The organism is Jannaschia formosa (assembly GCF_003340555.1).
In the GTDB taxonomy this organism is placed as follows: Bacteria; Pseudomonadota; Alphaproteobacteria; order Rhodobacterales; family Rhodobacteraceae; genus Jannaschia; species Jannaschia formosa.
On record NZ_QPLJ01000012.1, the window covers coordinates 1 to 54,938 of the forward strand.

General features: G+C 71.2%; 55 protein-coding genes and 1 pseudogene. 42 read left to right on the forward strand and 14 right to left on the reverse strand.

All coding sequences use genetic code 11. The features are described 5' to 3' along the window. Positions 1-331: 331 nt before the first annotated feature. Positions 332-1,252: a manganese-dependent inorganic pyrophosphatase gene (locus DR046_RS13195; RefSeq protein WP_115382865.1), complete on the reverse strand. Its 921-nt coding sequence runs from the start codon at positions 1,250-1,252 to the stop codon at positions 332-334. An 80-nt stretch (positions 1,253-1,332) separates the two neighbouring features. On the opposite strand from DR046_RS13195, the gene DR046_RS13200 reads away from it, so the two are divergent. The 3 genes from DR046_RS13200 to DR046_RS13210 all read left to right on the forward strand — a co-directional run bounded on the left by DR046_RS13200 (position 1,333) and on the right by DR046_RS13210 (position 3,872). Beyond that, positions 1,333-2,016 carry a DUF2161 domain-containing phosphodiesterase gene (locus DR046_RS13200; RefSeq protein ID WP_115382866.1) on the forward strand — a complete coding sequence of 228 codons (684 nt, stop codon included), beginning with the start codon at positions 1,333-1,335 and terminating at the stop codon, positions 2,014-2,016. Positions 2,017-2,251: 235 nt separating this feature from the next. Further along, on the forward strand, positions 2,252-3,088 hold the full coding sequence (locus tag DR046_RS13205) for a DMT family transporter (protein ID WP_115382867.1): 837 nt from the start codon (positions 2,252-2,254) through the stop codon (positions 3,086-3,088). A gap of 55 nt (positions 3,089-3,143) precedes the next feature. Continuing rightward, positions 3,144-3,872 (forward strand): esterase/lipase family protein, encoded by a 729-nt coding sequence (locus tag DR046_RS13210; protein WP_115382868.1) that lies wholly within the window; start codon positions 3,144-3,146, stop codon positions 3,870-3,872. A 14-nt stretch (positions 3,873-3,886) separates the two neighbouring features. Here DR046_RS13210 and DR046_RS13215 read toward each other — a convergent pair whose 3' ends face one another. Beyond that, entirely contained in the window at positions 3,887-6,001 is a 2,115-nt protein-coding gene (locus DR046_RS13215) for a sulfotransferase family protein (RefSeq protein ID WP_167767105.1), read from the reverse strand. A gap of 186 nt (positions 6,002-6,187) precedes the next feature. Between DR046_RS13215 and DR046_RS23260 the strand changes: the two genes are divergently transcribed. The 6 genes from DR046_RS23260 to DR046_RS13245 all read left to right on the forward strand — a co-directional run bounded on the left by DR046_RS23260 (position 6,188) and on the right by DR046_RS13245 (position 11,039). After that, positions 6,188-6,946, forward strand: coding sequence for a Hint domain-containing protein (locus tag DR046_RS23260; RefSeq protein WP_167767106.1), 759 nt, complete (start codon positions 6,188-6,190; stop codon positions 6,944-6,946). Between the two features lie 85 nt (positions 6,947-7,031). Next, the gene (locus DR046_RS13225; RefSeq protein WP_115382871.1) at positions 7,032-7,910 is read left to right on the forward strand and encodes a TIGR01459 family HAD-type hydrolase; all 879 of its coding nucleotides are present in this window, start codon (positions 7,032-7,034) and stop codon (positions 7,908-7,910) included. Positions 7,911-8,018: 108 nt separating this feature from the next. Beyond that, a complete protein-coding gene (locus DR046_RS13230) occupies positions 8,019-8,462 on the forward strand; it encodes a MaoC family dehydratase (protein ID WP_115382872.1) in 444 nt (147 codons plus the stop codon). Positions 8,463-8,610: 148 nt separating this feature from the next. Continuing rightward, positions 8,611-9,543, forward strand: coding sequence for a bifunctional riboflavin kinase/FAD synthetase (locus DR046_RS13235; RefSeq protein ID WP_115382873.1), 933 nt, complete (start codon positions 8,611-8,613; stop codon positions 9,541-9,543). After that, a complete protein-coding gene (locus DR046_RS13240; protein ID WP_115382874.1) occupies positions 9,536-10,015 on the forward strand; it encodes a YcgN family cysteine cluster protein in 480 nt (159 codons plus the stop codon). The genes DR046_RS13235 and DR046_RS13240 overlap by 8 nt, the downstream gene beginning before the upstream one ends. Before the next feature lies 1 nt (position 10,016). Further along, complete coding sequence (locus tag DR046_RS13245) at positions 10,017-11,039, forward strand: threonine aldolase family protein (RefSeq protein ID WP_306418049.1); 1,023 nt, start codon at positions 10,017-10,019, stop codon at positions 11,037-11,039. A gap of 273 nt (positions 11,040-11,312) precedes the next feature. Here the strand turns inward: DR046_RS13245 and DR046_RS13250 are convergent, their stop codons facing one another. Beyond that, a complete protein-coding gene (locus DR046_RS13250; RefSeq protein ID WP_115382875.1) occupies positions 11,313-11,567 on the reverse strand; it encodes an accessory factor UbiK family protein in 255 nt (84 codons plus the stop codon). Between the two features lie 103 nt (positions 11,568-11,670). On the opposite strand from DR046_RS13250, the gene lgt reads away from it, so the two are divergent. From lgt to DR046_RS24655, 4 genes are all read left to right on the forward strand, one after another. Then, positions 11,671-12,570 carry a prolipoprotein diacylglyceryl transferase gene (gene lgt, locus DR046_RS13255; protein ID WP_115382876.1) on the forward strand — a complete coding sequence of 300 codons (900 nt, stop codon included), beginning with the start codon at positions 11,671-11,673 and terminating at the stop codon, positions 12,568-12,570. After that, a complete protein-coding gene (locus tag DR046_RS13260; protein ID WP_209313584.1) occupies positions 12,567-13,604 on the forward strand; it encodes a class I SAM-dependent methyltransferase in 1,038 nt (345 codons plus the stop codon). The genes lgt and DR046_RS13260 overlap by 4 nt, the downstream gene beginning before the upstream one ends. Next, entirely contained in the window at positions 13,601-14,347 is a 747-nt protein-coding gene (pgeF, locus tag DR046_RS13265) for a peptidoglycan editing factor PgeF (RefSeq protein WP_115382877.1), read from the forward strand. The genes DR046_RS13260 and pgeF overlap by 4 nt, the downstream gene beginning before the upstream one ends. A 437-nt stretch (positions 14,348-14,784) precedes the next feature. Next, a complete protein-coding gene (locus tag DR046_RS24655) occupies positions 14,785-14,907 on the forward strand; it encodes a hypothetical protein (protein WP_280652844.1) in 123 nt (40 codons plus the stop codon). 34 nt (positions 14,908-14,941) lie between these two features. Here the strand turns inward: DR046_RS24655 and DR046_RS13270 are convergent, their stop codons facing one another. Then, positions 14,942-16,579, reverse strand: coding sequence for a thiamine pyrophosphate-binding protein (locus DR046_RS13270; protein WP_115382878.1), 1,638 nt, complete (start codon positions 16,577-16,579; stop codon positions 14,942-14,944). Between the two features lie 51 nt (positions 16,580-16,630). Between DR046_RS13270 and DR046_RS24860 the strand changes: the two genes are divergently transcribed. Both DR046_RS24860 and DR046_RS13275 read left to right on the forward strand, forming a co-directional pair. Further along, complete coding sequence (locus tag DR046_RS24860) at positions 16,631-16,756, forward strand: hypothetical protein (RefSeq protein WP_370816251.1); 126 nt, start codon at positions 16,631-16,633, stop codon at positions 16,754-16,756. 9 nt (positions 16,757-16,765) lie between these two features. Beyond that, positions 16,766-17,167, forward strand: a complete 402-nt coding sequence (locus tag DR046_RS13275; protein ID WP_370816253.1) for an NADPH-dependent FMN reductase — start codon at positions 16,766-16,768, stop codon at positions 17,165-17,167. An 81-nt stretch (positions 17,168-17,248) separates the two neighbouring features. Here the strand turns inward: DR046_RS13275 and DR046_RS13280 are convergent, their stop codons facing one another. Then, positions 17,249-18,094, reverse strand: a complete 846-nt coding sequence (locus tag DR046_RS13280) for a methylated-DNA--[protein]-cysteine S-methyltransferase (RefSeq protein WP_115382879.1) — start codon at positions 18,092-18,094, stop codon at positions 17,249-17,251. Positions 18,095-18,202: 108 nt separating this feature from the next. Between DR046_RS13280 and nth the strand changes: the two genes are divergently transcribed. Both nth and DR046_RS13290 read left to right on the forward strand, forming a co-directional pair. Further along, a complete protein-coding gene (gene nth, locus DR046_RS13285) occupies positions 18,203-18,862 on the forward strand; it encodes an endonuclease III (protein WP_115382880.1) in 660 nt (219 codons plus the stop codon). 149 nt (positions 18,863-19,011) lie between these two features. Further along, the gene (locus DR046_RS13290) at positions 19,012-19,992 is read left to right on the forward strand and encodes an adenosine kinase (protein ID WP_115382881.1); all 981 of its coding nucleotides are present in this window, start codon (positions 19,012-19,014) and stop codon (positions 19,990-19,992) included. 12 nt (positions 19,993-20,004) lie between these two features. Here the strand turns inward: DR046_RS13290 and DR046_RS13295 are convergent, their stop codons facing one another. After that, positions 20,005-20,529: a DUF2799 domain-containing protein gene (locus DR046_RS13295; RefSeq protein WP_167767107.1), complete on the reverse strand. Its 525-nt coding sequence runs from the start codon at positions 20,527-20,529 to the stop codon at positions 20,005-20,007. A gap of 184 nt (positions 20,530-20,713) precedes the next feature. Here DR046_RS13295 and denD point away from each other — a divergent pair, with 184 nt between their 5' ends. Continuing rightward, positions 20,714-21,688, forward strand: coding sequence for a D-erythronate dehydrogenase (gene denD / locus DR046_RS13300; RefSeq protein ID WP_115382883.1), 975 nt, complete (start codon positions 20,714-20,716; stop codon positions 21,686-21,688). Between the two features lie 11 nt (positions 21,689-21,699). Here the strand turns inward: denD and DR046_RS13305 are convergent, their stop codons facing one another. Next, positions 21,700-23,274, reverse strand: coding sequence for a DUF5928 domain-containing protein (locus DR046_RS13305; protein ID WP_115382884.1), 1,575 nt, complete (start codon positions 23,272-23,274; stop codon positions 21,700-21,702). A gap of 101 nt (positions 23,275-23,375) precedes the next feature. On the opposite strand from DR046_RS13305, the gene DR046_RS13310 reads away from it, so the two are divergent. Continuing rightward, on the forward strand, positions 23,376-24,194 hold the full coding sequence (locus tag DR046_RS13310; RefSeq protein ID WP_115382885.1) for a sulfotransferase family protein: 819 nt from the start codon (positions 23,376-23,378) through the stop codon (positions 24,192-24,194). A 258-nt stretch (positions 24,195-24,452) separates the two neighbouring features. Here the strand turns inward: DR046_RS13310 and DR046_RS13315 are convergent, their stop codons facing one another. Next, the gene (locus DR046_RS13315; RefSeq protein ID WP_115382886.1) at positions 24,453-25,439 is read right to left on the reverse strand and encodes a 2-hydroxyacid dehydrogenase; all 987 of its coding nucleotides are present in this window, start codon (positions 25,437-25,439) and stop codon (positions 24,453-24,455) included. Positions 25,440-25,546: 107 nt separating this feature from the next. Here DR046_RS13315 and DR046_RS13320 point away from each other — a divergent pair, with 107 nt between their 5' ends. Next, complete coding sequence (locus tag DR046_RS13320) at positions 25,547-26,035, forward strand: SH3 domain-containing protein (RefSeq protein ID WP_115382887.1); 489 nt, start codon at positions 25,547-25,549, stop codon at positions 26,033-26,035. 100 nt (positions 26,036-26,135) lie between these two features. Further along, positions 26,136-27,593 carry an ABC transporter substrate-binding protein gene (locus DR046_RS13325; RefSeq protein ID WP_115382888.1) on the forward strand — a complete coding sequence of 486 codons (1,458 nt, stop codon included), beginning with the start codon at positions 26,136-26,138 and terminating at the stop codon, positions 27,591-27,593. A 37-nt stretch (positions 27,594-27,630) separates the two neighbouring features. Here the strand turns inward: DR046_RS13325 and DR046_RS13330 are convergent, their stop codons facing one another. Continuing rightward, on the reverse strand, positions 27,631-28,392 hold the full coding sequence (locus tag DR046_RS13330) for a hypothetical protein (protein ID WP_115382889.1): 762 nt from the start codon (positions 28,390-28,392) through the stop codon (positions 27,631-27,633). 375 nt (positions 28,393-28,767) lie between these two features. On the opposite strand from DR046_RS13330, the gene DR046_RS13335 reads away from it, so the two are divergent. After that, entirely contained in the window at positions 28,768-29,478 is a 711-nt protein-coding gene (locus DR046_RS13335; RefSeq protein ID WP_115382890.1) for a TspO-related membrane protein, read from the forward strand. Between the two features lie 16 nt (positions 29,479-29,494). Here the strand turns inward: DR046_RS13335 and DR046_RS13340 are convergent, their stop codons facing one another. Then, positions 29,495-30,274, reverse strand: a complete 780-nt coding sequence (locus DR046_RS13340; RefSeq protein WP_115382891.1) for an SDR family oxidoreductase — start codon at positions 30,272-30,274, stop codon at positions 29,495-29,497. Between the two features lie 109 nt (positions 30,275-30,383). Here DR046_RS13340 and DR046_RS13345 point away from each other — a divergent pair, with 109 nt between their 5' ends. Beyond that, the gene (locus DR046_RS13345; RefSeq protein WP_115382892.1) at positions 30,384-31,343 is read left to right on the forward strand and encodes a Hint domain-containing protein; all 960 of its coding nucleotides are present in this window, start codon (positions 30,384-30,386) and stop codon (positions 31,341-31,343) included. Positions 31,344-31,350: 7 nt separating this feature from the next. Here the strand turns inward: DR046_RS13345 and DR046_RS23975 are convergent, their stop codons facing one another. Beyond that, entirely contained in the window at positions 31,351-31,704 is a 354-nt protein-coding gene (locus DR046_RS23975; protein WP_209313585.1) for a 2'-5' RNA ligase family protein, read from the reverse strand. A 133-nt stretch (positions 31,705-31,837) separates the two neighbouring features. On the opposite strand from DR046_RS23975, the gene DR046_RS13355 reads away from it, so the two are divergent. The 19 genes and pseudogenes from DR046_RS13355 (at position 31,838) to DR046_RS23675 (ending at position 51,585) form a co-directional block, all read left to right on the forward strand. Then, complete coding sequence (locus tag DR046_RS13355; RefSeq protein WP_115382893.1) at positions 31,838-32,569, forward strand: proteasome-type protease; 732 nt, start codon at positions 31,838-31,840, stop codon at positions 32,567-32,569. Positions 32,570-32,716: 147 nt separating this feature from the next. Next, positions 32,717-33,280 (forward strand): annotated as a pseudogene (locus tag DR046_RS13360) (ABC transporter ATP-binding protein); the annotation flags it as partial. After that, positions 33,277-35,658, forward strand: a complete 2,382-nt coding sequence (locus tag DR046_RS13365) for an FtsX-like permease family protein (RefSeq protein ID WP_115382895.1) — start codon at positions 33,277-33,279, stop codon at positions 35,656-35,658. The pseudogene DR046_RS13360 and the gene DR046_RS13365, both read left to right, overlap by 4 nt. Continuing rightward, entirely contained in the window at positions 35,648-36,703 is a 1,056-nt protein-coding gene (locus tag DR046_RS13370) for a lipocalin-like domain-containing protein (protein ID WP_115382896.1), read from the forward strand. Before DR046_RS13365 ends, DR046_RS13370 begins: the two co-directional genes overlap by 11 nt. Beyond that, on the forward strand, positions 36,696-37,244 hold the full coding sequence (locus DR046_RS13375; RefSeq protein ID WP_115382897.1) for a PNPOx family protein: 549 nt from the start codon (positions 36,696-36,698) through the stop codon (positions 37,242-37,244). The genes DR046_RS13370 and DR046_RS13375 overlap by 8 nt, the downstream gene beginning before the upstream one ends. 35 nt (positions 37,245-37,279) lie before the next feature. After that, positions 37,280-38,062 carry a flagellar motor protein MotB gene (locus tag DR046_RS13380; RefSeq protein ID WP_115382898.1) on the forward strand — a complete coding sequence of 261 codons (783 nt, stop codon included), beginning with the start codon at positions 37,280-37,282 and terminating at the stop codon, positions 38,060-38,062. Between the two features lie 356 nt (positions 38,063-38,418). Further along, positions 38,419-39,729: a flagellar hook protein FlgE gene (locus DR046_RS13385; RefSeq protein ID WP_115382899.1), complete on the forward strand. Its 1,311-nt coding sequence runs from the start codon at positions 38,419-38,421 to the stop codon at positions 39,727-39,729. 27 nt (positions 39,730-39,756) lie between these two features. Next, positions 39,757-41,178 (forward strand): FlgK family flagellar hook-associated protein, encoded by a 1,422-nt coding sequence (locus DR046_RS13390; protein ID WP_115382900.1) that lies wholly within the window; start codon positions 39,757-39,759, stop codon positions 41,176-41,178. 1 nt (position 41,179) lies between these two features. Then, the gene (locus DR046_RS13395; protein ID WP_115382901.1) at positions 41,180-42,166 is read left to right on the forward strand and encodes a flagellin family protein; all 987 of its coding nucleotides are present in this window, start codon (positions 41,180-41,182) and stop codon (positions 42,164-42,166) included. Between the two features lie 14 nt (positions 42,167-42,180). Continuing rightward, complete coding sequence (locus tag DR046_RS13400) at positions 42,181-43,281, forward strand: flagellar basal body P-ring protein FlgI (protein WP_115382972.1); 1,101 nt, start codon at positions 42,181-42,183, stop codon at positions 43,279-43,281. 613 nt (positions 43,282-43,894) lie between these two features. Continuing rightward, positions 43,895-44,701, forward strand: a complete 807-nt coding sequence (locus DR046_RS13405; protein ID WP_115382973.1) for a S49 family peptidase — start codon at positions 43,895-43,897, stop codon at positions 44,699-44,701. Further along, on the forward strand, positions 44,702-44,866 hold the full coding sequence (locus tag DR046_RS23670; protein ID WP_167767108.1) for a hypothetical protein: 165 nt from the start codon (positions 44,702-44,704) through the stop codon (positions 44,864-44,866). Next, the gene (locus tag DR046_RS13410; RefSeq protein WP_209313586.1) at positions 44,863-45,789 is read left to right on the forward strand and encodes a calcium/sodium antiporter; all 927 of its coding nucleotides are present in this window, start codon (positions 44,863-44,865) and stop codon (positions 45,787-45,789) included. Before DR046_RS23670 ends, DR046_RS13410 begins: the two co-directional genes overlap by 4 nt. Then, the gene (locus tag DR046_RS13415; protein WP_115382902.1) at positions 45,786-46,556 is read left to right on the forward strand and encodes an SDR family oxidoreductase; all 771 of its coding nucleotides are present in this window, start codon (positions 45,786-45,788) and stop codon (positions 46,554-46,556) included. Before DR046_RS13410 ends, DR046_RS13415 begins: the two co-directional genes overlap by 4 nt. Positions 46,557-46,861: 305 nt before the next feature. Beyond that, positions 46,862-48,718 carry an excinuclease ABC subunit UvrC gene (gene uvrC, locus DR046_RS13420; RefSeq protein WP_115382903.1) on the forward strand — a complete coding sequence of 619 codons (1,857 nt, stop codon included), beginning with the start codon at positions 46,862-46,864 and terminating at the stop codon, positions 48,716-48,718. 175 nt (positions 48,719-48,893) lie between these two features. After that, positions 48,894-49,562: a CDP-diacylglycerol--glycerol-3-phosphate 3-phosphatidyltransferase gene (gene pgsA, locus DR046_RS13425; RefSeq protein WP_115382904.1), complete on the forward strand. Its 669-nt coding sequence runs from the start codon at positions 48,894-48,896 to the stop codon at positions 49,560-49,562. A 2-nt stretch (positions 49,563-49,564) separates the two neighbouring features. Then, entirely contained in the window at positions 49,565-49,810 is a 246-nt protein-coding gene (moaD, locus tag DR046_RS13430) for a molybdopterin converting factor subunit 1 (protein WP_115382975.1), read from the forward strand. Positions 49,811-49,836: 26 nt separating this feature from the next. Next, positions 49,837-50,322 carry a molybdenum cofactor biosynthesis protein MoaE gene (locus DR046_RS13435; RefSeq protein WP_115382905.1) on the forward strand — a complete coding sequence of 162 codons (486 nt, stop codon included), beginning with the start codon at positions 49,837-49,839 and terminating at the stop codon, positions 50,320-50,322. A gap of 135 nt (positions 50,323-50,457) precedes the next feature. Next, positions 50,458-51,585 carry a hypothetical protein gene (locus DR046_RS23675; protein ID WP_167767104.1) on the forward strand — a complete coding sequence of 376 codons (1,128 nt, stop codon included), beginning with the start codon at positions 50,458-50,460 and terminating at the stop codon, positions 51,583-51,585. Positions 51,586-51,663: 78 nt separating this feature from the next. Here DR046_RS23675 and DR046_RS13445 read toward each other — a convergent pair whose 3' ends face one another. The 3 genes from DR046_RS13445 to DR046_RS13455 form a co-directional block, all read right to left on the reverse strand. Continuing rightward, on the reverse strand, positions 51,664-52,503 hold the full coding sequence (locus tag DR046_RS13445; protein ID WP_115382907.1) for a transglutaminase family protein: 840 nt from the start codon (positions 52,501-52,503) through the stop codon (positions 51,664-51,666). Further along, a complete protein-coding gene (locus DR046_RS13450; RefSeq protein WP_115382908.1) occupies positions 52,500-53,441 on the reverse strand; it encodes an alpha-E domain-containing protein in 942 nt (313 codons plus the stop codon). Before DR046_RS13450 ends, DR046_RS13445 begins: the two co-directional genes overlap by 4 nt. Before the next feature lie 64 nt (positions 53,442-53,505). After that, complete coding sequence (locus DR046_RS13455; RefSeq protein WP_115382909.1) at positions 53,506-54,933, reverse strand: circularly permuted type 2 ATP-grasp protein; 1,428 nt, start codon at positions 54,931-54,933, stop codon at positions 53,506-53,508. Positions 54,934-54,938: the final 5 nt, after the last annotated feature.

A 54,938-nucleotide genomic window follows, 5' to 3' on the forward strand; every position in this document is an offset into this window, starting at 1 on the left:
AACTCGTAAAATAGCGCGCCCTGCGCGACTTGCCTTGGCCCCATCATCGCGATGCCCTCCACTCTCAGAACGAGTGAATCAAAGCCTCGAACGCCAGGCAACGGACTTTTTCAACAGTATCTCCGCACAGCGGCCATCGGGTCAACTTTGCTGCGAGAGCCCAAGGACCGGGGTAGACCATTCGTGTCAGTCCGCCGCACCCGCCGACCCGAGCGCCAACCGTCGCCCGCAGGCAGCCCGACCGGCGCAAACCCGCTGTTGGAGGTTTGCGTCGGACGCGGATCACCCCCGCGTCACCCGTGGATCACCCGTGAAATCCGGGCGCCCCAAATCAGACCTTCAGCGCCGGGATGATCTGCTTCTTGCGGCTCATCACGCCCGGCAGGACCACCGTATCGCCCGTGACCGTGGCGCCGAAGCTCTTCTCGGCGACCGTCTTCGTCAGCTCGTTCGGGACCAGCAGCGTCGCCTCCTCGTTGAGGATATCCACAACGAACAGAAGGACTTGCGCCACCCCGTCCTCGGCGGCCACGACCGGCATCGCCTCGACCAGCGCGTCCTTGCGGTCGAGGATCGCCCGGGGCGAGGTCGTCTCCAGAACCGAGACCCGGAAGGAGGTGCCCTCGACGGCGTACTCCTTTGAATCCATGCGTAGAAGCTCCGCCTCCGAGAAGGCGGAGACGTCGGACTTCGCGGCGAACATGGCCTCGGCCAGTTCCGGAATGTCGACCCCCAGCTCCTCGGCCAGACGCTCGGCTACGGCGCGGTCATGATCGGTCGTCGTCGGCGAACGGAACTCCAGCGTGTCCGACAGGATCGCCGTCAGCATCGCACCCTTGATCGCCTCGGGCGCCGAGGAGGCCGCCGATCCCATCATGTCGTACATGATCGTCGCGGTGCAGGCGAGCGGGCGGATGGTGATGTCGATCGGGCCCTTCGTCTCCAGCCCGCCGGTCAGCTTGTGGTGGTCGATGATCTGGCGCAGGTCGGCCTTGGCGATGTTGGCGGGCAACTCGCTGGGATTGTTGGTGTCCACGACCACGCAGGGCTGGCCGGCCTCGACGTCGAGGATGATCTCGGGCTTGTCGAGGCTCCAGCGCTCCAGCATGAAGGCGGCCTCGGTATTGGGCTCGCCCAGCAGGACGGGCTTCGCCGCAGTCCCGGCGACCTCGCTGAGATACCAGGCCCAGACGATCGGCGCGGCGGTCGAGTCGGTGTCGGGGGACTTGTGGCCGAAGACGAGGGTGGTCATGTGCGGGCATCCGTGCTGCGGTTCGGGATCGGGTTCGGCGCGCGCTTAGCGCGCAAGGCGGGCATTGTCACGGGGTCAGGATGGGCAGGACGCCGCCGGAGACGGCGCTCTATACGCCGGTGAAGCGCTTCCTCGAAGGCCAGGGCTACGAGGTGAAGGGCGAGGTCGGCCCGGCCGACGTGGTCGCCCTGCGCGGCGACGACCCGCCGGTGATCGTCGAGCTCAAGACAGGCTTCTCGCTGACGCTGATCCACCAGGGCATCGACCGGCAGGCGGTGACGCCGCATGTCTACCTCGCCGTGCCGGAGGTGCGGGGCCGGCGCGGGCTGTCGGCGCTGCGGGCCAACCTGAAGCTCGCCCGCAGGCTTGGGCTCGGCGTGCTGACCGTGCGGGTCGGGGACGGGCTGGTGACGGTGCAGTGCGACCCGGGCCCGTTCCGTCCGCGGCTGGTGAAGACCCCGAAGGAGCGGCTGCTGCGCGAGTTCGCCCGCCGCCGCGGCGATCCGTCTTCGGGAGGGGCGACGCGCGCGGGGCTGGTCACCGCCTACCGGCAGGACGCGACGCTGCTCGCCGCGCATCTGGCGCGCTCCGGTCCCAGCCGGGGCCGCGACGTCCGCGATGCCACCGGCGTGGCGCGGGCGACGGCGATGCTGCGGGACAACCATTACGGCTGGTTCATGAAGGTCTCGCTCGGGGTCTACGACCTGTCGGAGGCGGGCCGGGCAGCGCAGGCGTCCGGCGAGACCGAGCGGTCGGAGGATTGAGGCGAGCGGAGTAACGCTAGGAACGTGCCCTAAGGCCCGGCCCGAGAGGAGGGTCCAGATCGAGGATCTGGCGCTGACACGGCAGCCATGAACCGCACCGCTCGCAACCCGGATCGCCGCGCGTGGCCCCCGGGGCCCGCGCCCTCGATCCCGGCGCCTCGACCATGCGGAACGCGCGGATGCCCGATAACGACGGAAGCCTCGACAGCGTCCGCGCCGCGGGCCAGACAGCGCCATGCCCCTGCCCCTGCTCGCCGCCCTCGCCTTCTGCTTTCTCGCCGCGAACTCGCTGCTGACCCGGGCCGGAGTGCTGGACGGCACCGACCCGCTCGCCTTCGCGGCGATCCGGGTGGGCGCCGGGGCGGTGGTGCTGTCCCTGCTCGCCGCGCGGCGCGGGATCACGCTCGGCGGCGCGCGGCGCTGGGGCGCAGCGCTGGCGCTCGCGGTCTACCTGCTGGGCTTCTCGCTGGCCTACCGGACGCTGGACGCGGGGCTCGGCGCGCTGATCCTCTTTGCAATGGTGCAGATCGGCCTCTTCGCCATCGGCCTCGCCCGCGGCGAGGGCACCAGCCCGCGTGCGCTGGCCGGGATGGCGCTGGCGCTCTGTGGGCTGGCCTGGCTGCTCTGGCCGGAGGAGGGCGCCTCGGCCGACCCCGTGGATGCCGGTCTGATGGCCGTCGCGGGTCTGGCCTGGGCCGGCTATTCGCTGGCCGGCCGGTTCGAGCCGCGGCCGCTCGCCGGCTCGGCCGGGAACTTCCTGCTGGCGGCGGGGATGTTCGCGTTGGCCGCGCCGCTCTGGCTGGGTGCGCCGGTGACGGCGTTCGGGGCGCTGATGGCGGTGCTGTCGGGCGCCGTGGCCTCGGGCCTCGGCTACGCCATGCTGTTCCGCGTGCTGCCGGCGATGGGCTCGGCCACTGCGGGGCTGGCGCAGCTTTCGGTGCCGGTGATCGCGATGATCGCGGGCGCGGCGCTGCTGGGTGAGCTGCCCTCGGCGCAGACGATCTCGGCCGCGGCGCTGGTGCTGGCGGGCATCGCCGTCGCCACCCTGCGGCTCGGCCCGAGGCGGACGTGACGGAAGATCGCGGCGTGGGGGTGCCCGCGGGACCGCGATGGCCTAGGTTCCGGGGATGCGCGTGCTGCTCGTCCTCCTGCTCGTCCTCGCCGCGCCGCCCGCCCGGGCGGCGGCGGATTGCGTGATCCTGCTGCACGGGCTCGCCCGGGGCGCCGGGTCCATGGTGGTGATGGAGGAGGCGCTGCGCGCGCAGGGCTACACCGTCTTCAACAGCGACTACGACTCGACCGTGGCCAAGGTCGAGACCCTGGCCGAGACGGCCATGCCCGAGGCGCTGGCCGCCTGCCCCGAGGACGCGCCGCACATACATTTCGTCACCCATTCCATGGGAGGGATCATGCTGCGCTACTGGATGGCGCATCACGACGTTCCCCGGCTGGGCCGGACGGTGATGCTGGCGCCGCCGAACCAGGGCTCCGAACTTGTCGACGAACTGGACGCATTGCCGCCCTTCGAATGGCTCAATGGCCCGGCCGGAGCGCAGTTGGGGACGGACGGCCTGCCGGCCCGGCTCGGCCCGGTCTGGCCCGAGGTCGGGATCATCGCCGGCAGCCGCAGCCTGAATCCGGTCTACTCGGCGATCCTGCCGGGCGAGGATGACGGCAAGGTCTCGGTCGCCTCGACCAAGGTCGAGGGGATGAAGACGCACCTGACCCTGCCCGCGACCCATACCTTCCTGATGAACAACCCGGTCGTGATCGGGCAGACGCTGTCCTTCCTGCGCACCGGCGCGTTCCGGCCGGGCCTCGACCTCATGGACGTGTTCGACACGCTGACCGACTGAGGGCGCGGCGCCGGTCAGGCCCCGTCCAGCACCCCGCGCGCCTCCAGCGCGTCGAGCAGCGGCCGGATCCGCGCCTCATGCGCGCGCCATCCGCCCTTCGACGAGCGGTAGAGCGGCTGGCGCACCTGCGCGAAGCTCAGCGTGGCGACCCGCTCCGCCCGCTCGTGGAAGGCCAGAACCTCCCGCTCCCAGTCGAGCCCGCAGAAGGCCAGCATCCGCCGTGCCTCGCCCTCCGGGTCGTCGAGCAGCGCCTCGTAATGGATGTCGTGCAGCGCGCCGGGGCCGAGCGCCTCGCGCCAGAACGCCACCGCCTCGCGGAAGAGCGCGATGTGATCGGCGATGCCCTCCGCCGTCGCCGCGTAGCGATGCGTGCCGTCGCGGAAATGGTTGCGCCAGATCGACAGGGCCACGTCGCGCGGGTCGCGATGGACGACGACGATGCGCGCCCGCGGGAGGATGCGCAGCGCCTGACCCGCTTGGGCATAGGTGTGGATCGACTTGTCCGTCGTGCGGCGCGGATCCGGGCCGCCCGCCGCCGCCTCGGCCCGCACGGCATAGGCTTCGCCCGCCTGTGTTAAGACCTCGGCACCCGCACCGTCCCGCAGCTTCGCCGACAGCTCCGCGAGGACGGGGCCCAGCACCGCAAGCTCCCCGCCCGCGCGCATCGCGGAATGGGACGAGAGGATCGCCTCGACCAGCGTCGTGCCGGAGCGCGGCAGCCCGGTGACGAAGACCGGCGCGGCCTCGCAGGCACTTTCGCCCTGCAGGTCGCGGATCGCCTCCCAGTCGGGGCCGGTCATGCGGGCGAGGTCGGCGCGGTCCGCTTCGGGCGAATGCGGCCAGCGCGCGGCCGTGGCGGCATTGGCCGCGTCGAGATGGTCGAAGGCGGCGGCGGGGTCCGCCCGCTCCAGCACCCGGGCGAGCGCGTAGTGCAGCAGGCGGCGATCCTCGGCGCCGGTGGCCGGATCGTCGAGCGCCTTGCGCATGCCGCGCACGGCCGGATCGTCCGGGTCGAGCCTGCGGCCATAGGCCAGCGCCCGGGCCGCGGTGCCGTGGCCCGGGGCGCGGGCGAGGACGGCGCCCAGATCGGCCTCCGCCTCGGCGGTGCGGCCCTCCGACTGGAGGAGCTGCGCCCGCGCGGTGCGCAGGTCGGAATCGTCGGGATGGCGGGCGAGGCCGGCGGCGAAGGCGGCGAGCGCGTCTTCCGTCCGCCGCGCGGCCGCGGCGGCATGGCCGAGCAGCAGGTCGCGCTCGGGCGCATCGGGGGCACGCGCGGCGGCGTGGTCCATCGCTTCGGCCGCGCGGCCGCGGGCCAGCGCGACCTCGGCGGCGAGGCGCAGCGCGGCGTCGGCGCGGGGCGCGGCGGCCAGGGCTGCCTCGGCGGCGCGGGCGGCGTGGTCGAGCAATCGCTGGGCCAGGGCGAGCCGCCCGAAGACCAGCTGCGCCTCCGCCCAGCCGGGCGCGAGGCGCGCAGCGCGGCGGGCCTCCGCCAAGGCGCTCGCGACCTCGCCCGCCCGGGCCTGCGCGCGGGCACGCCCGAGGCGCAGGTCGGCGGCATAGGGCTCCAGCCGCGCGCCTTGGGCGAAGGCCTCCGCCGCCGGGGCTGCGGCCCCGGCCTGCAGCCGGGCCTGCCCCAGCAGCTGCCAGACCGCGGCGCCCGGCTGGCGCGCGAGCAGGGGCCGCGCCACGGCCTCCGCGGTGCGCGCGTCCCCGGCCTTCGCGGCCTTCGTCAGCGCCGCGACGTCGCGCTTCGTCGCCGCGCCGGTGCCCGTGGCCCGCGCCCCCTGCCCCCGCGCCGCCGCGTCGATCATGCCCGTCAGCGCGGCGGGCAGCCCGGCCGCCCGCGCGCGGCCGCGCAGATCGGCCGCGTCGCCCAGCCGCCAGGCCAGCAGCGCCCGCTCCATCCAGACCGCCGGCTCCTTCGGCGCGGCGGCGAGCGCGGCTTCGAAGGCGGCGCGCGCCTCCTCCGGTCGATCCGCCTCGGCGAGCGCGCGGGCCTCGAGGAACCGCGCCTCGGCCGGGACGGAGGCGCCCGAGAGCAGCGGCGACAACGCGGCCAGGGCCGCCTCGGCGCGCCCGGCTTCCAGCAGGCGCGCGGCGGCGCGCAGGGTCTCGGTCGGATCGGTCATCGCGGGCGGCCTAGCATGCGCGGGACCGGGGCGGGAGAGGGGTCGCGCGAGCCATCGAAGCGACACGATTCCGACACGAAGCACGAAGCTGAAACCCATTGTTTCGCGTCCGTCCCTTGCCCGAACCCCCGCAGAGGCGCGATAAGGGGCCCGCGGTGGGGGCCGCACCTGACGGGACGACCATTCATGACTGCCTATCAGCGGCTGCCCTCGGCGGGTTACCGATCCGCGCTGGACCCCGCGCTCGACGACAGGACCGGACGCGCCGATGCGCGTCCCCTGGCCGCCCTCGACCTCGCCTGGATCGACGGCAAGGGCCGCGCCACCTGGGACAACCGCAAGCTGCCGGACACGCCCGAGGTCGCCGCCGCCGTGTCCTGCCTGGCGCGCGGCGCAATGCTGCGCGGACCGAACGGGCCGGTCTCGATCGAGGACCTGATGCCCGGCGACCGCGTCGCCACCGCCGCCGGCGGCACCGCCGAGATCCGCTGGATCGGCTCGCGCTCCTATGGCTGGGGGGTGGAGCGTCCCCTCCTGTGGCGCATCTCGGCCCGGGCCTTCGGCGGCCAGGGCCCCGAGAGCGACATCGTGCTCGGCGCCGACGCGCAGGTGCTGATCGACAGCCCGCGCTGCGTGCCGCTGGTCGGCCGGCGCGAGGCCTTCGCTCCGGTCGCCGCCTTCGAGGACGGGGTGACGATCACCGCGATCACGCCCCCCGGCGAGGTCACGGTCTATGGCCTCGCCTGCGCCACGCAGGAGGCGGTGCTGGTCTCGGGCCTGCCGGTCGAGACCTACCATCCGTCCCGCACCACCGCGCGCAGCCTGAACCGGGTCGTGCTGTCGGACATGGCGCGGCTCTTCCCGCAATCGGCCGAGACCGGTGGCTTCGGCGCGCCGCGCATCCCTTACCTGACCCTGTCGGAGGCGCAGTCGCTGGCGATGTAGGCCCGCGGTCGCGGCGGCGCGGCCATGGACCTGGCCGCGCGCGGATGGCAAAGGGCGCTCGTCCCCGACGCGAAAGGCCGGCCCCATGCAGATCGTCTCCGCCCTCTCCGAGGTCTCCGACCGCTACGATGCGCTGTTCGTCGATCTGTGGGGCTGCGTGCATGACGGCGTGCGGGTGATGCCCGGCGCCAACGAGGCGCTGCGCGCCTTCCGTGCGAAGGGTGGGAAGGTCATCCTCGTGACCAACTCGCCGCGGGCGCGGACCGGCGTCGCCAGGCAGATCGAAGGCTTCGGCGTCGCCCGCGACGCTTGGGACGACATCGCCACCTCGGGCGATTCGGCGCGGCTGGCGATGTATCGCGGCATCGTCGGCACGAAGGTCTGGCACATGGGCTATGCCGGCGATACCGATGACAGCTTCTTCACCGCCCCCACCGTTCTGGACGATCCGCTGCCCATAGAGCGCGTCGCGCTCGAGGAGGCCGAGGGCATCGTCTGCACCGGCCCCGCCGATCCCCTCGCCGACCCGTCGGTCAACCGGCCCGAACTGCTGCTCGCCAAGACGCGCGGACTGAAGCTGCTTTGCGCGAACCCGGACATCATCGTCGACCGGGGCGAGCACCGCGAATGGTGCGCCGGAGCAGTCGCGAAGCTCTATGGCGAGATGGGCGGCGAGAGCCTCTATTTCGGCAAGCCGCATCCGCCGATCTACGACCTCGCCCGGCGGCGACTGGCGCAGCTGGCCGACGTGCCCGACAGCGCGATCCTCGCCATCGGGGACGGGCCATCGACGGACGCGGCCGGGGCGATGGGCGAGGACCTGGACCTGCTCTTCATCTCGGGGGGGCTCGGCGCCGCCGAGACCGGCACGCCCCGGCTGGGCGATCCGGACCCGGAGAAGCTGGCGGCCTACCTGCAGGCGACGGGGGTGGTGCCGACCTATGTGATCGGATCCCTTCGGTAACATTATCCTGCTTTCGGAGCCTCTGAGGAATTTTTGTTACCTTCCGACTTGCCGCATCGCGGCGCGCACGCTAGGTCAACGGCCAAGCGCAGCGCCGGAGGATTCGCCATGCTCGACAACATGCCCCGTGGCACGATCTGCATCGAGGATATCGAGATCGGCATGAGCCGGTCGCTCCGGAAGGTGATAACCGATCGCGACATCGAGCTCTTCGCCGAGGTCTCGACCGACCATAACCCGGTCCATCTCGACGACGCCTATGCGCAGGACACCATCTTCGAGGGCCGCATCGCCCACGGGATGCTGACCGCCGGCCTGATCTCGGCGGTCATCGGGGAACAGCTGCCCGGCCACGGCACGGTCTATCTTGGCCAGACGCTGAAGTTCCTCGCCCCCGTGCGCCCGGGCGACATGGTCGAGGCGGTCGTGACCGTCACCGACATGGATATCGCCAAGCGCCGGGTGACGATGGACACCCATTGCGCCATCGGCGACAGGAAGGTGCTGAAGGGCGAGGCCGTAGTGCTGGCGCCGTCGCGCAAGTTCGACTGAAGGGGGGCGAGGGACTGCCGTCCCTCGCGCTCCCTGCCCGAGGGGGCCGTCTGCCCCCTCGGACACCCCCGAAGGTATTTCCGGCGAGATGAGGAGCGCGGCAGGGTCACAGCTTGCGCCTGCCGGGACTGCGGGCTAGCCCGGCGCCATGCGCATCCTCCGCGATCCCGACGACATTCCGGCCGATGCGCGCGGGGCCTCCGCCGCCATCGGCAATTTCGACGGGGTCCATCTGGGCCATCAGCATGTCATCGACCGCGCCCGCCGTCCGGGGGCACCGCTCGGCATCGTCACCTTCCATCCCCACCCGCGCGAGGTCTTCGCCCCCGACGCCCCGCCCTTCCGGCTGATGTCGCCGGACGCGCGCGCGTCCCGGCTGGCCAAGCTGGGCGTCGACCTGCTGTTCGAACTGCCCTTCGAGCGCATCGCCCCGCTGACGGCCGAGGCCTTCATGGCCGACATCCTGGCCCGGGCGCTGGGGCTGTCCCATGTCGTCACCGGCGCCGATTTCCGCTTCGGCAAGGGCCGCGCCGGCGACGTGGAGACCCTGCGCGAGGGCGGCGCGCGGCTGGGCTTCGACGTCTCCACCGCCGAGCTGATGGGCGGCGACGTTCCGGTGTCGTCGACCGCGATCCGCGAGGCGCTGACCGAAGGCCGCCCCCGCGACGCCGCCCGGATGCTGGGCCACTGGCACCGCATCGAGGGCCCGGTGCTGCATGGCGCGAAGCGCGGGCGGTCCCTCGGCTATCCGACCGCCAACATGGGGCTAGAGGGACTGCATCTGCCCCGCCTCGGCGTCTATGCCGTCTTCGTCGACATCACCGGAGGGGCCCATGCCGGGCGTCACGAGGGCGTCGCCTCGCTGGGCGTCCGACCCATGTTCGGCGAGAACGCGCCCAACCTGGAGACCTTCCTCTTCGACTTCGAGGGCGATCTCTACGGCACGACGCTCTCGGTCGCGCTGGTGGAGTTCCTGCGCCCGGAGATGCGCTTCGACGGGCTCGCCCCGCTGGTCGCGCAGATGGATGCCGACAGCGCCCGGGCGCGCGAGGTCCTGGCCGGGATGCGTCGCCATGGCTGACGATCCGATCGACCGCACCGGCCTCGCCCCCCGCTTCTGGGAGAAGGGGCTCGACCGGCTGACCGTGAAGGAGTGGGAGGCGCTCTGCGACGGCTGTGGAAAGTGCTGCCTCAACAAGCTGGAGGACGACGAAAGCCGCGACGTGGCGCTGACCCGCATCGCCTGCCGGCTGTTCGACGACTCGACCTGCCGCTGCGCGGACTATGCCCGGCGCCTGTCCTTCGTGCCCGAATGCATCGTCCTGACGCCCCGGACCCTGCCCAAGGTCGTCTATTTCTTCCCCGAGACCTGCGCCTATCGGCGCCTGCACGAGGGCCGGGACCTGCCGCACTGGCACCCGCTGCTGACCGGCGACCCGATGTCGCCGCATCTGGCGGGCGCCTCGCTGATGGACGACACCGTCTCCGAGGCGGAGATCGGCGACGCGGACTGGGAGGATTTCGTCATCGAGGAACCGACCGGAGGCGCCTGACATGAACCTGAACTTCGCATCCGACAACACGGGCCCCGTATCCGAGCCGATCATGCAGGCGATCCTGGCAGCCAATCACGGCGGCGCGATGCCCTACGGCGCCGACCCGGCGGCGGCCCGCGTGCGCGAGGCGCTGCGCGGCCTGTTCCGGTGGCCGGAGGCGGAGGTGCTGCTGGTCGCGACCGGCACCGGCGCCAACGCCCTGGCCCTGTCCGGTCTCGTCCAGCCGTGGGAGACGGTGTTCTGCCACCGCATCGCCCATATCGAGGAGGACGAATGCGGCGCGCCCGAGTTCTACACCGGCGGCGCGAAGCTGACCCTGGTCGAGGGCGCGGGGGGCAAGATGACGCCCGGGACGCTGGCCGAGGCCATGGCGCCGGTGGGCACCAAGGGCGTCCACGGCGTGCAGCGCGGCGCCCTGAGCGTGACCAACGTGACCGAGGCGGGCACGGTCTACACCCTGGACGAGATCTCGGCGCTGACGGCCATGGCGCGGGACGCGGGGATGGCCTGCCATCTCGACGGCGCGCGCTTCGCCAATGCCTGTGCGGCGCTCGGCTGTTCGGCGGCGGAGCTGGCGGCGGGCTTCGACGTGGTCAGCTTCGGCGGCACCAAGAACGGCTGCATGGCCGTCGAGGCGATCGTGCTGCGCGACGGTGCGCAGGGCCCTGAGATGGGCTTTCGCCGCAAGCGCGCGGCACAGCTCTGGTCGAAGCACCGCTACCTGTCGGCGCAGATGGAGGCCTATCTGGCCGAGGACCTGTGGCTGGCGAACGCCCGCGCCGCGAACGCCGCCTCCGCGCGCCTCGCCGAGGAGCTGCGGGCGCTCGGCGCCGAGATGGTGGGGCAGCCGCAAGCCAACATGATCTTCTGCCGGATGGACCGCGCGGCCCATGACCGCGCCCTCGCCGAAGCGCAGTACTACGTGATGGACGCAGCCGACAGACCGCTCTGCCGTCTGGTCTGCGATCCCTCGAAGACCGCGGCCGAGGTCGACCGGCTGCTCGAGCTCCTGCGCGGCTGACGCGCCGAACTCTTCGAAGGAAACGGCCCAGCGTCATGCAAGCCCGCGCCCGTCGAACCGCAGGGCGGCTTCGGGCGCGCCGCCACCGACGCCGACGAGGCGCGCTGCGGCAGTGGGGCCTCATGCCGCGTGCCTCATGCCGAGGCGCCTTCCCCGCGGACGGCCGCGCTCGGAAGCGTCGTTCAGCTTCCTTCGCCGGCAGGGGGGACCATCACGCGCCGCTCCGGGCGGCCTCGATCCGTCGGCTCGGTGGGCGGTCCGCGCGCGCCCCGCTCAGGACGTGGTGCCGTTCTTGCCTTCTAGCGCCTCCAGCCGGGCCTTCAGCGCCTCGTTCTCCTCGCGCGCCTTCTGCGCCATGGCGCGCACGGCATCGAATTCCTCGCGGGTGACGAAGTCGCGGTCGGCCATCCAGCGGTCGAGCATCGACTTCATCGCCGTCTCGGCCTCTTCGCGCGCGCCCTGGGCCACGCCCATCGCGTTGGTCATAAGCTGACCGATATCATCCATGAAGCGGTTGCGGCTTTGCATGTCGGGTCACTCCGTTGGTTTCCCACACCATATGGGCGCCGGGTCCGCGGCGGGCAAGCCGGGGGCTGTTGACCGGCCCCGCGGGCCGGGGCAGAGGGCGTGCATGATCTATGCGATCCCCTTCCCGGACGTCTCGCCCGAACTGTTCTCTCTGGACCTCGGCTTCTTCGTCTTCAGCCTGCGCTGGTATGCGCTGGCCTATATCGCGGGCATCGTCGGCGGCTGGTGGATGTCGCGCTGGCTGGTGACGCGGCCGGGGCTCTGGCCCGGCGGCAAGATGCCGATGACGAAGCAGCAGGTCGAGGACGTGATGACCTGGATCGTGCTGGGCATCGTGCTGGGCGGGCGGCTGGGCTACGTGATCTTCTATCAGCCCGGCTACTACCTGGCGCACCCGGCCGAGATCCTGGCGGTCTGGCAGGGCGGCATGTCGTTCCACGGGGGCGCACTGGGCACGGCCATCGCGGTCACGGTCTATGCCTGGCGGCACCGGATCCCGATCCTGTCGATCCTCGACATCGCGTCGATGGTGGCGCCGCTGGGTCTCGGCCTCGGCCGGATCGCGAACTTCATCAACGCCGAGCTCTGGGGCCGCCCGACGAACCTGCCCTGGGGCGTGATCTTCCCCGGAGAGGCGGCGCAGGCCTGCGCCAATTTCGGCGAATTCTGCGCCCGCCACCCTTCGCAGCTCTACGAGGCGGTGCTGGAGGGCGCGGTGCTGCTGGCCGCACTCTGGTGGGTGGGGCTGCGCGGCGGGTTGAAGCGGCGCGGGCTCATCCTCGGCCTGTTCCTCGCCGGCTACGGCGCCGCGCGGACCTTCGTCGAGGCGTTCCGGCAGGCGGACGCGCAATACATCACCGTCTCGAACCCCTACGGCCATGTCCTCCGCTTCACCGACGGTCTGGGCCTGACGATGGGGCAGCTGCTCTCGCTGCCGATGCTGGCGGCCGGCCTGCTGGTCGTGGCCACCGTGCTGGCCGCGGGCCGACGCGCGCGGGCGTGACCCTCGCCGACCGGATGATTGCGCGCATCCGCGCCACCGGGCCGATGACGGTGGCCGACTTCATGGCCGATGCGCTGCTCGACCCGGCGGAGGGCTACTACGCCACCCGCGACCCGCTGGGCACCGACTTCACCACCGCGCCCGAGATCAGCCAGATGTTCGGAGAGCTGGTCGGGCTGGCGCTCGCCCAGGCCTGGCTCGACCAGGGCGCCCCCGCGCCCTTCACCCTGGCCGAGCTCGGGCCCGGACGGGGCACGCTGATGGCCGATGCGCTGCGCGCGACGCGGGGCGTGCCCGGTTTCCACGAGGCGGCGCGGCTGCACCTGGTCGAAGCCTCCGCCACCCTGCGCGGCGTCCAGGCCAGGACCCTGGCCGGCCATGCGCCCGTCTGGCACGACATCGCCGAGGGCCTGCCCGACCGCCCGACCTTCCTCGTCGCGAACGAGTTCCTCGACGCCCTGCCGATCCGCCAGCATGTCCGCGACGGCGGCGGATGGCGCGAGCGGCTGGTGACCGTGCGGGACAGCGCGCTGGCCTTCGCGCTGGGTCCGCCCGTGCCGGTGCCCGAACTGGACGCGCGCGACGTCCCGGACGGCACCCTAGTAGAGCGCTGCCCCGCGCTGCCCGGCATCGTCGCGACGGTCGCCGACCGCCTGCGTCACGGCGGCGCCGCGCTCTTCGTCGATTACGGGCACTGGCTCAGCCAGGGCGACACGTTGCAGGCGCTGCGCGCAGGAAAGTCGGTCGACCCGCTGGACGCGCCCGGCACGGCCGACCTGACCGCCCATGTCGACTTCGCCGCGCTGGCCGCTGCCGCACCCCGGGCCAGCGCGATGACCCCGCAGGGCGTCTGGCTGGAGCGGCTGGGCATCACCGCCCGCGCCAACGCGCTGGCCCGCGGCCCGCGCGCCGAAGAGATCGCCGCCGCCCATCGCCGCTTGACCCACCCGGGCGAGATGGGCGACCTGTTCAAGGTGATGGCACTGGCCGCCCCCGGCGCGCCCCTGCCCCCCGGACTGGAGGAGCCGTCATGACCTTGGAGATCCTGCGCTCCGACCTGCTGGGCGAGGTGCCCCACGGGTTCTTCACCCGCAGGGGCGGGGCCTCGTCGGGCGTGTTCGCGGGGCTCAACTGCGGCACCGGGTCGTCCGATCAGTGCGAAGCCGTCGCCACCAACCGCGCCCGCGTGGCCGAGGCGATGGGCGGACCGCTGCACGGCGTCCATCAGGTCCATTCGGCCGAGGTCGTCGTGGTCGACGGAGCCGAGCAGACTCCGCGACCCAAGGCCGATGCCATGGTGACGACGCGGCCCGGCGCGGTGCTGACGATCCTCACGGCCGACTGTCAGCCGGTGCTCTTCCACGATCCCGAGGCGGGCGTGATCGGCGCCGCGCATGCCGGCTGGAAGGGCGCGCTGGGCGGCGTGCTGGAGGCCACGGTCGACGCGATGGTCCGCCTCGGCGCGCAGCGCGACCGCATCCGCGCCGCGATCGGCCCCTCGATCAGCCAGCGCGCCTACGAGGTCGGGCCCGAGTTCCTCGACACCTTCCTCGCCGAGGACGACGAGGCCATGCGCTTCTTCGCCAATGGGCAGGACGGCCGCTACCAGTTCGATCTCGTCGGCTATGGCCTGCACCGCCTGCGCCGGGCGGGCGTCGAGGCGGAATGGACCGGGCATTGCACCTATTCGGATCCGGCGCGGTTCTATTCCTACCGCCGCACGACCCATGCCGGCGAGGCGGATTACGGGCGGCTGATCTCGGCGATCCGGCTGTAGGCGGAAGGCCGGGCAGCAGTCAGGCGCTGCGCCATGCCCCGGCAGTCGAGCGCCGCGCCTTGCATACGGCGTGCCCGGATACTCCGCGACCTGCGCGCCGATCCTCGCCAAGGGTGCGGTCGCCAGCGGGGCGCCGACGGTTCCGGCCGGTTGGCGATGCGACGCGCGGCATCCGGCGCACTGGGGAAGCCGCCGAGGAGGGAACATCGTCCCGGCCAAGGAAACGGGCAGCCCGATTGGGACCTGCCGTCTCCAAGGCAGAAACAGCTATAGACGCCGTCAACCCGCTGAGATCGCTTGCATCCGCCCGATCTGCCCCAGATCCGCCATCCCGTCGCTGTGCCCCTGCCGCTTTCGTTTCACGCGATGACCTCGGTCGCGCCCTCCGGCTGCCGCAGGCAGCTTCCATGATCGGTCCCAGCAGAGGAGATCGCATCATGTCCCGTAAGACCTGGATGGACCGCACCATCGAAGCCGCCCGCACCGAGACCGTGCGCCTGCCCTGGGCGCGGACCCCGAAGGACCGCCCCGCGCCGGTGAAGGCCACTGCGAAGGCCTGAGGCGCCGACGCGCCGGACGCCAGCGTCCGGCGCCCTACCCGGCGGCGAGATCCGACAGCGACGCGCCCGGCGACAGCACGTCCCGGTCGAGCATCAGCTCGATCACCGCCAGCCGCTCCGCCGTCAGTGCCGCCTCCAGCGCGGGCGCGAAGGCCTCCTGCGTCTCGACGCGGAAGCCCGCGCCGCCATAGGCCTCGGCCAGGGCGGCATAGTCCGGGTTGGCCAGCTCCGTCCCCGAGACGCGGCCGGGATAATGCTTTTCCTGATGCATCCGGATCGTGCCGTAGCGTCCGTTGTTGCAGACGATCACGACCGGCGTCGCGCCATGCTGGACGGCCGTCGACATCTCGTTCAGCGTCATCTGGATGCAGCCGTCCCCGGCGAGGCAGACCACCGCCCGCCCGGGCCGCGCGATCGACGCGGCCACCGCCGCCGGAAAGCCGTAGCCCATGGATCCGCTCGTCGGCGCGAGCTGCGTGCCGAACCGCTTCCACCGGTAGTAGCGGTGCAGGAAGGCCGCGTAGTTGCCTGCGCCATTGGTGACGATGGCGTCCTCCGGCAGCACCCGGTCGAGATGGGCGATCACCTGCTCCAGCTTGACGGCGCCCGGCGTCTCGCGCGGGGTGGTCCAGCCGAGATAGCTTTCGCGTGCGCGGCCCTGCATCGGCTGCCAGCCCGGCAGCGAATCGTCGCGCGCGGCCAGCGCCAGCGCGACGTCGGCGGCCCGCGCCTGGATGGCGATCTCGGCAGACCAGATCGCGTTGATCTCCTCGGCGCCGGGATGGACATGGATCAGGGCGGGGGCGTCGCGCGCGGGGTCGAGCGCCTCGAAGCCCCGCGTCTCGATATCCCCCAGCCGCGTGCCGAGCGCGAGGATCAGGTCGGCCCGCGCCAGCCGGTCCATCAGCGCCGGGTTCGGCCCGACATTCAGGTCGCCGGCATAGGCGGGCGAGCGGTTGTCAATGTAGTCCTGCCTGCGGAACGAGACGGCGACCGGCAGCCCGTGCCGCTCCGCCCAGACCTGCAGCGCCTGCGCGGCCTCCGCCGACCAGCCGGAGCCGCCGGCGACGACCAGCGGCCGCTCCGCCCGGGAGAGGCGCGCGATCACCGGCCCGAGGTCCGGCACCGCCGGGCGCGGCACGACGACCGGGGGCCGGTCCAGCGCCTCCGCCTCGGCCGAGAGCATGTCCTCGGGCAGCGCCAGCACCACCGGGCCGGGCCGCCCCGCCTGCGCGACCGAGAAGGCGCGCGCGATGTATTCGGGCAGCCGCTCCGTCTGGTCGACCTCCGCCACCCATTTGACGACGCGGCCGAACATGGCGCGGTAGTCGACCTCCTGGAACGCCTCGCGGTCGCGATGGCCGCGCGCGATCTGGCCCACGAAGCAGATCATCGGCGTCGAATCCTGCATCGCGACATGCAGTCCGGCCGAGGCGTTCGCCGCCCCCGGGCCCCGCGTGACGAACAGGATGCCGGGCTTGCCGGTCAGCTTGGCATGGGCCTCGGCCATCATCGCGGCGCCCCCCTCCTGCCGGCAGACGATGTTGGGGATGCCGCAGGACCAGAGCCCGTCGAGCGCGGCGAGAAAGCTCTCGCCCGGGACGGAGAAGACGCGTTCCACCCCCTGAATCGCCAGTTGATCGGCCAGGATTCGCCCGCCATGCCTCGTCATCATCCGCTCCGCACCTAGGTTGCCGCTGCTACCAACAGGAAAGCCCGGCCCATGTCCACACTCCTCGGCCTGTGCGGATCGCTCCGCGCGGGGAGCTACAATCTCAAGCTGATTCAAGAGGCTGCGCGCCTGCACGGCGGCGATTTCACGCTGGGCGACCTGCGCCTGCCGCTCTAAGACGGCGATGTGGAGACCTCCGAGGGCATCCCCGGCCCGGTCGCGCGGCTTGCAACGCGGATTGCCGAGGCGGATGCCGTGATCGTGACGACGCCGGAATACAACAAGATGCTGTCGGGCGTCCTGAAGAACGCGCTCGACTGGATCAGCCGGACGCCGGGCAACCCCTGGGCGGGCAAGCCGGTCGCGATCATGTCGGCCACCGCCGGCCGCTCCGGCGGGGAACGGGCGCAATGGTCGCTGCGCCTCGCGCTCCTGCCCTTCCGCCCCGAGATCGTGCCGGGACCGGAGATGCTGCTCGGCGCCGCGAAGGAGCAGTTCGACGCCGAGGGCCGCCTCGTCAGCGACCGCTACCTGAAGACCCTGACCGACCTGATGGAGGCGCTCAGGGCCCGCACGCCCCGGGCCTGACGCCCGGAGTCCCGCTTTCCGCGGCGCAAAGAGCCTCCGGGCGAAGTGCGCAGCGGCAGAGCCCCCTCCCCACCGCGAACCTCACCCCGCCTCGGCCCGCCCCGCCTCCCAGGCCAGCATGGCGCGCTTCACCGGCAGGCCCCAGTGATAGCCGCCGAGGCCCCCCGACTTGCGCAAGGCCCTGTGGCAGGGGATCAGCCAGCTGACCGGGTTGCGGCCCACTGCCGTGCCAACCGCGCGCACGGCGCGGGGCCTACCGATATGGGCGGCGATGTCGGAATAGGTCGTCACCTGCCCCGAGGGAATCGACATCAGCGCCTCCCAGACCTTGATCTGGAACGGCGCGCCGATCAGGTGCAGCCGCGCTTCTCCGCCCGAGAAGAGGCCGGCGGCCAGCGGCGCCACCGCGCCCGCGTCCTCGACGACCTCCGCCTCGGGCCAGCGCCCGCGCATGTCCTCCAGCGCCCCTGCCCGCCCGCATTCCGCCGCGAAGGCCAGCCCGCAGATCCCGCGATCCGTCGCCATGACGAGCATCTCGCCGAAGGGGCTGTCGAACCAGCCATAGCGGATCCGGAGCCCCGCGCCGCCCTTCGCGTAGTCGCCGGGCGACATCGCCTCCCACCGGAGGAACAGGTCGTGCAGCCGCCCCGTCCCCGACAGCCCCGCCGAGGCGGCGGCGTCCAGCACCGTCGCCCGCTCCTTCAGCAGCGCCTTGGCATGGCCGAGCGCCAGGTATTGCGAGAGCCGCTTCGGGCTGACCCCCGCCCAGGCGCTGAAGACCCGCTGGAAATGCGCGGGCGACATCCGCATCTCGGCGGCCAGCTCCTCCAGCGAGGGCGGGTCGCCCGCGCGTGCGTCGATCGCCTCGATGGCGCGGCGCATGATGCCGTAGTGATAGGCGCCCTCCGCGCCCGCGTCGTCCTTCATGGCTCTGTCTCCCTGATGCCCGCCTTCCTAGATGGCGGACCCGCCTCCCGCGACCCGGAACCTGCGCCAAAGCCTTGCCGGCCCGCGCGGCGCGCGCCACAAGCGCGCATGCCCAAGCTGCCCGCCCCCCTGCCCTACGCCACCCAGGCCGAGATCTTCGCCCGCTTCCAGGCCGCCGAGCCCGAGCCGAAGGGCGAGCTCGAGCATGTGAACGCCTATACCCTGCTCGTGGCCGTGGCGCTTTCGGCGCAGGCCACGGATGTTGGCGTCAACAAGGCCACCCGGGCGCTCTTTGCCGTCGCCGACACGCCGCAGAAGATGCTCGACCTCGGCGAGGAGGCCCTGACGCAGCACATCAGGACCATCGGCCTCTACCGCAACAAGGCGAAGAACGTCATGAAGCTCAGCCGCATCCTCGTCGAGGAGCATGGCGGCGTGGTCCCCTCCTCGCGCGCCGCGCTGCAGGCGCTGCCGGGCGTCGGTCGCAAGACGGCGAACGTCGTGCTGAACATGTGGTGGGGCCACCCGGCGCAGGCGGTCGACACCCACATCTTCCGCGTCGGCAACCGCACCCGCATCGCGCCCGGCAAGGATGTCGACGCGGTCGAGCGCGCCATCGAGGACAACGTCCCGGCCGAGTATCAGCGACATGCCCATCACTGGCTGATCCTGCACGGCCGCTACACCTGCCTCGCGCGCAAGCCCAGATGCCCGGCCTGCCTCATCGCCGATCTCTGCCCCTACGAAGACAAGACGACCTCCCCCTGACGGCGCGATCCCTTGATCCGGCCCCGACAAACGGGCAGGAGGCACGCGCCCCTCTTCCTGTGGCGGGAAATACTCCGGGGGGTCCGGGGGGCGGAGCCCCCCGGCCGGTCGACCCGCGCCAGCGGGGCGAAATCCGAAAGGCACACGACATGACCCACGCAGTGATCGGCATCGGCAACGCCATCGTCGACGTCATCTCCCACGGCACCGACACCTTCCTCGACCAGATGGGGATCGAGAAGGGCATCATGCAGCTGGTCGAACGCGAACGGGCGGAGCTGCTCTATGCCGCGATGCAGGACCGGACCGAGGCGCCGGGCGGCTCGGTCGCCAACACGCTGGCCGGGATCGGCGCGCTGGGCCTGTCGACCGCCTTCATCGGCAAGGTCAAGGACGATGCGCTGGGACGGTTCTATGCCGCCGCGATGGAAGCCTCGGGCACCGCCTTTCCGAACCCGCCGAAGCCGGTGGACCTGCCGACCTCGCGCTCGATGATCTTCGTGAGCCCCGACGGAGAGCGGTCGATGAACACCTATCTCGGCGCCGGCGCCGACATCTCCTCAGCCGACGTGCCAGACGTGTTCGGCGACGGCGGCATCCTGTTCCTGGAGGGCTATCTCTTCGACAAGGACGAGGGGAAGACCGCCTTTGCCGAGGCAGCGGCCAGGATGAAGGCGGCGGGCGGGCGCTCGGCCATCACCATCTCGGACCCGTTCTGTGCCGACCGCCACCGCGCCGACTTCCAGCGCCTGATCGCCGAGGACATGGACATCGCCATCGGCAACGCCGCCGAATGGACCACGCTCTATCAGACCGACGACCTGGAGGCCGCGTTGGATCGCGCCGCCGAGGCCTGCGAGATCGTGGCCTGCACGCGGTCCGGCGAGGATGTCTGGGTCCGCTCCGGCGACACCCAGTTCACCGCACCCGTCACGCGGACCCGGGTCGTCGACGCGACCGGAGCGGGCGACCAGTTCGCCGCAGGCTTCCTCTACGGGCTGGCCACCGGGCGCGACCTCGAGACGGCGGCCCGCATGGGCGTGGTCTGCGCCCGCGAGGTGATCGGCCATCTCGGCCCGCGCCCCATCGCGGACGTCAACGCCCTGTTCCGCGCCGAAGGACTGGCCTGACCCGCCTGCCGGTCAGAACGCACCGGCCCGAAGCAGGAACCGGCGCGAATCGAGCCGGTCGAGCCGCCGGTCCAGCTGCCAGAGCCGGTGCCTGAGCACGCCGCGCCTCGGGTCTTCCTTCGCCAGCGATTGCAGCTCGGCGACGAGGTGGAACCGCTCGTTCCGCAGCGACCGGATCTCGGACTCGATCTCGCCGAGCAGGACGCCGCGCCGATGCGCGGCCTGCAGCGCCGGGCGCGCCTCGGCGGGACAGAAGGCGCCAAGGCGGTGGCCGCCATGGCCCGCCTCGAAGGCCCCCTCCGGCGTGCAGTGGATCGCCCGCCCGCGGGCATGCCCCGCGGCGAGCAGGTCGGAGCGGAGCGGGGTCGGCGTGGCCGCGCAGCGCGCCGCCTCCTGCGCCAGCGCCGCCTCGGGCTGGCCGCGGCGGGCCAGACGCTCGCCCAGCGCTTGCGCGTCGGTCTGCGCGCAGGAGAATTCGGTCAGCTCGGCGCAGCCGCCGAGACCGGCCATCAGGCATAGGGCGAAGAGCAGCCGCATCGGGGCCTCCGGGGTCGCTGGATGTCGCGCGATCCTCGCGCGGGCGCGCCCGACATGCCATCGCGCCCCGGCGTCATCGGATGACAGCCTCACAAAGCCCAAGGCCCAAGGCCCAAGGATGACGGAAGGCGATTCCACGGCGGAGCGAAACGCTCTAGCTTGGCCGCCACACAGGGAGAGAGCCATGCACATCCTCATCACCGGCGCGGCCGGCATGATCGGGTCCAAGCTGACCCAGGCGCTGGTCGCGCGCGGCACGCTGCGGGGCGCCCCGATCACGGGGCTCACCCTCGTCGACGTCAATCCGCCCGCGCTGCCCGTGGGCGTGCCCGGCGCGGCGCTGTCCGCCGACCTGTCGGACCCGGCCGCCGCCCCCGCGCTGATCGAGCACCGCCCCGACGTGATCTTCCACCTCGCGGCCATCGTCTCAGGCGAGGCCGAGGCCGACACGGCCAAGGGCTACGACGTCAACCTGAAGGGAACGATGGCGCTCTGCCACGCGATCGCCGCCGAGCGGGACTATGCCCCGCGGCTCGTCTTCGCCTCCTCCATCGCGGTCTTCGGCGTGCCCCTGCCCGACGTGATCCCCGACGACCAGCCGCCCCGGCCGCTGACCTCCTACGGGACGCAGAAGCGGATGGGGGAGCTCATGATCGACGACCTGAGCCGCAAGGGACTGCTCGACGGCGTGTCGCTGCGCCTGCCGACGATCTGCGTGCGGCCCGGCAAGCCCAACGCGGCGGCCTCGGGGTTCTACTCCTCGATCCTGCGGGAGCCGCTGTCGGGCCAGACCGCGACGCTGCCCGTGCCCGACAGCACACGGCACTGGTTCGCTTCGCCGCGTTCGGCCGTGGGCTTCCTTCTCCATGCGGCCGCAATGGACACCGGCCCCCTCGGGCAGGACCGGGCGATCAACCTGCCGGGCGTCGACGCCACGGTCGGCGACGCCATCGCGGCGCTCGGCCGCATCGCGGGCGAGGCGGCGGTTGCCCGGATCGAGCGCCGGGACGACCCGGCCGTCGCCGCCATCGTCGCCGGCTGGCCGCGCGCCTTCGACCCGCAGCGCGCCCGTTCCCTGGGCTTCCGGGCCGAGGCCGACATGGACGAGATCATCCGCGTCCACGTCGAGGACGAGCTGGGCGGCAAGCTGCCGGACTGATCCGCGCGGCGTCAGCGCCCGGTCAGGCCCGCCTCCCGCGCGACCTGCGCCGCCACCGCCGCCCCGCAGTCGAGGACCTGCCCCAGCGCGGCGATCACGGCGTCTTCGGGCGCGTCCTCCCGCAGACGGACGAGGCCCGGCAGGTCGGCCTCCGACAGGCGCCGAACCTCCTCGGCGGCGCGGTCGGCGAGGGCAGGCAGCAGCGCCGCGAGCTGCGCCTCGGGCGTGTCCGGCCCGGCCAGCCCCTCGGCGATGGCCTTCCGGCGCAGGTCCTCCTCCGTCGGGGGCCGGTCGACCAGCAGCACGCGCAGCTCCGCCCGGCCGGCGCGGACGTCGAGCAGCAGGCCCAGATCGCCCGGCTCGGCGCAGATCGCCAGCCGGTCGGTGGCGAGCGCGTCGAAGATCAGCCGCAGCACGGCACGGCGATGGCGGCTGCGCTTGGCGAGGCTGCTCTCGATGCCGCCGAGGTCCGGAAGCGCGACCTCCTCGTCGTGGAACAGGTAGCCGAGCGCGGGCAGGGTCGCCTGCGCGTCTACGGCCCGGGCCAGCGCCCGCCCGAGGGGGCGATCGCGGCAGACGATCACCAGAAGCGACCGGCGCTCGCCCATCTCGGCCCCCGCCTCCCAGATGCGCCGCCCGAAACGGCGGCCCCGGCGCCCCCGCGCGGCGACGAAGGCGTGAAGCCTCCGCCCATCCCCGGCCTCGGCCGTGCGGATCTCGTCCGAGGCCCAGAGCGCGTCGAGCCGCGCCCGGAGCTGCCGCGCCTCCGGCCCGATCTTGCGCGCGAAGAACTCCGGCTGGGCGACGAGCAAGTCGTGATGGTCGTCGTGGAAGGTGGCGGGCATCCCGTAATCGGTGAAGGTCAGGAAGGTCGGCGGGTGCGGCTCGATCTCCCCGCGGGGGACGAGATGGGCGACGAGGGTCTGGAAGAAGGTCTCGTCCGGGATCCAGGTCGTGCGGAAGAAGCGGACGACGTCCGGCCGCGCCCGGCAGAAGGCGAGCACCTTCTCGACCGTCCCGCGGCGCAGGCACCACCATTGCGAGCCGATCCGCATCTCGATCCCCTCCGGGATCTCCCGCCGCAGGCCCAGCCGCTGCTGCACGTCGAGCGAGGCGTAGAACAGCCGCTTGCGGCTGCGCTCGTTGAACCAGTGGCGGTAGACCAGCCGCTCCTCGACGAAGCCGGTGCGGATCCAGCCGGAGGTGAAGAAGTCGACGGTCTCGATCCGGTCCAGCGGGCGCGCCGCCAGCAGGGAATGCGCCTGCAATGCCGAGGTGATCGGACGGCAATCGCCCGAGACGAGGTAGAGATGCGTGGCATCGGGAAAGGCGGCCAGCGCCGCCTCGGCGGCGTTCAGCGTGGCCCGGACCAGCGACCACTCTCCCCAGCCGCAGCGGACCCGGCGGGCCAGGGTCACGGCGGGGTTCCCGGAGAAAGCGGCCTCCAGCCTTGCCGCATCCGTCTTGGGGGCCCGCGCATCGAGATGGATCGCGACGAAGTCCCCCGCCGCCGTCAGCGCCCGCGCCTGGGCGATCACGCCCTCGGGGTTGCGGTGGCACAGGAGGAGGAACGCAAGTCTCGCCATCTCTTGCGCTTCGCGCCTCCGTTCGGCCACATCCCCGTCGCTCCCCTTGCCTAAGCCCGGGGGCACGCCCGCGCAATCGCGCCGACCGGACGGAGGAAAAGATGGGCTTTCCCGGCACCTGGATGACCGAGAGCGAGAGCGTGATCTACCGCGTCGTCCCGAAATGCGCCTGCTCGACCATCGGACAGATCCTGTATTACTCGGATCACGGGCGGTTCTACGACGGCGACATCCACGACGCGACCGAGGGCCTGCACAAATGGGCGCAGGAGGAGAGCCAGCCGCTGATCGAGGCCAACGCCCGCGCGCATCGCAGCTATGCCTTCACCTGCGTGCGCAACCCCTACACCCGCATCCTGAGCAGCTTCTTCGACAAGATCGCCGGCATCCAGCGCAACGGGAAGCGCTATCGCGGCAACATGGTGCCGAAGCTGTCGCGCAGCTATGGGGTCGAGGTCGGCTCGCCCGAGGACGGGTTCGACTTCGACCAGATCGCGTCCTTCCGGCGCTTCCTGCTCTTCGCCCGCGACACCATCCGCTTCAAGCGACCGATGGAGCCGGACATCCACTGGTCCGCCATGTCGAGCCATATCGGCACCTTCGTCGCCAATGGCGGCGTGCTGGACCGCATCGTCCATGTCGAGCGCTTCGCCGAGGGCATGCAGGCCGTGCTCGACGCCATCGAGAGCCCGGTGCCCGTCGTCCTGTCCAAGGTCCCCCGCTTCAACGAGAGCGAGGGCCACGGTCCGAAGCGGGCGCACCCGGTCGAGGCCTTCTTCGACGACCTGTCGATGCATCTGGTGCGCGAGATGTACAAGCGCGACTTCGAGCTCTTCGGCTACGACATCGACGATCCGGCGAACAGGATGCCGGTGCGGGAGATCGACCTGGGAGCGGTCCACGCGTTCCTGCGGGATTGAGTCCACGACTGGAATGGTAGTGGTGTTCATCGCGACAGTTGTCGCGGTAGAGGCCGCTTCCCAATCGGCCAGTGCTCAAGTGAAGCCGAGGTCGGATTGCGAAAGAGCATCCGCCGTTTGAGAGAAAGTCGCTCACCTGTCGCGCCAGATATAAGAGAGTGATCGGCCCCACCTGAGCGTAAGCGAGGGGCTGCCCCTGCGGGTGAGGACGGAGTTGGAGAGCCTTCTGGCTGTCCCATCTGCGGGGACACTGACCCCTCACAACATCGACGGCACCACCTGATCCGGCGGCCTGTGCCCATCCGCGAAGGTGCGCATGTTGACCAGCACCCGCTCGCCCATTTCCAGCCGCGCCTCGCGTGTGGCCGAGCCCATGTGGGGCAGCAGCAGGACGTTGGGCAGCTCGCGCAATCTCGGGTTCACGCCGCGGCCGCGCTCGTAGACGTCGAGGCCGGCGCCGGCCAACTCGCCGGCGCGGAGCATGCGGGTCAGGGCGTTCTCGTCGATGACCTCGCCGCGCGAGGTGTTCACGATCACCGCCGACGGCTTCAGGAGCTTCAGCCGCCGCGCGTTGAGCAGATGGAAGGTCGCGGGCGTGTGCGGCGCGTTGACCGACAGCACGTCCACGCGGGCGAGCATCTGGTCGAGGCTTTCCCAGTAGGTGGCCTCCAGCGGCGCCTCCAGCCCCTCGTGCAGGCGGCGGCGGTTGTGGTAGTGGACCGACATGCCGAAGGCGCGGGCGCGGCGGGCGAGCGCCTGCCCGATCCGGCCCATGCCCAGCACGCCCAGGCGCTTGCCCGACAGCCGCGCGCCCAGCAACGCCTCGGGCGCCCAGCCGGGCCAGTCGCCCTCGCGCATCCTGGCCATTCCTTCCGGGACCCGCCGCGCAACGGCGAGGATCAGCGCCATGGCCATGTCCGCCGTGTCCTCGGTCAGCACGCCCGGCGTGTTCGACACGAGGATTCCCCGCTGCCGCGCCGTGGCCACGTCGATATGATCGACCCCGGCGCCGTAGTTGGCGATCAGCTTCAGCCGCTCGCCCGCCCCGGCAAGCAGCGGCGCGTCGATCAGGTCGGTCAGCGTCGGCACCAGGATGTCGGCCTCGCGCATCGCCTCGGCCAGCGCCTCGCGGGGCATCGGGTCTTCGCTTTCGGACAGCCGCACATCGAACAGCTCTCGCATGCGGGTCTCGACGGGTTCGGGCAGGCGTCGCGTGACGACAACACTCAGTCGGCTCGATGGCACGTCGCTCGCCCTCCCTCTAGGCACGGTCCGGGGCAGGATGGCATGGTCTCCGCCACGCGCAAGGGGCGTCAGACCCCGCGCAAGAGGTATGGTCAGAAAGGAAAGGCATGCGGACCATGTTGGGTCTCGCGGCACTCGTGGCGCTGGTCGCCTGGGGTGCCGCCGCGCAGGAGAAGGGGCCGGTGACGAACCTGCCGATCCCGCGCTACGTGTCGATGAAGGCGGCCGAGGGCTATGCGCGGCGCGGGCCATCGGGGACGCACCGGATCGACTGGGTCTTCGTGCATCGCCACATGCCGCTGCAGGTCACCGACGAATACGGCCACTGGCGCCGTGTCCAGGACCAGGAGGGGGCGGGCGGCTGGATGCATTACTCGCTGCTTTCGGGTAACCGGACGGTGCTGACGACGGCAGAGGTGCTGCTGCGCCGCCGCCCGACCGAGAGCGCGCCGGTCTCCGCCAGGCTGGAGCCGGGTGTCGTCGCCTGGCTGGGCGAATGCGCGGCCGGCTGGTGCCACATCGAGGTGCAGGACGCCGAGGGCTGGACGGTCACGGCCGGGCTCTGGGGCGTGGCAGCGGACGAGACGCGGGAGTAGCGCGGCCGGGCGCCGCCGGTCCGCAGGCGGACCCGCTCCCGGCTTGCTCCGTCCCCGGGCGGCGCATACGCTCCGAAGGATCATCGGAGGGGACACTCGCATGCTCACACGTCTCACGGCACTCCTGGCGCTGACCGCCACGACGGCCCTCGCGCAGCAGACCGACATCACGATCGGGATGCAGCTCGAGCCGCCGAACCTCGACCCGACCGCCGGCGCCGCCGCCGCCATCGACGAGGTCGTCTATGCCAACGTCTTCGAGGGGCTGACCCGCTTCGGGCGCGACGGCTCGATCCTGCCCGCCCTGGCCGAAAGCTGGGAGGTCTCGGAGGACGGCCTCGTCTGGACCTTCACGCTGCACGAGGGCGTGACCTTCCACGACGGCACGACAATGGACGCCGAGGACGTGGTCTTCACCCTCGACCGCGCCCGCGCCGAGGACTCGACCAACGCGCAGAAGGTCCTCTTCGAGGGCATCGAGAGCGTCGAGGCCGCGGACCCGACCACCGTGCGCATCACCCTCTCGGAGCCGAACGGCAACCTGCCCTTCAACCTCGCCTGGGGCGACGCCGTCATCGTCGCGCCCGAAAGCGCCGGGACCAATGCCACCGACCCCGTCGGCACCGGCCCCTTCACCGTCGCCGACTGGGTGCAGGGCGACCGGGTCGAGCTGGAGGCCTATCCGGACTACTGGGGCGAGAAGCCGGCGCTGACCGAAGCGACCTTCAAGTTCATCTCGGACCCGAACGCGGCCTTCGCGGCGATGATGGCGGGCGATCTCGACGCCTTCACCAACTTTCCCGCCCCCGAGACGCTGTCGAGCTTCGAGGCCGATCCGCGCTTCGAGGTGATCGTCGGCTCGACCGAGGGCGAGACGATCCTCGCCATGAACAACCAGACGCTCAGCGACCCGAAGGTGCGCCAGGCGATCGCCCACGCGATCGACCGGCAGGCGATCATCGACGGCGCGATGTTCGGCTACGGCACCCCGATCGGCACGCATTTCGCCCCGCACAACCCCGACTATGTCGACCTGACGGAGCAATCTGCCTACGATCCCGAGCGCGCCCGCGCCCTGCTGGAAGAGGCGGGGGCGACGGACCTCACCCTGCGGCTGATGCTGCCGCCCCCGGCCTATGCTCGCCGCGGGGGCGAGATCATCGCCTCGCAGCTTCGCGATGTCGGCATCCAGACCGAGATCTCGAATCTCGAATGGGCGCAATGGCTCGAGCAGGTCTTCAACGGCAAGGATTTCGACCTGACCATCGTCAGCCATACCGAGCCCGCGGACATCAACATCTACGCCCGGCCCGACTACTACTTCCAGTACGACAACCCGGAGTTCCAGGCGCTGATGGCCGAGATCGACGCGACGGCGGACCCTGCGATGCGGTCGGAGCTGCTGAAGGACGCGCAGCGCATGATCGCCGACGACTACGTCAACGCCTTTCTGTTCCAGCTTGCCAAGACCGGCGTCTCGGACGCCCGGATCGAGGGGTTGTGGGAGAATTCGCCCACCCAGGCCAACGACCTGACGGACGTTCGCTGGACCGAGTGACGCGGGCGGGTGGGGCCGTGCGCGGCCCCGCCCGACGTCAGGCCAACCGCCGGCGCAGGCCGACGAGGCCGATCAGCGCGCCGCCCAGCAGCAGCGCGCCAGTGGGCAGCGGCACCTGCGTGATGGTCAGGTTGTCGAACGCCGCCCCGATCCCCGTCGTCTTCGAGCCGACGAAGTGGAAGTCGAGCGCCTCGATCTCGTTGCCCGCGCGCGCGAAGGAGAAGCGCCAGGACTGGCCGTCGAGCGAGGTGGTGTCCTTGTTGTTCGTGCCGACGGGGCTCAGCGCCTCGACCGTGCCGCCCCCCGAAAGGATCACGACGACGCGCCAGGCCTCGCTGCCCTGGCTCGTGTTGCCGTCGATGTCCCAGAGCTCTCCGGAAACGGCGGCCACCCCGCCCGCGAAATCGAAGCGGAAGACGGCGGCGGAGGTCACGAAGCTGCCGGTCAGTCCGGTCGTCGTCCGCAGGAAATGCGATCCGAGGCTGCTTGCGGTCTCCAGCGGGCTCGCCACGTCGTATTTCGCGGGCGTGCCGCCGGAATCGTAGAGAAAGCCGTTGCCCGTATCGGCGGAGCCGACCTGCTCCACGGACATGGTGTTCGTCCCGGGGGTCGAGAGCGAGACCACATCCGAGGTCGCGCCGCTCGAGTCCTTGAGGAAGATCCCGTCGGAGGCGAAGACGGCGTTGTCGGCATAGCCGCTGTCGAACCCGAAGGACGTCACCGTGGCCGCCATGACCGTGCCGGGAAGGCAGATGGCGGCCGCGAGGGCGAGGGGGGACAGGCGGGGCGAAGGGAACATGGGACCAACTCCGGAAGGAAACGCACGCATCATCGCAAGGTAATGTGGCCAGCCCATGACCACGGCGCAGCGTCCTCCGGGCTCGCCGGCCGGCGGGCCGGTGCCGCTCGGGCGTGCTGGTCTGCGGCGGGCGAGCCGCCGAAGGTCCCGGGCATCCGGACACCAGCAGGACCGGCGCTCCTGAAACCCGCAGGCGTCGCGCCGGAGAGCCATGGCCGCCATCGCGTCGCCAGTGCCGGGACAGGAGCGATGCGGGGGGCGGGAGATCCCCGGCTCCCGGCCCGTCCACGCCTACAGGCGGGCGCATCGCCACCGGCCTTGGCCGCCGCGTCGCCGGGCGCTAGGTCGAGGCACCCGATCCGAAAGGCCCCTCCCATGCGCCTGCGCGCCCTGCTCGTCCTGATCGCCGCCCTGGCCTTCGCCGCCTCGCCCCTGCTGGTGCCGGGCTTCGGCGGCTATGAGCCCTCGCAATTCCCCAACCCGCTGGAGGACCCGTCCGTCCAGCCCGCGGGCTATGCCTTCTCGATCTGGGGGCCGATCTACCTCTGGCTCGTCCTGTCGGCGGGCTACGGGCTCTGGCGTCGGGCAAGCGACCCGGCCTGGGACGCGGCGCGGCTGCCGCTGATCGTCAGCCTCGCCGTGGGCGCGGTCTGGCTGCCGGTGGCGCTGGCCTCGCCGCTCTGGGCGACGGCGCTGATCTGGGTGATGCTGGGCGGCGCGCTCTGGGCGCTGCTCCGGACGCCGCGCAAGAACCGGCTGCTGCTGCGCGGTCCGGTCGGGCTCTATGCCGGGTGGCTGACGGCGGCCTCGGCGGTCTCGGTCGGGCTGATCGCGGCGGGCTGGGGCGTGCCGCCGCTGGGTCCCGAAGGCTGGGCCTTCGCCGCCCTCGCCCTCGGCCTCGTCATCGCGGTCGGGGTGCTGTGGCGCCTGCCCTCGCCGGCCTATGGCGCCGCGGTCGTCTGGGCGCTGGTCGCGGTGACGGTCCGCAACGGCGCCGACCCGGTGGGGATCTTCGCCGCGGTCGCGGCGCTGGGCATCGCCGCCCTGACCGTCCACGTGACCCGGAAGGAGCGGCTCGGCCTCTGACCGAGCCGCTTCGATCTCAGATCGTCGCGTTCGTCGCCCCGCCATCGGCCAGCAGGTTCTGGCCGACGATGAACCCGGCATGGATCGAACAGAGGAAGGCGCAGGCCGCGCCGAACTCCTCCTTCGTGCCGTAGCGGCGGGCGGGAATCGTCTGCTCGCGCCGCGCGCGCGCCTCCTCGAGCGAGATGTTCTGCTGACGGCTCACATTGCCGTCGAGCGACAGCGCGCGGTCGGTGTCGTGGATGCCGGGCAGCAGGTTGTTGATCGTGATCCCGTCCGGCGCGACCTGCCGCGCGGTGCCCGCGACATAGCCCGTCAGCCCGGTGCGGGCCGCGTTCGACAGGCCCAGCGCCGGGATCGGCGCCTTGACCGACTGGGAGGTGATGTTGACGATCCGCCCCCAGCCGCGCTTCTGCATCGCCGGCAGGCAGGCCTTCATCAGCGCGATCGGCGTCAGCATGTTGGAGTCGAGCGCCTTGATGAAGTCGTCCCGGTCCCAGTCGGACCAGAGCCCCGGCGGCGGCCCGCCCGCGTTGGTGACCAGGATGTCCGGCTCCGACGCCGCCTCCAGCACCTGCGCCTGGCCCTCGGGCGTGGTCACGTCGCAGGCGACGGTGGCGACCTCGACCCCGTGGCGGCCGCGGATTGCCTGGGCCGCCGCTTCCAGCGCCTCGGCCCCGCGCGCGTTCATCACCAGATGCACGCCCGCCGCCGCCAGCGCCTCGGCGCAGCCGAGCCCCAGCCCCTTGGACGAGGCGCAGACGAGCGCGCGCTTGCCGGAAATGCCCAGATCCATGTCGATCCTCCCTTGATGTTGATTGTTCGGTAACATTCCTTGAGGCAATGTCCAGCTTCGCCCTTCCGCCGCCCCGTTTCCGGCGCACCCGCATGGCACCCACGCCCCGATGACCGACAACGCCCCGCTTTCGGCGCTCAGCCGCTGCACCGTCTTCTCGGCCCCGGCCCTTTCGGTGGAGACCGGGGCGCTGATGGGCGATCCCATCGGCGACCTGACCGAGGTGGCGGTGGGCGACGTCTACGTGCTGGACCCCGCCGCCGTGGGCCGGGACCTGGTGCTGTCCCGCGCCTCGGGCCGGGTCGCGGTCGCGCCCGGCTCGGCCGTCGGCGCACCGGGAGAGACGGTCGCGCCCCTCGCCCGCCACCAGCTCATGAGCGAGCGGGGCGTGCCGGTCGAGATCCTTCTGCTCGCCCTGGGCGCGGCGCGGCTGATCCTGCCCTTGGGCCCGCTTGCGGCGGGCGAGGAATATTCCCTCATCGCATCGGAACCCGTCGCCGGAGAGCTGGCCTCCGTCGCCTCGGTCAGCTTCGCGCGCGGCACCCGGATCACGATGGCCGGCGGCCTGCAGCGCCCCGTCGAGGAGCTTCACGAAGGCGACCGAGTCCTGACCCGAGACCACGGGCCCCGGCCAGTCCGCTGGGTCGGGCGTCAGTCGGTGCGCGCCGAGGGGTCGCTGGCCCCCGTGGTGATCGCGCGCGGCGCGCTCAACAACGCCGAGGATCTGGTCCTGTCGCCCGATCACCGCCTGTTCCTCTATCGCGGGCGCGAGGGGGAGCTTCTGATCCGCGCGCGGGACCTGATCGACGGCAAGGGCATCCGCCGCGGGCCGGGCGGGCATGTAGACTATTTCCACCTGCTCTTCGACGCGCATGAGATCATCTATGCCGAGGGCATCCCGGCCGAGAGCCTGCTGGTCACCCCCGAGGTGCTGGCCGGGCTGGGCGAGGACCTGGCCGCCGACCTCATGCGGCATGGCGGCGGTGCCACCGCCCCCCATCCGGGCGAGGAGCCGTCGGCGCAGGAGGCGGCGCGGCTCGCCGCGACCATCGTCTCGCGCACCGGCTGAAAGGCCCTCACCGACCCTGGGCCCGGCGCGCCGACTGCGATCGGGGGCCAGCCCCCCGCAGGCTCGCCCCCGGGCATTCACTGTAGAGATCCGGACGGGCCGGGGCGCTCTCCTCCCGGCCATGTGGGCCTCGGTGGGCTCTGACGCCCCGGCCCAGCGAGACGAGGCGCGCGACCCGGCACAGCAGCGCCGGGGCCTGCGCCGCCACCTCGGCCAGCCGCGCCGTCACCTCCGGCAGGCGGTCTCCGGGCAGGTGGTGGAAGAGCGTCAGATGCGCCGGGACGACATTGCGCTCCGGCCGGAACCAGCGGTCGCGGCTGACCGGGTCGGGGCGAAACGTGAGGACGAGCGGCGCGGACATGACCGCGCAACCGATGCGCCCGCAGGACGTTCCACCACGGTTACGTGAAGGCGCCTCGCGGGGGCGCATCCCGCGCTTGACTTGTCGCGCACCGCAAGGGACGCAAGGCGCGCCATACACTCGGACAAGCCTCATGACCTATTGCGTCGGCCTGCAGCTCGACCGCGGCCTCGTCTTCCTCGCCGACACGCGCACGAATGCGGGCGTCGACAACATCTCCACCTATCGCAAGCTCTTCACCTGGGAGGTGCCGGGCGAGCGGGTGATGTGCCTGATGACCGCGGGCAACCTCGCGACGACGCAATCGGTCGTCTCGCTGCTCAACGAGCGCGACCTCGCGGCATCGGAGCGGACCTCGTCTCTCCTGACCGTGCCGTCGATGTACCAGGCCGCGCGGATCGTCGGGGACACGCTGAAGGGCGTGATCAACGAAACCCGCGGCGACAACGGCAGCACCGCCAAGACCTTCGGCGCGACGATCATCCTCGGCGGCCAGATCGGCGGGAGCGCGCCGCGCCTGTTCATGATCTATCCGGAGGGAAACTTCATCGAGGCGCAGGCCGACACGCCCTTCTTCCAGATCGGAGAGACCAAGTACGGCCGGCCGATCCTGGTGCGCGCCTATGATCCCGCAATGGACTTCGCCACGGCCGTCAAGCTGCTGATGGTCAGCTTCGATTCCACGATCCGTGCCAACCTGTCGGTCGGCACGCCGCTCGACCTGCAGGTGGTCGAGAAGGACGCGCTGCGCCTGGGCTTCAGCCGCCGCATCGAGGAGACGGACCCGGACTGGCGCATGATCTCCGACGGCTGGTCGGACGCGCTGCGCTCCGCGTTCCATTCGCTGCCCGACGTGACGTTGTAGCGCGGTCGGTGCGCGGCGCTGGTCATCGCGGGGCGCGCGCCTAGCTTCGCCGGGATGCTGCTGTCGGTCACAGATGTCGAGAAGTCCTTCGCCAGCGCCGACGGCCCGGTCCCCGTGCTGCGCGGCGTGTCCTTCGAGCTTGCGGCCGGGCGCACGCTGGCCCTGACCGGCGAGAGCGGGTCGGGCAAGTCGACGCTGCTGCATCTCGTCGCCGGGCTCGATGCGCCGGATGCGGGCCGGATCATAGTCGAGGGGCAGGACCTCGGCGCGATGGAGGATGCCGGGCGCGCGGCGCTGCGGCGCCACAAGGTCGGGCTGGTCTTCCAGCAGTTCAACCTGATCCCCTCGCTCTCGGTGGGCGACAACCTGTCCTTCCATGCCCGCCTCGCCGGCCGCGCCGACCCGGCCAGACAGGCAGACCTGGCCGAGCGGCTGGGCCTCGCCCCGCATCTGGCGAAGTACCCCGAGCAGCTTTCGGGCGGCCAGCAGCAGCGCGTCGCCATCGGCCGCGTCCTGGCCGCCCGCCCGAGGCTGATCCTCGCCGACGAGCCGACCGGCAACCTGGACGAGGAGACCGGCGAGAAGGTGCTGACCGTGATGCTGGACCTCGTCGCCGAGAGCGGCGCGGGCTTCCTGATGGTGACCCATTCGGCCCGGCTGGCCGGGCGGCTCGACGACCGGCTGCACCTGCGCGGCGGGCGGATCGCATGATCCGGTCGGCGGCGCAGGCGCTCTGGTCGCATTGGCGGCGGCATCCGCTGCAACTCCTGACACTCGCGGTGGGGCTGGCGCTGGCGACCGGGCTCTGGACCGGGGTGCAGGCGATCAACGCGCAGGCGCGGCTCAGCTACGACCAGGCCGCCGCGACGCTGGGACAGGACCGGCTGCCCCGGCTGGAGGGCGATCTGACGCTGGCCGATTTCGCCGCGGCCCGGCGCGCGGGATGGGAGGTGTCGCCGGTCATCGAGGACCGGCTGCCGGGGACGGGCCTGACGCTCTACGGGATCGACCCCTTCACCCTGCCGCCCACGCCCGGCGGCGTCGCGCCCGACCTGTCGGACCCGGACCTCCTGCGGGCATTCCTCGCCGGAGAGGTCGTCTTCGCCGCCGCCGCCACCCTGCCCCGCCTGCCCGACGACCTGCCGCCGGGACGCCTGCTGGAGGGGCTGGCCCCGGGCCTCGTCATGGCCGACCTGACGGCGGCGCAGGCGATCCTCGGCACCGGCGCGCTGACCCGCCTGCTGGTCGCGGGCGGCCCCGCCGCGCCCGAGGCGCTGGCCGAGACGCTGGGCGCGACCCTCCTGCGGCCCGAGGGGGACGGCGACATCGCCCGCCTGACCGACAGCTTCCACCTGAACCTCACCGCCTTCGGCCTGCTGGCCTTCGTCGTCGGGCTCTTCATCGTCCACGCCACGATCGGGCTCGCCTTCGAGCAGCGCCGCACGCTGTTCCGCACGCTCCGCGCGCTGGGCCTGCCGCAGCGGACGCTGGGCTGGCTGCTGGCCGGGGAACTGGCCGTCTTCACCCTGATCTCGGGCGCGCTGGGCGTGCTGCTGGGCTATGCCGTCGCCGCCGCCCTGCTGCCGGGCGTGGCCGCGACGCTGTCAGGGCTCTACGGCGCGGGGGTGCAGGGGTCGCTGACGTTGTCGCAGGTCTGGTGGCTGAGCGGCTTCGGCATGGCCGCTCTGGGCATGGCGGTGGCCGGGGGGACCAGCCTGCGCAACCTAGCCACCCTGCCGATCCTCGCCCCCGCCATGCCTCGCGCCTGGGCGCGGGCGCAGCGGCGGACGGTGCGGCGGCAAGGCTGGGCGGGGCTGGCGCTTATCGCCGTCTCGGGGGCGATCGCGGCGCTGGGCGAGGGGCTGATCTCCGGCTTCGCGACGCTCGGCGCGCTGCTGCTGGGGGCGGCGCTTCTGCTGCCTCCGGTGCTGGTGGGGGTGCTGGACCTTGGGTCCGCGCTGGCGAAGGGGGCGGTCGCCCAGTGGCTCTGGGCCGACACGCGCCAGCAGGTGCCGGGGCTGAGCCTCGCGCTGATGGCGCTGCTGCTGGCTCTGGCGGCCAATATCGGCGTCGGCACCATGGTCGGCAGCTTTCGCGCCACCTTCGAGGGCTGGCTCGACCAGCGCCTCGCCTCGGAGCTTTACGTCACGGCGTCGGACGAGGCCCAGGCCGACGAGATCCGCGCCTTCCTCGCGCCCCGCGCGGATGCCATCCTGCCAATCGTCTCGGCCGAGGCCGAACTCGCCGGCACGCCAGGTGAGGTCTACGGCGTCGCCGACCACCCGACCTATCGCGACAACTGGCCCCTGCTGGAGGCGCAACCGGGCGTCTGGGACCGGCTGGCGGCGGGCGAGGGCGTCCTGGTCAACGAGCAGCTCGCCCGGCGCGAGTCGCTCTGGCCCGGAGCGACGCTCGACCTCGCCGAGACCGGGCCGCTGCCGGTGCTGGGGGTCTATTCGGATTACGGCAATCCCCGGGGTCAGGCGATCCTGGGCCTCGGCGCCTTCGACGCCGCCTACCCCGACGCGCCCCGCCTGCGCCTCGCCGTCCGCATCGATCCCGCCCGTGCCGACGCGCTGGCCGACGCCGTCGCCCGGCGCTTCGACCTGCCGCCGGACCGGGTGGTGCCGCAGGCCACGATCAAGGCCTACTCGCTGGATGTCTTCGAGCAGACCTTCGCGGTCACCGCGGCGCTGAACGTCCTGACGCTCGGGGTGGCGGGCTTCGCGCTCTGGGCCTCGCTGACGACGCTCGGGACGATGCGCCTGCCCCAGATCGCGCCGGTCTGGGCGCTGGGGCTGACGCGGGCGCATCTGGCGCTGGCCGATCTGGGGCGCGCGGTGGCGCTGGGCCTGCTGACGGCGCTGGTCGCGGTGCCGGTGGGGATCGCGCTGGCCTGGGTGCTGCTGGCGGTGGTCAACGTGCAGGCCTTCGGCTGGCGCCTGCCGCTGCTGCCCGACCCGGGCGGCTGGGCCGCACTGGGCGGCTGGACGCTGGTGGCGGCGGCGCTTGCGGCGGCGCTTCCGGCGCTGCGGCTCTGGCGGATGCCGCCCTCGGAGATGGTGAAGGTGTTCGCCCATGAGAGATGATCGCACACCTCTCTGCGCCGCCCTCTGGCTTGCGCGTCTGACTGCCCTGCTCCTGTTGCTGCTGCCACCCCACGCCGCCGCGCAGGGCTTCGCCGGGCTCGGTCAGGGCGGCGAGGGCTTCGCCCTGCCCGCCCCCGACCCCGTCTTCGACTTCCCGGCCGATCACGGCGCCCATCCCGACTATCGCATCGAATGGTGGTACCTGACGGCCTCGCTCAAGGACGCGGAGGGCACCCGCTACGGCATCCAGTGGACGCTCTTCCGCTCCGCCCTGTCGCCTGGGGGGCCGCAGGTCTGGATGGGGCATTTCGGCATCACCACACCCGACGCCCATTACAGCGGCGAGAAGCTGGCTCGCGGCGGCATCGGCCAGGCCGGCGTCGTGCCCGATCCCTTCGAGGCCTGGATCGACGACTGGGCGCTCGCCGGCCCCGATCTGGACAGGCTCTCCCTGAGGGCGGCCACCGGCGAGGCGGGCTACGCCCTGGCCCTGACCGCCACCGGCCCGCTGGTCTTCCACGGAGCGGACGGGTTCAGCGTCAAGTCCGCCTCGGGCCAGGCCAGCTATTACTATTCGCAGCCCTTCTACGAGGTCGCGGGCAGGCTGACCCTGCCCTCCGGTCCGGTCGAGGTGACCGGGCGCGGCTGGCTCGACCGCGAATGGTCCTCCCAGCCGCTGGAGGGAGACCAGGAGGGCTGGGACTGGTTCTCGCTGCATCTGGAGGACGGGCACCGGCTGATGGCGTTCCAGCTGCGCGGCGGCACGCCCTACACCTACGCCTCCTGGATCGAGCCCGACGGCACGCTGACGCCCTATGCCGGCGACGCGCTCACGCTGGAGCCCCTGGCCACCAGCGAGGTCGCGGGCCGCGAGGTGCCGACGCGCTGGCGCCTGACGCTTCCAGCCCAGGACGTCGATCTCGAGGTCTCGGCGGTCAATCCCGGCAGCTGGCAGGCGACGCTGTTCCCCTACTGGGAGGGACCGGTGACCGCGACCGGCAGCCATGCCGCCACCGGCTATCTGGAGATGACCGGCTATGAGTGACCCCTGGCGGGACCTTCCGGCGCTGCACGCCCATCTCTGGGCGCGGCTCGCCCGGGGTGTCGGCGACGCGGGTGACCCGTTCCGGCTCACGGCGCTGGCGACCACCGGCACCGGTGGCGCCGAGGCGCGGATGGTCGCCCTGCGCCGTACCGAGGCCGCGACCGCGACGGTGGAGGTCCATTCCGACCTGCGCACCGCCAAGATCGACGCGCTCCGCCACGACCCGCGCGGCGCGCTCCTGTTCTGGGACGCGCGCACGCAGGAGCAGCTGCGCCTGTCGGTCCTGTTCGAGGTCCTCGCTGCGCCCGCCGACCGATGGGCCGCCGTGCCCGAGGCGGCGCGCGCGAACTACGGCACCGACCCCGCCCCCGGCGCCGGGATCGGCGATCCCGACAGGCTGACCCGCACCCCCGACCCCGCCCGCTTCGCCGCCCTGCCCGGCCGCGTCCTGCGGATGGACGCCGTCTCGCTGGCCCATGACCCGCATCGCCGGGCGGTCTTCGAGGGGCCCGACCTCACCGGACGGTGGGTCGCGCCCTAACGGTTTCTTCACGTCTCGCGCGCTATGGCCTGGGCATGAGCGAGGACAACAAGCGACCGATCATAATCAAGCGGCCCAAGGTCGTGTCCGGCGGCGGCCATCACGGCGGCGCCTGGAAGGTGGCCTATGCGGATTTCGTCACCGCGATGATGGCCTTCTTCATGCTGATGTGGCTGCTCAACGCGACCACCGAGAAGCAGCGCAAGGGCCTCGCCGACTACTTCACTCCGACCGTCGCGCTCACCCGGTCCTCGGGCGGGGGCGACGGGGCGCTGGGCGGCAGGTCGGTCAGCTCAGACGCGACGCTGGTGCGGATCGGGAACGGCGGGATCACCACCTCCGAGATGCATGGCACCTCCGAGGAGGAGGGCAGGATGGAGGCGATCGAGGCCGCGCTGGTCGGCAAGGGCGGCGACAGCCTGCTCGACCGGGAGGAGCTGCGCCATGTCGCGGTCCGGTTGACCGACGAGGGGCTGGTGATCGAACTCTTCGACCTGCCGGGCAGCCCGCTCTTCGACAAGACGGCACCGACGGCGGTGCTGAGGGCGCTCCTGTCGGACATCGCCCCCCTCCTCCTGTCGGAGCCGAACGAGCTGGCCCTGTCGGCCTTCACCGCCGGGGAGCCGATCGTGACCCGCGAGAAGCGCGCCTGGGACAGCTCGACTGAGAAGGCACTGGCGCTGCGCGCGGCGCTGGAGGAACTGGGGCTCGCCGATGCACGCGTGGTCCGTCTGACCGGCCACGCCGACCGCCGCCCGGTGGTCGCCAACCCCTTGGCCGCGCGCAACAACCGGGTCGAGATCGTCCTGCTCCGATAGCGGGGGCGGCTTGGTCGCGACGGGCGCCTTGGCGCGCAGATGCCCCTGGGGACGCTCCCGCGCCCGCGACTGCGCGATGGGGGACAAGACGGCTCGCGGCCTGCGCCCTGCCGTATCCTCCGTCCGACGATTGCAGGACGCCACGATGCGCCCGGAGGCCCGAGAGGGCGGCGGCCGCCAGGAAGCTGGCGGATCGACCCTCGCGTCCGGCACCGGGGCAGCGCCCCGCACCGCGAGGGCTTCGTTAACCGTGCCTCAGAAACATCACGGGAATTAACGCTCGATCAAGAACCGGCGCCTAAGCTCGGTGCGACTCGGGGGAAGCCCCGGATGCAACAGCGGCGAAAGGGCCTCGAATGACGATCTCCTCCTCCCTGAACGCGGGTGTGACCGGTCTCAGCGTGAACGCGAGCAAGCTGGCCACGATCTCCGACAACATCGCGAACTCCGCCACCTTCGGCTACAAGCGCGCGACCGCGGATTTCCAGTCCCTCGTGATGGAGCAGACGCGGGGCAGCTATTCCGCCGGCGGCGTGCGCGTCACCACCGGCCGTGCCGTCGACGAGCGCAGCACGCTCGTCACGACCACCAACGCGACCGACCTCGCGATCGGCGGACGCGGCATGCTGCCCGTCACCCCGATGAGCGCGCTCAACCAGGCGAACGGCACCCTGCCGCTGCAGATGACGACCACCGGGTCCTTCCGCCCCGACGAGAACGGCGTCCTGCGCAGCGATTCGGGTCTCGCGCTCATGGGCTGGCCGGCCAATCGCGACGGCACGATCCCCGCCTTCCCCCGCGACACGGCCGTCGGGCTGCAGCCCGTCCGCATCGACAGCGCCAAGCTCGAGGGCGACGCAACAACCGCCATCTCGCTGGGCGTCAACATCCCCGCCATCGACACGCTTCCCGGGGCCACCGGCACCCCACGCTCCCTGTCGGTGGAGTATTTCGGCAATCTCGGCCAGTCGCAGAACCTGGACGTGACCTTCACCCCGACGCTGCCCGCCCTGCCGACCGACCCCGCCACCAACACCTGGACGATGGAGATCCGCGACGACGCCCAGGGCGGCGCCCTGATCGGCGCCTTCACGGTCGAGTTCGACGACAGCCGCGCGGCGGGCGGCATGATCGCCGCCGTCACCGATCTCGGCACCGGCACCTACGACGCGACGACCGGCGAGGTCACCGTCGCCGCACAGAGCGGGGACATCCTGATCGATATCGGCATGCCGCTCGAGGAAGGGCCGCTGACACAGCTCTCCGACACGTTCGCCCCGCTGGCCGTGACCAAGGACGGCTCGCCCGTCGGCATCCTCGCGGGGCTCGAGGTCGACCAGAACGGCAATCTCAGCGCGATCTACGACACCGGCTATACCAAGCGGCTCTACCAGATCCCGGTCGTGGACGTGCGCAACCTGAACGGACTCGAGGCGCTCTCGAACCAGACCTATCAGGTCTCCCCGGACAGCGGCGACTTCTATCTCTGGGATGCGGGCGCAGGCCCCGTCGGCGACATGGTCGCCTTCTCGCGGGAAGAGAGCGCCGTCGATGTCGCCTCCGAACTCACGCAGCTGATCCAGACGCAACGCGCCTACAACTCGAACGCGAAGATCATCCAGACCGTCGACGAGATGTTGCAGGAGACGACCAACATCAAGCGCTGACGCCAGCCCCGACGATAGGAGGCCAGCATGAGCCTGACCGCATCCCTCAACAAGGCCATGATCGGCCTCACCCTCCAGAGCCGCCGGGCGGAGGTCCTGTCGTCGAATGTCGCGTCTGCCGACACGCCCGGCTATGCGCGCCGCTCGGTCGTCTCGGACGGGTCCGTCCGGGGCACCGCGACCGTGCGCGAGGTCGATCCGGCCCTGCAGCAGCTGCGCCGCGATGCGAGCGCGGACACGGCCGGTGCCTCGGTCGCCCAAGGCTTCGCCGCCCGGCTCGACCAGGTCATCGGCGACCCCGACCGGCCCGGCAGCCTGCAGGCGCTGCTCGCCCGGTTCGATGCCGCGCTCACGGTCGCGGCGGCGGATCCGGCGGCGCCGAATGGTCTGATCGCCGCGTCGAACGCAGCGGCGGATCTCGTCGACGCCGTCACCGGCCTGGCCGACACGGTCACCCGGGCCCGCCAGACCGCAGAAGGGCAACTCGCCGACGCGGTTGCGCAGCTCAACGGCGACCTCAAGCAGGTCGCGGACCTGAACGCCTGGATCCGGCGGCTCGAGGTGCTGGGTGGGGATGCCAGTTCCCTCCGCGACCGGCGCGGCGTGCTGGTCGACCGCGTCGCCGAAGCGGTCCCGCTGCGGCAACTGCCGCGGTCGGACGGGTCGGTCGCGCTGGTCTCGAAGGGGGGCGTCATCCTGCTCGACGGCTCGCCCGCCGAGGTGGAATTCGACGCCCGCCCCTTCGTCGCGCCCGACTTCGCCTATCCCGGCGACCTGTCCGGCCTGTCGGTCAAGGGGCGCCCGGTCGGCACGAGCCAGCCCGGGGACGGGCTGGCGGGCGGCTCGCTCGGCGCGCTCTTCACCCTGCGAGACGAGGCAGCGCCGCGGGCGATGGCCCGGCTCGACGCCTTCGCGCAGGAGCTTGCGGGCCGCTTCCAGGATCCGGCCGCCGACCCCAGCCTCGGCGCGGGCGAAGCGGGGCTCTTCAGCGATGCCGGGGCGCGGGTGGCCGTCGCGCCGCTGGCCGGGCTCGCCGGCCGGCTGGAGCTCAATGGCCTGCTCGCCGCCGACGGGCCGGACCGCCTGCGCGCAGGCTTCGGCACCGGCCCGCAGGAGCCGGCGACCTCCAACGCGCAGCTGCTGCGCTTCTCGGACGCGCTCTCGGCCCGAACGACGCCCTTCTCCGCTGTCCTCGGAACCGCGCCGACGGATCTGAGCGGCCTGGGCGGGCGGCTGCGCTCCGCGATCTCCTCCGAGCGCGTCCAGGCCGACGACGCCGTCGAGACCTCGCGGATTTCGTCGGAGCGCCTGATCGCGCTGCGGGACGGCGCCGCCGTCGATATCGACACCGAGATGCAGCGCCTGCTGCAGGTGGAACAGGCCTACGCCGCGAATGCGCGACTGATCCAGGCGGTCGGTCAGATGATGGATCGAATTACGGAGATTTGAGATGCGACCTGAAATCGGCCTCGCCCGCCCGCTCTACGGCCCGCGCGACATCACCCAGGAGACGCGCGCCCGCGTCGACATCCTCTCGCAGGAGGTCGCGTCGGGGCGCAGCTCCGATCTCGGCCGCGCGCTCAGCAGCGACTTCTCTGAGCTGTCGCGCCTGACCAACGCCCTGACCGTGCTCGACGGCACCGCGCACAGCCTGGCCCGCGCCGGAACCTGGGGCGAGGGGCTGCAGCGGGCCCTGGAAGGGATCTCCGGCGGGATGGACCTGCTCACCGAGGGGCTGGCCGCCGGCCTTGCCTCGGCGGACAGCCCGGGCTTCGCGCCCGACGTCGCCGAGGGCAGCCTTCGGGACATGGCCGCCCGGCTGAACCAGACCGTCTCGGACAGGGCGCTCTTCGGCAATGGCAGCGCCGCGGGGCCGCTGCAGGATGTCGACGGCCTGCTGGCCGACATCCGGGCCCTTGCTTCGGGCGCGGCCGACTACGCGACCTATGCGGCCGATATAGATGCCTATTTTGCCCCCGGCGGCGCCTACGAGACGACGCGCCTGACCCTCGGCGCCACCGATCCCGTCCGCTTTCCCGCCGGCGACGGCCGCAGCGTCGGCTTCCCCGTCGACGCCACCGATCCCGTGCTGGTCCAGGCCGTGGCACAGGTCGCGTTGGTCGCCGGTCTGTCTGACGCCGCTTTCACTTTGACGCCCGCCTCGGCGGCGACGCAGGACATGCAGAGCAGGCTGGCCTCCGCCCGGGGCGACCTGCCGGGCCTGCACGGGCGCGTCGGCGCGGTCGAGCAGCGCGTCGGCGACCTGATCTCCGCCACCGACGACCGCCGCGCCCGGACCGAGATGGACCTGGGCGAGATGATCGGGATCGACGGGTTCGAGGCGGCCTCGGCGCTGCAGAACGAGTTCGCGCGCCTCGAATCCCTCTACGCGATCACCGCAAGGCGAGCCCGGTTGCGCCTGACGGATTACCTGTGAGGGCGCGCGCCGCCCTGACATGGCTGCTGGTCCTCGTCCTCGCGCTAGGCGCGGCGGCCGAGGCCCGGGCGCAGTCGGTCCGCATCAAGGATTTGGTCGAGTTCGACGGGGTGCGCGGCAACGACCTTGTGGGTTACGGCCTCGTCGTCGGGCTCGACGGCACCGGCGATGGGCTGCGCAACGCGCCCTACACCGAAGAGATCATGACCAACATCCTCGAACGCCTCGGCGTCAACGTCACCGGGGAGCAGTTCCGCCCGCGCAACGTCGCCTCGGTCATCGTGACCGCCACGCTGCCGCCCTTCGCCCGCGCCGGCGGGCGAATCGACGTGACCGTCTCGGCCATCGGCGACGCCGACAGCCTGCTGGGCGGCACGCTGGTGATGACGCCGCTGACGGCGGCGGACGGCGACGTCTACGCCGTGGCGCAGGGGACGATCATTGCCGGCGGGGTGGCCGCGCGGGGCGAGGCAGCCGAGATCGTCGAGGGCGTGCCGACGGCGGGCGTCATCCCCTCGGGCGGCCGGGTCGAGCGGGAGGTCGATTTCGACTTCACCCAGCTGACGCAGATCCGGCTCGCCCTGAGGGAGCCGGACTTCACCACCGCGTCGCGCGTGGAACGGGCGATCAACGGCGCGCTCGGCGGCAGCTATGCGCGGATGCTCGACGCCGGCACGGTCCTGCTGGACATGGGGACCGGCAAGGCGCAATCGCCCGCGCACCTGATCAGCAGCATCGAGAATATCGCCGTGGAGCCGGAGCATCGCGCACGGGTGGTCGTGGACCAGGCCTCGGGCACGATCGTGATGGGCCGGGACGTGCGCATCTCGGAAGTCGCGGTGTCGCAGAACAACCTGACCCTGCGCGTGCAGGAGGCGCCGCTGGTCAGCCAGCCGAACCCCTTCGCCCAAGGCCAGACCGTCGTCGTGCCGCGCACCGCCGTCGGGCTGGAGGAGGAGCCGGGACCGGGTCTTGCGCTGGTCGAGGGAGGCACCTCGCTCTCGGATGTGATCGCGGGACTGAACGCGCTCGGCGTCTCGGCGCGCGACATGATCGACATCCTCAAGAGCATCAAGGCGGCGGGCGCGCTGCATGCGGAATTCGTCGTGCGCTAGGACTGTTCCCTTCCGTCCAGCGCCGCGCGTTCAAGCCTTCAGCCTCGCGGGTCGGACCCGAGGATCCTTCGGACCAGGTGGTCTTTGGGCCGAGTCCGCGGTTACCACAGGCGGGGCCGCAGCGGAGGGAGCTGCGCCAGGCATCAGGCGGGATCGCCGGCTTCGCGGGGACCGGCCGGACGGCGCGCGGCATTCCCGGCCCGAGGCGGCTCGGCCCGTCCGCGGCGCAGCTGGCAGCCGAGGCGCCGGGTCCCGCCCTAGGGCGGCGCCAGACGCGCGCGGGCCGGAGGCAAAGGAAGACCATCGGCCAGGTCGCGCGCAGCCCGCACCTTGCGCTTCAGGTCCGCCCGTCATGCGAGGGCGGGCCGCCGACGCATGGGGAAAACCCAGCCGGACCGTCCGGATCGGCGAATATGGGGCCGATTGCCCCCCTGGCGCCCGGCTCGGCTGCCCGAACCCTCCCTCCCGATCCATGCGCCCGAGGCCCTCGCCCCGCCTCCCGACGGACCATGGTCCGGGCCGACCGGTGCCCGCCGGCACCTTGGGCGCGCGCCGCATGGGAATGCGCCGCGCTCGCCTTGTTCCTCCGAAGGCTGGGCTCTACATGCCCTCCATGCCATTCCGCGCCCCCTTCCCGTTCACCCCCAGACCGCCCCGCGTCTCGGTGCTCCGGCTGCAAGGCGTCATCTCGGCCGGGGGTGGGCGCGGCGCACTTTCCCATGCCGGGCTGTCGCCGCTGATCGAGCGTGCCTTCCGCAAGGGCCGCCCCAAGGCGGTCGCGCTGCAGATCAACTCGCCCGGCGGGTCGCCCGTCCAGTCGGCGCTGATCGGCGGGCATATCCGGCGGCTGGCCGACGAGCTCGACATCCCGGTCCATGCCTTCGTCGAGGACGTCGCCGCATCGGGCGGCTACTGGCTTGCGGCGGCGGCGGACGACATTCATGTCGACCCGTCCTCGATCACCGGCAGCATCGGAGTGATCTCGGCCGGGTTCGGCTTTCACGAGCTGATCGCCCGCTACGGGATCGAGCGTCGCGTCCACACCGCGGGCGAGGACAAGTCCCTGCTCGACCCGTTTCGCCCGGAGCGGGACGAGGACGTCACCCGGCTCAAGGCGATCCAGGCGCGCATCCATGACAGCTTCATCGAGCACGTGCGGACGCGCCGGGGCGACCGACTCGTCACCGACCGCGACCTGTTCACCGGCGACGTCTTCATCGGGCAGGAGGCGGTCGAGGCCGGGCTCGTCGACGGGATCGGGCACCTGGTGCCGATCATGCGCGCGCGCTACGGCGACGATCTGCGCTTCAGCCGCCTCGCCCCTCGCCGGCCTTTCCTGCAGCGGCTGATGCCCTCCGTGCTGGACGATGCGGCGGCCGCGCTGGAGAGCCGCGCGCTCTGGGCGCGCTACGGCCTGTAGATGCTGGTCAAGATCGTCACCCTGTTCCTGATCGGAATGGCCGTGCTCGCCATGTTCGGCCGGCTGCGCATGCCGCGCCTGCGCGGTCGCGCGACCTGCCGCGATTGCGGCGCGCCGCGCGTCGGGCGCGGCCCCTGCCCCTGCCGGAAGGTACCGCGCGCATGATCTTCGAAGTCCTGAGCGTCGTCGTCGGCCTCGTCATCCTCATCTTCGCAGGCGACGCTCTGGTGAAGGGCGCCGTCAACCTGGCGCTGCGGCTCGGCCTGCCCGCGCTGGTCGTCAGCCTGACCGTCGTCGCCTTCGGCACCTCGGCGCCAGAGCTTCTGGTCAGCGTGCAGGCGATCCTCGACGGGGCGCCGGGCCTGGCGCTGGGGAATGTCGTCGGCTCGAACACGGCGAACGTCCTTCTGGTGCTGGGCATTCCCGCGCTGATCGCGACGATGCACACCTCGGGCCACGACACGCGGCGCGACTATCTCTACATGCTGGGGGCGAGCGTGCTGTTCATCGGCCTCTGCTTCACCGGCATTCTGGTCTGGTGGCACGGGCTGATCCTGCTGGCCGCGCTGGCCGCGGTGCTGGCCGCGACCTTCCTCGCCTCGCGCGGCGAGGAGGTGGAGGTCGAGGGCGCCGAGCCCGGCCTGCCCGGCTGGAAGCTGAGCGTCTTCCTCATCCTCGGCCTCGTCGGCCTGCCGCTGGGCGCCAACCTTCTGGTCGACGGTGCCACCGCCATCGCCCGCGCCTTCGGCGTGACCGAGACGGTGATCGGCCTGACGCTGGTCGCCATCGGCACCTCGCTGCCGGAACTGGCGACCACGGTCATGGCGGCAATCCGGCGGCATGCGGACGTTGCGCTGGGTAACGTGATCGGGTCGAACCTGTTCAACCTGCTCGGCATCATCGGCGTCGCGGTGCTGGTCGGGCCGATCCCGGTCGAGCGGTCGTTCCTCGTGCTCGACCTCTGGATCATGCTCGGGGCGACGCTGCTGCTGGTGCCCTTCGTCTTCCTCGGCCGCGACATCACCCGCCTCTGGGGCATCGGGCTGGTCGCGCTTTACGGGTCCTACCTCTTCTGGGTGCTGACATGAGGGCCCTCGTCACCGGGGCCGGGGCGCGCCTCGGCGCCGAGATGGCGCGCGAGCTGGCGCGCCTCGGCCACGACGTCGCCGTGCATTACGCCACCTCGGACGAGGGCGCCCGCGCCGTCGCAGCCGAGATCGAGGCGATGGGGCGGAAGGCGGTGCCGCTCCGCGCCGACCTGCTGGACCTCGCCGACTGCGAGACGCTGGTCCCCCGCGCCGCCGAGGCGCTGGGCGGGCCGCTCACGGTGCTGGTCAACAACGCCTCCATCTTCGAACATGACGACCTCTCGACTGCCACGCATCAAAGCTGGGACCGGCATTTCGGATCGAATCTGCGCGCGCCCTTCCTGCTGATCCAGGCCTTCGCGCGGCAGGCGCCCGAGGTCGGGTCCGACGGCCTGCCGCAGGCCGCCGCCTCGGTCGTCAACATGATCGACCAGAGGGTCCGCAAGCTGACCCCCGAGTTCATGACCTACACGCTGGCCAAGGCCGGGCTCTGGACGCTGACCCGGACCGCGGCGCAGGCGCTCGCGCCGCGGATCCGGGTCAACGCGATCGGCCCGGGTCCGAGCCTTCGCGGCACCCGCCAGTCCGAGGCGCATTTCGCAGCACAGCGCGACGCGACGCTTCTGGAACGCGGCTCGCCGCCGCAGGACATCCTGCACGCGCTCCGCTATCTTCTGGGCGCGTCCTCGGTCACGGGACAGCTGATCTGCGTCGATGGCGGACAGCATCTGGCCTGGCAGACGCCGGACGTGCTCGGGGTCGAATGAGCCCTGTCGCACGGGGACCGGCTGAAACTGTCCACGAGCGATCCCTGCGCGCTTTTCGGGGGATGCGGCCCCTTCCGAAACAGGCGAATCCGGGATTCATAATTATTTATCCTCGCCGAATCAGGGGTTTGTCCTCTGACACAGCGTCACCAATCTGTCATAGAAGCTTAACGAACCCGTTGACTCCAAAGGCTGGAACTGGATTGCCCCCAGATTTATCCCCAGCTTGAACGGGGGATTGGCCCGCCCCTGGGGCCTTGCGACTCACCCCTTTCCCGAGGCAGCGCGCGAGAATCGAGAGAGCCATGGACGACGCCACGATCCGGACCGGCCCGGAGGTCATCAAGTCCTTCCTCAGGACGCTCGACGGCTCGCCGGGCGTCTACCGCATGCTCGATGGCGAAAGCCGCGTCCTCTATGTCGGCAAGGCGCGCAACCTGAAGAACCGGGTCTCGAACTATGCCCGGCTCAGCGGCCACAGTCCGCGCATCCGGCGGATGATCTCCGAGACGGCATCGATGATGGTGCTGACGACGGGAACCGAGCTCGAGGCGCTGCTGCTGGAGCAGAACCTGATCAAGCAGCTCAAGCCGCGCTACAACGTGCTGCTGCGCGACGACAAGTCCTTCCCGAACATCGAGGTGACCTCCGGCCACGGCTTTCCGCAGATCCGCAAGCATCGCGGCGCCAAGGGCAAGGGCACCTATTTCGGCCCCTTCGCCTCGGCCGGCGCGGTGAACCGCGTCCTCAACCAGCTTCAGCGCGTGTTCCTGCTGCGCAACTGCTCCGACAGCGAGTTCGAGGCCCGCAGCCGGCCCTGCCTCAACTACCAGATCAAGCGCTGCAGCGCCCCCTGCGTGGGCCACATCACCCACAGCGCCTATGCCGAGTCGGTCCGCGACGCCGAGCGGTTCCTGCGCGGCGAGACGACCGAGATCCAGGAGAAGCTCGCCCAGGAGATGGAGGCCGCCGCCGCCGAGATGGAGTTCGAGCGCGCCGCAGCCCTGCGCGACCGGATCAAGGCGATGACGAACGTCCAGTCGACCCAGGGCGTCAACCCCCAGGGCGTGCCCGAGGCCGACGTGATCGGCCTGCACATGGAGGGCGGCCAGGCCTGCGTGCAGGTCTTCTTCATCCGCGCGGGCCAGAACTGGGGCAACAGCGACTTCTATCCCAAGGTCTCCGATGACATGAGCCCGGCCGAGGTGATGGAAGCCTTCCTCGGCCAGTTCTACGACGGCAAGGAGCCGCCGCGCATGGTGCTGCTGTCGCATGGCATCGAGGATGGCGACCTGATGGTCGAGGCCCTGTCCGAGAAGGCCGGGCGCCGGGTGCAGTTGCTGCATCCGCAGCGGGGCGAGAAGGCCGAACTGGTGCAGGGCGCCGTGCGCAACGCCCGGGAATCGCTGGGCCGCCGGATGTCCGAGAGCGCGACGCAGGCCCGGCTGCTGCGCGGGATCGCCGAGGCCTTCGACCTGCCCGCCCCTCCGGCGCGAATCGAGGTCTACGACAACTCCCACATCCAGGGCAGTCACGCCGTGGGCGCGATGATCGTCAGCGGGTCGGAGGGCTTCGAGAAGTCGCAGTACCGCAAGTTCAACATCAAGGACACGGAGCTGACCCCGGGCGACGATTTCGGGATGATGAAGGAGGTGCTGACCCGCCGGTTCAAGCGCCTGCTGAAGGAGGACCCGGAGCGGAATTCCGGCCTCTGGCCCGACTTGCTGCTGATCGACGGCGGTGCCGGACAGGTCAGCGCGGTGCGCCAGATCATGCGCGAGATGGGGGTCGAGGACATCGCCATGGTCGGCGTCGCCAAGGGCGTCGACCGCGACCACGGCAAGGAGGAGTTCCACCGCACCGGCCAGCCAGTGAAGGCGCTGCCGCGCAACGACCCCGTGCTCTACTTCATCCAGCGCCTGCGCGACGAGGCGCACCGCTTCGCCATCGGCACCCATCGCGCCAAGCGGGCGAAGGCGCTGGTCGCAAACCCGCTCGACGAGGTGCCGGGCGTGGGACCGGGCCGCAAGCGCGCGCTGCTGACGCATTTCGGCTCCGCCAAGGCGGTCAGCCGTGCGGCGTTGAAGGACCTGAAGGCGGTGGACGGGATCAGCGACGCGATGGCCGAGACGATCCACCGGCATTTCCACGAGAAGGGGTGAGCGGCGCCCGGAGACGGGTTCGGGGGTCCTTTCCCGGCCGAAGGCGGGATCGGCGCAAGCCGGTCCCCGGCCGAAAACGCGCCCTGCGACTGGAGTTGTGCCTGTTTCGCGCACGAAACGGCCGGCGCGCGTGCCGGGGATGGCGTGTCCGGGACAAGCCCGCTAGACCAAGGCCATGACTTGGACGCTGCCCAATATCCTCACGGTCATCCGGCTCTTCGCGGCGCCGGGCGTGGCGGTGATGTTCCTGTTCTTCGCCCGGCCCTGGGCGGACTGGTTCGCGCTGGTGCTCTTCGTGACCGCGGCCGTGACCGACTGGTTCGACGGCTACATCGCCCGCGAATACAACCAGGAGAGCCGCTTCGGTGCGATGCTCGACCCGATCGCCGACAAGGCGATGGTGGTCATCGCGCTTCTGGTCATCACTGGCTTCTCGGGAATGAATCCCTGGATCCTGCTGCCCGCGACGATCATCCTCTTCCGGGAGGTTTTCGTCAGCGGCCTCAGGGAGTTCCTCGGCGCGACCTCGTCGCTCCTGAAGGTCACGAAGCTGGCCAAGTGGAAGACGACGGCGCAGATGATCGCCATCGCGGTGCTGTTCTCGACCGGCATCTTCGAGCATCACTTCGCCGAACGGGTGCATGGCATGGACATGGAGACGGTCGGCGCCATCCTCGAGGGCGAGATCCCGGACGAGCTGTCGCTGGGCCTGCTGCTCTGGCTGCAGGACGCGACCTTCTTCGCGGGGACGATCCTGCTCTGGATCGCGGCGGCGCTGACGGCGATCACCGGCTGGGACTACTTCTCGAAGGCGCGGCCCTATCTGACGGACAAGCCCAGGTGACGCTGCGGGTCCTTTATTTCGCCTGGCTCCGGGAGCGGATCGGGACGGGCCGCGAGGAGGTGGAGACCGGGGCTGCGACGGTGGCCGACCTGGTCGAGGAGCTGCGGGCGCGCGAGGAGCGTTATGCCGTGGCCTTTGCCGACATGACCACCGTGCGCGCGGCGGTCGATCAGGAGCTGGTGCCGCTCGACACGCCGCTGGCCGGCGCCCGCGAGGTGGCGTTCTTCCCGCCGATGACCGGGGGGTGATTTCATGGGTGATCCGCGGGTGATCCATGGGTGATCCGGGTCCGACATCCGCTGCCGCGCTCCGCATCCTCGTCACCGAGGCGGAGTTCGACCTCGCCGCCGAGGCGGAGCGGCTGGAGACCGGCCCCGAGACCGGCGCCGTCGTCACCTTCCTCGGCCGGGTCCGCGACGTCGTCTCGGAGGACGGGGGCGGGCTCCGCCACATGGAGATCGAGCACTATCCCGGCATGACCGAGCGCGCGCTGGAAGCCATCGCCCGGGAAGCCGCCGACCGCTGGCCGCTGGCGGGGGTGACGGTGATCCACCGTTACGGACATTTGGCCCCCGGCGACCGCATCATGATGGTCGCCACGTCCTCGCGCCACCGCGAGGCAGCCTTCGAGGCGGCGGCCTTCCTGATGGACTACCTGAAGTCGCGCGCGCCGTTCTGGAAGAAGGAAGTGACGGCGGACGGGGAGGCGTGGGTCGCGGCGGTGGAGAAGGATGAGGACGCGCTGGGGCGGTGGAGGTAACCTGCTCCTTGGGCCGGGCGTCGCATCCCGTTCAGGTTGGGAGACATCCCCCGCGACGCCTCCGATGGATTTTTGTTCACCCCTGCTCACGTCCAGACCTCGGGGCCGGTCCCTCGACCCGTTCGCCTTGACAGCTTGCGCAAAGCTGCGCTTCCTCAAGAAATCATCACACAACGTATTCTGACCGCTTCCTTGGGGGTGAAGATGAATTTTCAGCCGCTGTATTCCTTAATTTTCGCCAGCGCCGTCTTCGCTGCGCTTGTCACGGCGCCTGCCGCCCAGGCCGCGACGTTTCGCTTCGGCTATGCCGGTGAAATTCAGACGGGCACCGTCGTCGAGGCGGGCGTCTATCGCGTGACCGTCGGAGGCGCGCGGGGCGGCGACGGCGCCATTACAGCCGGCGGTGTCGGCGCCCTGATCGCCGGCGAACTGTTCCTGGACGCTGGCGCAAGCTTCGATGTTTTGGTCGGTGGCGCCGGAAAGAGTTATCATGGAGGCGGCGGCGGCGGCCTGAGCTATTTCTCTGCGGGACCAGACGCGCTCGCCATTGCAGGCGGCGGCGGCGGCGGCGCCGGATTCGGTTGTCTATGCCCTTTCAATTGGGACCGGATCGCCTTCTACGATGGCGGTGATGGCCGCGCCGCCACGGCAGGTCAGAATGCCGGCGGACTCTTCGAAGGCAAGGGTGGGTCAGGCGGCGTCGACGGAGCAGGTGGAGGAGACGGTCAAGCCTACCTACTTGCAAATCCGTCTGCCGACACAGTCGAAGACAGGTGGATTACCGTGGAAGGAGGCGGAGGCGGTGCGGGCTGGGATGGGCCTGACAAGGAAGACGTGACTATCAACAGCGGCTTCTCGAGACCTGAATGGACTGGCGGCGGCCAGAGTACGTTCGGCGGTGATCAAGCCGGCGGGTTTGGCGGCGGCGGTGGCGCCGGCGGCTTCCTCGGCGGCGGCGGGGGAGCCGGCTACGGCGGCGGCGGCGGCGGCGGCGGCGGGCTTCTGGACACGGTCGACGAAGACGTCCTGTACTCCTTCGGCGGCGGCGGCGGCGGGTCCTTCCTCTCGCCCCTGTTCACGAACACCCGGATGGTGACGGGCGGCGCGAGCGACGGAGCCCTGGTCTCGGTCGAGCTTCTCGAGTCCGAACTCGGCTCCGGGCCGACGGCGCCTCCGGTTCCTGTTCCCCTTCCGGGCGCATTAGGATTGCTCGTTGCCGCATTGGCCGTGCTCTTCGGCTTCACCCGCCTGCGACGGGCCTGAGGTCACAAATCCGGAGTGGACGAAAGTCCACGCTGACCGCCCTCCCCCACCGCCCCGAAGCGCGGACCTTCGTCCACACTACGAAGACTGCGACTGTTGCTGCTGGCTCTGCGCCTCGGCGGCGACGCGGACTTCCACGTGCATCCTCTCGGTCCCGGCGCCCTGGCGGATGCCGGAGATCGGGGCAGCGTCGGAGTAGTCGAGCCCGGTCGCCACGCGGCAATAGCGGGTGTCCGGCGAATAGCCGTTGGAGATGTCGAAGCCGACCCAGCCGAGGCCGTCGATATGGGCCTCGGCCCAGGCGTGGGTGGCCGTCTGCTCCTCGCGGTCGTTCATCTTGAGATAGCCCGAGACGTAGCGCGCCGGACGCTCCAGCAGGCGGGCGGCGGTGCAGAAGATATGGGCGTGGTCCTGGCAGACGCCGCGCCCCTCGCTTGCCGCCTCTTCGGCGGTGCGGGAGACGGACATGCCCTCGGTCTCGTAGGCGACCGCCTCGCGCACGGCCTTCGACAAAGCGTGCATCTGTTCGAGCTGGTCCTCGACGCGCCGCACCTCGCGCGCCAGCGCCAGCGTGGCCGAGCCGCGGCGGGTCAGGTCCGTCGGGCGCAGGAACATCCACAGCGGCATGTAGCCGCCCTGCTCGCCGATGATGCCCGAATCGTCGGACATCTCGACCTCGCCCTCGGCGATGATCTCGACCTTCTCGACGCCCTCGTTGAGCGAGACGAGTTGCACCCGGTTGGCGTGGCTGTCGTCGAAAGTGACCTCGATCTTGCCGCCATGCACCTTCGTCCCCCAGTTCACGATGCGCTGGCCGTGCCGCGCCTTGGGCGTCACGCGCAGCTGCTGCAGCCCGTAGGTCACGGGTGCGTCGTATTCATAGGTCGTGACGTGGCGGATATGCAGGGTCTGGGTCATCTGTAAAAACGGAAGTCCTGTTCGATCTGGTGGCCCAAGGCGGCGTTGCGCTTCAGGAAGTCCTGCAGGAACTGGTGCAGCCCCTCCTCGAAGATGTCCTCGATGCTCATCTCGCGGAGCCGGTCGCAGATCTCGTCCGAGAGGTCGTGGCAGGGCTTGCGGATCCCGTGATCGCGCAGGAGATATTCGAGATTGTCGCCGATCTTCGTGTAGCAGAACGCCAGCGAGCGCGGCATGCGGCCGTCGAGGATCAGGAACTGCGCGATCTCGCGCGCGCCGCGGGTGTTGCCGTGGACCTGCCGGAACGGCCCCTCGGCCGAGACGGCGCGCAGGATCATCTCCCACTGGGCGTTGTCGAGGCGCGAGCCAACGCCCGCGATCGACGGCAGCAGCACGAAATACTTCACGTCGAGCAGGCGCGCGGTGGCGTCGGCACGCTCGATGAAGGTGCCGAGACGGGCGAAGTCGTACATCTCGTCGCGCAGCATCGTGCCGTGCAGGGCGCCGCGCACGAAGGCCGACCGGGCGCGGATCGTCGAGAGGACCTGCGGCAGGTCGCGGGTCGGCACCTTGCGGGCGAGCGTGTCGCACAGCACCATCCAGCATTCGTTGACCGCCTCCCAGACCTCGCGGGTGAGCGCGGTGCGCACGGTGCGGGCGTTCATCCGCGCCGCCTCGACGCAGGACATCACCGAGGACGGGTTGTCGGGCGAGCGCAGCAGCCAGTCGATGACCGCATCGCCCGTGATCTCGTCGTGATGTTCCATATAGGCGGAGCGCACGCCGGCGGTGGAGAGGATCGACTTCCATTCGGAGTCGGTGCCGTCGCCCCTCGTCAGCGCGATCCGCTCGCCGGTCTCGACGAGGCGCGCGAGGTTCTCGGTCCGCTCCATGTAGCGGAACATCCAGTAGAGGCCGCCGGCGGTCTTTCCTAGCATGCGACCTCTCCGGCGCCGGCGCGCGGCGCCCCGTTCGTCCGGGGCCGGTTTCCCTTGCAGGGCATCACTCTTCCTCCAGCACCCAGGTGTCCTTGGTGCCCCCGCCCTGGCTGGAGTTGACGACGAGCGAGCCCTTCTTGAGCGCCACCCGCGTCAGGCCGCCCGGCGTGATGTCGATCCCGTTGGGCGAGACCAGGACGAAGGGGCGCAGGTCGACATGGCGGGGTGCCAGGCCCTTGTTGGCGAAGATCGGCACCGTGGACAGCGACAGCGTCGGCTGAGCGATGTAGTTGCCCGACTTCGCCTCCAGCTTGGCGCGGAAGGCCTTGAGGTCCTTCTTCGAGGCGGCCGGGCCGATCAGCATGCCGTAGCCGCCCGAGCCATGCACCTCCTTGACGACGAGGTCCTCGAGGTTGGCGAGCACATGGGCCAGCGCGTCCGGGTCCGAGCAGCGCCAGGTCGGCACGTTTTCCAGCAGAGCGTTCTCGCCAGTGTAGAAGCGCACGATCTCGGGCATGTAGCTGTAGATCGCCTTGTCGTCGGAGACCCCGGTGCCCGGCGCATTGGCGATGGTGATGCCGCCCGCGCGGTAGATGTCGAAGATGCCCGGCACGCCCAGCATCGAATCGGGGTTGAAGGTCAGCGGGTCGAGATAGTCGTCATCGACCCGGCGGTAGAGCACGTCGATGGGCTGGTAGCCCCGGGTCGTGCGCATCGCGACGCGGCCGTCGACCACGCGCAGGTCGTGGCCCTCGACCAGCTCGGCGCTCATCTGGTCGGCGAGGAAGGAATGCTCGTAATAGGCGGAGTTATGGATGCCCGGCGTCAGCACCGCCACCGTCGGCACGCCGTCGCAGGCCGGGGGGGCGCAGGCCGACAGCGAGGCGTGCAGGTTGCGCGGATAGTTCGACACGCGCTGAACCCGGTTGTCGGTGAAGAGTTCGGGGAACATCGCCAGCATCGTCTCGCGGTTCTCGAGCATGTAGCTGACGCCCGAGGGCGTGCGGGCGTTGTCCTCGAGCACGTAGAACTGCTCGGGGCCCGTGCGGACGAGGTCGATGCCGACGATATGGGTGTAGATGTCGCCCGGCGGGTCGACGCCCACCATCTGCGGCAGGAAGGCCTCGTTCCGGGCGATCATCTGGTAGGGCAGGACGCCGGCGCGCACGATCTCCTGCCGGTGATAGATGTCGTGGAGGAAGGCGTTGAGCGCGCGGACCCGCTGCTCGATCCCCTTCGAGAGCTTCGCCCATTCGCGCGCGGCGATGATGCGGGGGACGATGTCGAACGGGATCAGCCGCTCGCCCGCGTCGGGGTCGCCGTAGACGTTGAAGGTGATGCCGGTCAGGCGGAAGGCGTCCTCGGCCTCGCGCGCCTTGGCGCGCAGGCGTTTCGGATCCTCGGCCTCGAACCAGCGGGCGAAATCTGCGTAGGCCGCGCGGGGGGAGCCATCGGGCTCGTACATCTCGTCGAAGAGGCTGTCCGATCTCATGGGGA

Bases quoted from the DNA above. Each gene is read 5' to 3' on its own strand.
- DR046_RS13245 (WP_306418049.1), top strand. From the start codon at position 10,017: ATGAACCTGAACTTCGCATCCGACAACACGGGCCCCGTATCCGAGCCG.
- DR046_RS13385 (WP_115382899.1), top strand. From the start codon at position 38,419: ATGACGATCTCCTCCTCCCTGAACGCGGGTGTGACCGGTCTCAGCGTG.
- DR046_RS13335 (WP_115382890.1), top strand. From the start codon at position 28,768: ATGCGCCTGCGCGCCCTGCTCGTCCTGATCGCCGCCCTGGCCTTCGCC.
- DR046_RS13305 (WP_115382884.1), bottom strand. From the start codon at position 23,274: ATGGCGAGACTTGCGTTCCTCCTCCTGTGCCACCGCAACCCCGAGGGC.
- DR046_RS13390 (WP_115382900.1), top strand. From the start codon at position 39,757: ATGAGCCTGACCGCATCCCTCAACAAGGCCATGATCGGCCTCACCCTC.
- DR046_RS13405 (WP_115382973.1), top strand. From the start codon at position 43,895: ATGCCATTCCGCGCCCCCTTCCCGTTCACCCCCAGACCGCCCCGCGTC.
- lgt (WP_115382876.1), top strand. From the start codon at position 11,671: ATGATCTATGCGATCCCCTTCCCGGACGTCTCGCCCGAACTGTTCTCT.
- DR046_RS13370 (WP_115382896.1), top strand. From the start codon at position 35,648: ATGAGAGATGATCGCACACCTCTCTGCGCCGCCCTCTGGCTTGCGCGT.
- DR046_RS13230 (WP_115382872.1), top strand. From the start codon at position 8,019: ATGCTCGACAACATGCCCCGTGGCACGATCTGCATCGAGGATATCGAG.
- DR046_RS13270 (WP_115382878.1), bottom strand. From the start codon at position 16,579: ATGACGAGGCATGGCGGGCGAATCCTGGCCGATCAACTGGCGATTCAG.
- DR046_RS13205 (WP_115382867.1), top strand. From the start codon at position 2,252: ATGCCCCTGCCCCTGCTCGCCGCCCTCGCCTTCTGCTTTCTCGCCGCG.
- DR046_RS13410 (WP_209313586.1), top strand. From the start codon at position 44,863: ATGATCTTCGAAGTCCTGAGCGTCGTCGTCGGCCTCGTCATCCTCATC.
- DR046_RS13340 (WP_115382891.1), bottom strand. From the start codon at position 30,274: ATGGATCTGGGCATTTCCGGCAAGCGCGCGCTCGTCTGCGCCTCGTCC.
- pgsA (WP_115382904.1), top strand. From the start codon at position 48,894: ATGACTTGGACGCTGCCCAATATCCTCACGGTCATCCGGCTCTTCGCG.
- DR046_RS13325 (WP_115382888.1), top strand. From the start codon at position 26,136: ATGCTCACACGTCTCACGGCACTCCTGGCGCTGACCGCCACGACGGCC.
- DR046_RS23975 (WP_209313585.1), bottom strand. From the start codon at position 31,704: ATGTCCGCGCCGCTCGTCCTCACGTTTCGCCCCGACCCGGTCAGCCGC.
- DR046_RS13310 (WP_115382885.1), top strand. From the start codon at position 23,376: ATGGGCTTTCCCGGCACCTGGATGACCGAGAGCGAGAGCGTGATCTAC.
- DR046_RS13380 (WP_115382898.1), top strand. From the start codon at position 37,280: ATGAGCGAGGACAACAAGCGACCGATCATAATCAAGCGGCCCAAGGTC.
- DR046_RS13225 (WP_115382871.1), top strand. From the start codon at position 7,032: ATGCAGATCGTCTCCGCCCTCTCCGAGGTCTCCGACCGCTACGATGCG.
- DR046_RS13215 (WP_167767105.1), bottom strand. From the start codon at position 6,001: ATGACCGATCCGACCGAGACCCTGCGCGCCGCCGCGCGCCTGCTGGAA.
- DR046_RS13375 (WP_115382897.1), top strand. From the start codon at position 36,696: ATGAGTGACCCCTGGCGGGACCTTCCGGCGCTGCACGCCCATCTCTGG.
- DR046_RS13445 (WP_115382907.1), bottom strand. From the start codon at position 52,503: ATGACCCAGACCCTGCATATCCGCCACGTCACGACCTATGAATACGAC.
- nth (WP_115382880.1), top strand. From the start codon at position 18,203: ATGCCCAAGCTGCCCGCCCCCCTGCCCTACGCCACCCAGGCCGAGATC.
- DR046_RS13210 (WP_115382868.1), top strand. From the start codon at position 3,144: ATGCGCGTGCTGCTCGTCCTCCTGCTCGTCCTCGCCGCGCCGCCCGCC.
- DR046_RS13355 (WP_115382893.1), top strand. From the start codon at position 31,838: ATGACCTATTGCGTCGGCCTGCAGCTCGACCGCGGCCTCGTCTTCCTC.
- DR046_RS13330 (WP_115382889.1), bottom strand. From the start codon at position 28,392: ATGTTCCCTTCGCCCCGCCTGTCCCCCCTCGCCCTCGCGGCCGCCATC.
- DR046_RS13200 (WP_115382866.1), top strand. From the start codon at position 1,333: ATGGGCAGGACGCCGCCGGAGACGGCGCTCTATACGCCGGTGAAGCGC.
- DR046_RS13435 (WP_115382905.1), top strand. From the start codon at position 49,837: ATGGGTGATCCGGGTCCGACATCCGCTGCCGCGCTCCGCATCCTCGTC.
- DR046_RS24655 (WP_280652844.1), top strand. From the start codon at position 14,785: ATGTCCCGTAAGACCTGGATGGACCGCACCATCGAAGCCGCCCGCACC.
- DR046_RS13195 (WP_115382865.1), bottom strand. From the start codon at position 1,252: ATGACCACCCTCGTCTTCGGCCACAAGTCCCCCGACACCGACTCGACC.
- DR046_RS13290 (WP_115382881.1), top strand. From the start codon at position 19,012: ATGACCCACGCAGTGATCGGCATCGGCAACGCCATCGTCGACGTCATC.
- pgeF (WP_115382877.1), top strand. From the start codon at position 13,601: ATGACCTTGGAGATCCTGCGCTCCGACCTGCTGGGCGAGGTGCCCCAC.
- DR046_RS13280 (WP_115382879.1), bottom strand. From the start codon at position 18,094: ATGAAGGACGACGCGGGCGCGGAGGGCGCCTATCACTACGGCATCATG.
- DR046_RS13235 (WP_115382873.1), top strand. From the start codon at position 8,611: ATGCGCATCCTCCGCGATCCCGACGACATTCCGGCCGATGCGCGCGGG.
- denD (WP_115382883.1), top strand. From the start codon at position 20,714: ATGCACATCCTCATCACCGGCGCGGCCGGCATGATCGGGTCCAAGCTG.
- DR046_RS13455 (WP_115382909.1), bottom strand. From the start codon at position 54,933: ATGAGATCGGACAGCCTCTTCGACGAGATGTACGAGCCCGATGGCTCC.
- DR046_RS13450 (WP_115382908.1), bottom strand. From the start codon at position 53,441: ATGCTAGGAAAGACCGCCGGCGGCCTCTACTGGATGTTCCGCTACATG.
- DR046_RS23670 (WP_167767108.1), top strand. From the start codon at position 44,702: ATGCTGGTCAAGATCGTCACCCTGTTCCTGATCGGAATGGCCGTGCTC.
- DR046_RS13240 (WP_115382874.1), top strand. From the start codon at position 9,536: ATGGCTGACGATCCGATCGACCGCACCGGCCTCGCCCCCCGCTTCTGG.
- DR046_RS13365 (WP_115382895.1), top strand. From the start codon at position 33,277: ATGATCCGGTCGGCGGCGCAGGCGCTCTGGTCGCATTGGCGGCGGCAT.
- DR046_RS13345 (WP_115382892.1), top strand. From the start codon at position 30,384: ATGACCGACAACGCCCCGCTTTCGGCGCTCAGCCGCTGCACCGTCTTC.
- DR046_RS24860 (WP_370816251.1), top strand. From the start codon at position 16,631: ATGTCCACACTCCTCGGCCTGTGCGGATCGCTCCGCGCGGGGAGCTAC.
- uvrC (WP_115382903.1), top strand. From the start codon at position 46,862: ATGGACGACGCCACGATCCGGACCGGCCCGGAGGTCATCAAGTCCTTC.
- DR046_RS13320 (WP_115382887.1), top strand. From the start codon at position 25,547: ATGCGGACCATGTTGGGTCTCGCGGCACTCGTGGCGCTGGTCGCCTGG.
- DR046_RS13250 (WP_115382875.1), bottom strand. From the start codon at position 11,567: ATGCAAAGCCGCAACCGCTTCATGGATGATATCGGTCAGCTTATGACC.
- DR046_RS23260 (WP_167767106.1), top strand. From the start codon at position 6,188: ATGACTGCCTATCAGCGGCTGCCCTCGGCGGGTTACCGATCCGCGCTG.
- DR046_RS13295 (WP_167767107.1), bottom strand. From the start codon at position 20,529: ATGCGGCTGCTCTTCGCCCTATGCCTGATGGCCGGTCTCGGCGGCTGC.
- DR046_RS13415 (WP_115382902.1), top strand. From the start codon at position 45,786: ATGAGGGCCCTCGTCACCGGGGCCGGGGCGCGCCTCGGCGCCGAGATG.
- DR046_RS13395 (WP_115382901.1), top strand. From the start codon at position 41,180: ATGCGACCTGAAATCGGCCTCGCCCGCCCGCTCTACGGCCCGCGCGAC.